This is a genomic window from Bradyrhizobium sp. LHD-71 (genome assembly GCF_031157255.1).
GTDB lineage: Bacteria > Pseudomonadota > Alphaproteobacteria > Rhizobiales > Xanthobacteraceae > P52-10.
The window spans coordinates 1-45,278 of record NZ_JAVIFX010000046.1 but is presented as its reverse complement, the minus strand read 5'-3'; the positions used below and the strand labels follow the sequence as shown (position 1 = coordinate 45,278).

Sequence of the window (45,278 nt, the reverse complement as noted above, 5' to 3'; positions counted from 1 at the left end):
ACATCGCATAGCGCTCCTCGCCCGGGCGCATCGGCTGGATCGTCGTGACGAAGACCTCGTCGGCCACGACGCCGCCGGTGGCCAGCATCTTCGCGCCGCGGATCGTGATTCCCTCGCCATCGCGATCGACCACGCCGGCGGTGAGGAAAGGATCCGCCTGCTCCGCCGCCCCCTTCGAACGATCCGCCTGCGGATTGATGATGACGTAGGTGAGGTAGAGGTCCTTGTCACGCGCATACCGATAATAGCTCTCGAGCGCACCGGCGCGGGCCGGATCATACTCCTTGAACACGTCGAGCCCCATGTAGAGGCCGGAAATGCACGACGCGACATGGTCAGGAGCGCGACCCATGAAACCCGCATGCAACGCGGCCCACGCTTCGAGCGCTTTGCGCCGTTTCACGAGTTCGGCGTAGGAGCCGGGAAGCTGCCAAATGCGGTTGGCGGGCGTGCCGCCTGTGTCGAACGTCATCAGATCCGCGTTCTCCGGCGCACTTGCGAAGTCGAACAGCCCCGCCATGGAGGTTGCCAGATTGCGGAAAGCCTGGTGCGTCGTCACGTCCCCGACCGTGGCGCCATTGATGTAGATGGTCCGGCCGTCCTTCAGGCCCGACAGATATTCCTTTGCACTACGCATCGCAGACCTCCGGTTCGAAGCTAGTAATGAATGGGAAGCGGCCAGGTCGGCTCGCGCTCGGTTTCGTCGACGAGATCGCGATAGCGACCGCGAAAGAAGATCAAGGGCGCGGTCGCGTCGCTGCGGGTGGTGTGGCGAACGACACGGACGACAAAGATGACATGGTCGCCGCCGTCATAGTTCGCGTAGGACGCACATTCGAAATGTGCCATCGCTCCAGCGATGAGCGGAGCCTCGGCATGGCCGACCGAGGTCTTCACCTGGTCCCATTTGTTGGAGAGAGCGCGCGCGAACTGATTGGAAACGTGTTCCTGGTCGCGCGCCAGAATATTCACCGCGAAACCCTTTGCCTCGAGCATTGCGGGCAGGCTGCGGGCCTTGCGGTCGACGCTGAAAAGAACGAGTGGCGGGTCGAGCGAGACGGAGTTGAACGAACTCATAGTCACACCGATAAGTTCGCCCCCCTTGCCGCGCGCTGTGACGACAGCAACGCCGGTCGCGAATTCCCCGAGAGCACGCCTGAATGCACGGTCGTCCATCGAAACACCCGCCTCGATCTTCCCGTCCCTCAATTATATTTCCCAAAAGCTTTCTGGAAAAGCTATTAGAGAATGTCAAGTCCGCTTGCTGAGCGGCCGCTTGCATGGTCTTTAGGCAAATACCTGAGGAATCGCTGGGAGATGACTGTGATCGACGCGCTTTTGACAGCGTCCAAGCCTGAGCTGCTCGACAAGGAAGGCGACCGGACACTTCGCGGCCTCCTCCACGACTATTTCGCCTTCGGCCGCAGCTTGGACGCTGCCCGCGAAATGTTTGCAGGTTTTGTCGGCCTTTCGACCACCCAGTATCTGATCCTCATCGCCATCAAGAACTCCACGGCGGAAGAACCGATGGGAGTGAACCAGGTCGCCGAACGACTGTATCTAAGCGGCGCCTTCGTCACCAACGAGATCAACAAGCTGGTTTCCGAAGGGCTGATCGAGAAGAGCCCTCATCCTGGCGACGGGCGGCGGGTCCAACTTGCCCTCACGCAGGACGGCGTCAGCCGGTTGATCCGCCTGGCGGCCCTGCAACGTCCGGTCAATGATGCGTTGTTTGGAATGCTGACCCGCGAGGAGTTCAAGGCATTGTCCCAGCTTCTCTCTCGCCTTGCTTCCGGCGCCGATAGCGCCCTGAAGCTCGCCGAACATGTTCAGGCGACGCTCAAGTTTCAGGAGGATCAGCGGAGCGCCGCAGCGCCGGAAACCCGCAAGAAGCGACGTGCGACGCTTCGCAAATAACTGCTGACGGCCTCAACACGCTTCGGTGCTTCTCGCGGCCAAGTTCAAGGGTAATCCCTGATTGATGCAAATTTCCGCTTCGGCAGAATCGCAAAGTCGCCCGGTGCCTTCCCGGGCACACTTTAACGTCTCTGCATGACACGGGACCGCATGTCGGCCGATTGCCCCAGGGCGATATCGTTTGCCCCGTCGAGCACCTCATACTCTTGGGCGTACGAGATACTCTTGGCGTACGAATTCGCAGTGGATACGAAATCCAGTCAGTTCAAGCCTCCCTCAACCGGCTCGTTAGCACCGCGACTGGAGCAAGATTATTCCGTTCGAGTAATAGCGCTCAGTGGAAACCCGATTTGTGGAGAATACCATGACGTCTCTATATCGGATCACGAAACATGCGTTGCTGGGCGTTGCTGTCGGCATCGCAACAGCGTCGCAACCAGGCTTCTCGAATGCACAAGACATCACCGCCGACGAGGCCAATGCGATCGCCACCAGCGCTTACGTCTACTTCTACCCGCTCATCTCAATGGACATCACGCGCAAGCAGTCGACGAACATCGAACCGGGAAAAGAACTGGCCAAAGGTCCGATGAATATGTTCGTGAATGTCCCGGCATTTCCCCCGGTGATTTGAAAGTGGTCGTGCGGGTCAACTTCGACACGCTCTATTCCGTTGCGTGGCTCGATCTCACCAAGGAACCGCTGATCGTCTCCGCCCCGGACACGAACGGACGCTTTTACCTCCTGCCGATGCTCGACATGTGGACGGATGTCTTCGCGTCCCCGGGCTGGCGCACAACGGGAACCAAGGCAGGTAATTTCCTGGTTGCTCCGCCCGGCTGGCGGCCTGATCAGCGCGAAAAGCTCGTCGAAGAATTGAGGCTCCCGAAGGACACGCAGCGCATCGACGCTCCCACGCCCTATGTCTGGGTCATTGGCCGCACCAAGACGGACGGCCCTCCGGATTATCCTGCGGTCCACAAGATCCAGGCCGGCTACAAGGTCACGCCGCTCTCCGAATGGGGCAAGACGCCGAAGCCCGTCGAGGTCAAAATCGATCCGAGCGTGGACATGAAGACGCCACCAAAAGTTCAAGCCGACACCATGCCAGCCGACAAATATTTCGCCTATGCCGCGGAGCTTATGAAGCTGCACCCGCCGCACGTCACCGACGAGCCTATTGTCGCGCAAATGAGGAAGATCGGGATCGAACGCGGCAAGAGCTTCGACATCACCAAAGTCGCCCCCACGGTGAAGAACGCCCTCGAAGCTGCACCGGCCGCCGCGCAAAAGCTGATGGAATGGAAGTTGCAGACGCTCGCCCGCGTCGCGAACCACTGGTCGATGAATACCGATACGATGGGCGTGTACGGAAACTATTACCTGAAATGCGCCATCATCGCGCAGCAAGGTCTCGGCGCGAATTTGCCGGAGGACGCGATCTATCCTCTCAATCTCGGCGACGAAGCGGGCCGGCCGCTCGATGGTGCCAACAAGTACACCATCAGTTTCGACAAGGGTGCCGCGCCGCCGGTCAATGCGTTCTGGTCGATCACGCTCTACGACTCCGACGGCTTCCAGGTGCCCAACAGCCTCAACCGCTTCGCAGTCTCGAGCTGGATGCCGTTCAAATACGATCCGGATGGATCGCTGACGCTGTATTTCCAGAACGACAGTCCAGGCAAGGACAAGGAAGCCAATTGGCTTCCGGCACCGAAAGGCCCCTTCAACCTGACGATGCGTCTTTACGGGCCGAAATCCGATGCGCTGACCGGCCGGTGGAATCCGCCGGTGACGCGCGCTCAATCGACGCTGGGCCTGAGCGCGCAGTGAGGCGAGGATACGCTTCGACTGCGCTAACCGTTGCACCTTGCGCCAGCTGCTGACGACGCAGCTGGCCATCATAACGCCACGGCAAAGCAATAGTGCCCATCTTCATCGATCGTGGTGCGCCAACTCTCGAGAGGTTGGGTGAGCGTCGTGTCCCCGCACAGAGTTTCATGCGAAGCCCATCGTACACGCCGGCGCCAACAGTCGTTCATGGAATATTTCAACGGGGTAGCACGCCCTCCCGCTTACAGATCTACCTATATATATCTAACCGGACGGCCGCTGCGGAAAGTCCCTTCAGCGTGCCCTAAGATCCAGTTCAAGAATAAAGGCATGATTCGTCTAGTGTCGTGGATCAGAAATTCGCACCGTCGTTGCCGCGAGTCCATCGTGCGAATTTCTGATCCATAAACGACACTAGAATCATAGGCTTGCTAGTGTCCCGAATCCGAAGTTCGCTCTGAGCTCGCTGCAAGTATGGCGAACTTCGGATTCGGGACACTAGCAGATTCACGGGTTGACCTTGTAAGCAGGTTGCTATGCAAAACACGGCTAAATCGCGGGTCGGAAGCGGACAGGGTGAGCGGACCGATTCAATGATCGCCGTCTCTGCCTCGAAGCTCTCCACCGCCGACCTCAACAACCTCATGCGGGCGCTTGAGATCGACGTCGTGGCGTTGACAGAGATCCTCGTTCCGCGCGGTCACCGGGTCGAGATGGGAATGATCGATGCGCCCGCGATCCACTACAACCTCAAGGGTTCTGGACGGATATCGATAAACCGCGGCCCGAACATGCAGTTGATGCCGCACCTGCTCATCATCGTTCCCCCGAATACGCCCTTTTCGATCGAGGTCGACGGCGGCGATGGTGCTACTCGTCTGATCAACCGCGATTGTTGGAAGCGCGACGAGGAAGGAGTCTTGCGCGTCGCTGTTCCGAACGAAAAGCCCGAGGTCGTGCAAATTTGCGGCTTCTTCAACGCGTCCTTCGGCCAGTCGGTTGGTCTGTTTCGCGACCTGCGCGAACCAGTCGTCGAGCAATTCGAACCGTCGGACAAGATTGATGGCAAGCTCCGCGAGGCCATGGATGAGCTCTTGTCGCAAGAAGTCGGCATGGGAGCGATGACGGCCTCACTTTTGAAACAAGTCATCATTGCATTGGCGCGGCGTTCGCTGAAATCATCGCAGAGCTGGACGGACCGTTTCTCCATCCTTGCCGACCGCCAGATCACGCGCGCGTTCGCCGGCATGGTCGCCCGCCCTGGTGCTGCCCACACGGTCCAGAGTCTTGCCTACAGCGCAAGCTTGAGCCGTTCGACCTTCATGGCCCGCTTCTCCGAAATCTTTGGTCGCTCGCCCATGGCCATCCTTCGCGACCTCAGGATGCGCCAAGCCGCGCTCGATCTGACGACGACGACGACGCCCGTCGATGTGGTGGCTCATAACGCGGGATATGAGAGCCGCTCGAGCTTCGTGCGCGCATTCCGCAAAGCCTACAACGTTGATCCTAGCGAGTACCGGCAGAGCGCGAAGAAAGGCGAGGATGATTTTTCCCGTCCTTAGCCAGATTCGCGCACGCCTGGCGCACTGATCCTTGGCGCTGGCCCGCCCCGGATTCCGGAATGCGTGTCCGTTCGTCCAAGCACACCCGTCGCGGGTTTCATCGCGCCCGCACTAGTGGCAACGTCGCTCCAGGATAACGCTCCCTTTCGACGTGCGGGGCAGATGTTTGTACCGCACCGTTGATTTTGCGCGTCGCGTCGATGGCGTCGATTCAATGACCAAAGGTCATTGGACCCATCGAGTTTCGCCTCCCCATTTTCGCGCGTCAGAGGAATTCGGAAGATGACGATGTACCACACACAGGCAGGTGGGCGATGAAGGCAATCGTTGTGACGGACCAGGCTGCGGGAACGGCCGGGATGAAGCTGGCGGAACGGCCCGAGCCGCAGGCAGCAATAAACGACGTCGTCGTTCAGGTTTATGCGTCGGGATTCGTCGGGACTGAGTTGGCGTGGCCGTCGACCTGGACTGATCGCCTCGGCCGCGACCGGACACCGTCGATCCCCGGGCACGAGCTGGCCGGAGTGGTTACCACCCTCGGCTATGGCACGACGGGGCTGTCAGTGGGACAGCGCGTGTTCGGCCTTACGGACTGGACTCGCGACGGCACCCTGGCCGAGTACGCGGCGGTCGAGGCGCGCAACCTCGCGCCGCTGCCGGGCGACGTCGACTTCGCGGTGGGCGCGAGCCTGCCGATTTCGGGCCTGACTGCGTGGCAGGGACTGTTCGAGCACGGCCGCCTTCAGGCGGGCCAGAGCGTCCTCGCGCACGGCGCGGCGGGCGCAGTCGGGTCGATGGTGACGCAACTGGCACGATTGGCCGGCGCTCACGTCATCGGCACCGGACGCGCCGCCGATCGCCAGAACGCACTCGACTTCGGTGCGCACGAGTTTGTCGACCTCGATAACGACGCCCTGGAAGACGTCGGCGGAGTCGATCTGGTGTTCGATGTCATCGGCGGCGACATCGGGCAGCGGTCCGCGGGCCAGATTCGAGCCGGAGGAACACTGGTGTCCATCGTCGGACCGTCCGAGGCGCGGCCTGTCGACGGACTGGCTGTCGACTTCGTTGTCGAGTCCGATCGCGCCCAACTGAGTGAGGTCGTCCAGCGGGTGCGAGACGGACGACTGCGGACGAACATCGGCAACATCGCGCCCCTCGACGAGGCCGTCTCGGCCTTCAACCCGACCGAGCGACGCCCGGGAAAGACGATCATCCGCGTTCGTCCGTGAGCGACACGCACCTTTCGATGCACGCGGCCGACCGGCTGCGTCCTATCAGACGCGCCGGGGAGCGGCCTGGGAAATCACGGCCCCCGGCAAGAGATGTCGAACGCCGGCCCATCCCTGCAGCATTTCCAGGAAAGAGAGCGAAAACACTCTCGTACCTCAACCTATCCCTTCACCCATAGGCCTAACCACGACCAACGGAATGACCATGACCAACGCTGTCATCGAATGTATCCTGAGCCGCAGCGCCACCAAGTACTACGACCCTGCCGCCACCCTGAGTGACGACCAGATCCGTGAGCTGGTGCGAATCGGCACCACCGCGCCGACGTCCTTCCACTTGCAAAACTGGCGCTTCATCGCCGTACGCACGCCTGAAGCCAAGGCTCGGTTGCGACCGATTGCTTGGGATCAGCCCGCGATCACCGAAGCAGCCGTTACCTTCATCGTCTGCGGCCAGTTGGCCGATTCCAGCGTAATACCAGGACGCCTGGCACCGCTGGTGGAAGCGGGCATCATGCCGCCAAAGATGGTGCCGGAATGGGAAATCCCCGCACGCGATCTGTACATGAAGTATCCGCAGCGCCAGCGCGACGAGGCAGTACGCACCGGCACCTTCGGCGCGACGACGATGATCTATGCAGCCCGCTCGCTGGGTCTGGGTTCGACGCCGATGATCGGTTTCGACGCCGAAGCGGTGGCCCGCGAGTTCGGACTGGCCGAAAACGAAGTGCCGGTCATGCTGTTGTCCGTAGGGGCGGAGCGTCCGGGAAACTGGGCGCAGAAGCCGCGCCGTCCGGTGGCCGATGTGCTGGATCTCATATAATTCTTTCGTAAAACCAATAACTTGCAGAGGACACGATGCCGAGAACTGCAGCTCTAAAACCGGAGCAGGTGCCAACCGATTCGAAACCGACCCTCGATACGTTCACCAAAAACATCGGGTTCACCCCAAATATGATGGCGACCTTCGCGCAGAGCCCGATCGCGTTCAACTCATGGGCCGCCCTGCTCGGCTCCTTGAGCAAGGCGCTCGACGTGAGAACGCGTGACAGCATCGGCCTCACTGTCTCCGAAGTGAATGGCTGCAACTACTGCCTGACGGTTCACAGCTTTACGGCCGAGCACATGGCCAAGCTGTCGACCGATGAGATCATTCTCGCTCGGAAGGGCCATGCCAGCGACCCGAAGCGAGACGCCGCCATCCAGTTTGCGCGCAAAGTCATCGAGACCCGTGGCAGCGTCAGTGACGCCGATCTGAAAAACGTCCGCGATGCCGGCTACACGGATGCGAACGTCATGGAGATCGTCGCGCTGGTGGCCATGTATTCCCTGACGAAATTCTTCAATAACGTGTTCGATCCCGAGAAGGACTTTCCCGCCGTTACACCGGCTGGCTCTGTCTGAACTCTATCCGGTCGCATCGAGCATCACCTGAGACGGTGCGCCAACGACCCTTCAGATACTTCTCACCGATCTAGCGGCCGCTCGTCGGAAATCAGCTTCCCGTCGTTCGGCAGGCTGCCCGGCGCAACCAGCTTCACCGCGCCACGCATCTTTGTCACCGCCTGCAGCGATGCAGCCGCCTCGTCGGCAAGCGATGGTGACGGCGATGCACATTCGGCGTGAAGCGTCATCTGATCCTGCTCATTGGCACGCGCCACAACCAGCCGGACGCGGCCAAGTTGCGTGTGCCGCTTTGCAATTTCCGCCACCTGCGTCGGGTGCACGAACATGCCCTTGATCTTGGTGGTCTGGTCGGCACGACCCATCCAGCCCTTGATCCGCATGTTGGTGCGCCCGCACGGCGAAAGGCCCGGCAGCACCGCGGACAGGTCGCCGGTTGCAAGCCGGATCATCGGATAGGCCGGATTGAACGACGTGACGACGACCTCTCCTACCTCGCCGGCCGGGACCGGATCGCCGGTGCCCGGCTGGACGATCTCGACCAGCAGGTGCTCGTTGACGATCAGCCCCTCGCGCGCCGTTGATTCGTAGGCAATGACGCCGACCTCGGCGATCGCATAGCATTGCAGGACATCGACGCCTCGCGACGACAGTTCCGCACGCAGCGAGGGCGGCAACGCCGCACCCGACACGAGACCGCGCTTGATCGATGAGACATCCTTGCCGCTCTTGGCGGCATGATCGAGCAGCACCTTCAGGAAATCCGGTGTGCCTGCGTAGGCCTGTGGCCTCACATGCGCAATCGCGTCGACCTGCTGCTCGGTGTTGCCGACGCCACCCGGGATCACCGCGCAGCCCACTGCTTTCAATCCCGATTCGAGGGCATAAGCTCCCGGCGTCAAGTGATAGGAAAAGCAGTTGATGGCGATATCGCCGCCGCGAATGCCAGCGGCGAATACGGCGCGTCCCGCACCGTAGCCATCCGCCTCCTTGCTTTCGAACTCGAAAATCGGCCCCGGCGACATCAGGATCCGCTTGGCCTGCCCTGCCGCAATCGTATTGAAGCCGCCGAAAGGTGGCGAGGCCTTTTGCAAGGCGACGAGGTCGGCCTTGCGCAGCAGCGGCAGGTTCGCCAACGCCTCAAGCGAGGTGACCTGCGCCGGATCGAAGGCTGCAAGATGCGCCGACCAGCCGGGTGCCTTGTTTGCATTGGCAATGGCGGCCGGCAGCTTCTCGGCCATCGTACGTGCACGCACTTGCGGATCACGCGTTTCCAGCTCGTCGAAAAATGAGGCAGTCATGACGCAACGTCTCCCGGCAGCCATCGATGCGTCATTGCGAGCCATAGCCGTTCGAAGAACGGCGTCGCTTCGCTCGCCTACGGCGAAGCAATCCAGTGACGGACTCGGCCTTTCTGGATTGCTTCGTCGCTTCGCTCCTCGCAATGACGAGAAAATTTACCTCGGCATCTTACGCCAACCAGCGCTTGCGGCGCTTGTAATGCTTCACATCGCGAAACGACTTCCGCTTATCGCCGGCAATACCGAGGTAGAACTCCTTGACGTCTTCGTTCGACGCCAGCGCGCCGGCTTCGCCGTCCATCACCACCCGTCCGTTTTCGAGGATGTAGCCATGGCTTGCGTACTTCAGCGCCATATTGGTGTTCTGCTCGGCGAGCAGAAACGATACCTTTTCCTTCTGATTGAGGTCGCGCACGATCTCGAAGATCTCCTCCACGATCTGCGGCGCGAGACCCATCGAAGGTTCATCGAGCAGGATCATGCGTGGCTGCGACATCAACGCCCGGCCAATTGCACACATCTGCTGCTCGCCGCCGGAGGTGTAGCCCGCGGTCGAGCCGCGCCGCTCCTTCAAGCGGGGAAAATACGCGTAGACGCGTTCAAGGTCTGCCGCGACCGCGGCCTTGCCGTCGCGCCGGGTGAAAGCACCGGTCAGCAGGTTTTCCTCGACGGTCAGGTGGGCAAAACAGCGCCGCCCCTCCATCACCTGGATACAACCGCGCCGCACCACCTCGTTTGGTGACAGCGACTGCACCTCGGTGCCATCGAACACGATCGATCCCTTGGTTACCTCCCCGCGCTCGGCATGCAGCAGGTTCGAGACGGCCTTCAGCGTCGTCGTCTTTCCGGCGCCGTTGGCGCCGAGCAGCGCAACAATGCCGCCTGCCGGCACATTCAGCGACACGCCTTTCAGGACCAGAATCACATGGCTGTAGACGACCTCGATGTTGTTGATCGAGAGAAATGGCGCAGCCGATCCTGGCGACGTCGCAGCACTCACGTTCGACACACGGCTCTCCGGGCTCGAGCTTGGTTAAAGGATCGGGAGAGCATCGCGCCCTCCCGATACCATTATCGCGATCAGCTTTCTTTCGAGCAGTCGCGCGCGTCGATCTTCTTCTCCGCGCCATACTTGGCCGACGCGTCCTTCACCATCGGATCGAGAATCTTCCGGTCGGCGGTGTAGTAGTCGGAGATGATCTTCCACTCCTTGCCGTCCCACTGATGAACGCGGGCTTCGTCCGCGCCTTGATGATCCTCGCAGGAAAACTTCATCGGCTTGATCATGCCTTCGAAGCCAAGTTCCTTGATCCGCGCCGCGGTGAGATCGAGATTCTCAAAACCCCAGCGGATCTGTTCGCCGGTGAGCGGCTTGTTGCCGAACTTCTTCTGCGCCGTGCGGATCGCTTCGACACCGATCATGGAGTTCAGAAGACCGCGATTGTACAGCACATGACCGGCCTCCTCGGCCTTCACTTGCGCCTTGCCTTTCGAGATCAGGTGCTTCTCGATATCGGCGTGCACCTGATATTTGCCGGCGCCGTGTTGCAGCATGAGCGCCTTGTACCCGGCCGACTGTGCGCCGCCCGGAACGACATCCGGCTCCGCGCCGGCCCACCACACGCCAATGATCTTGTCGCGCGGGAAACCCACCGCCGCAGCTTCGGAGATCGACGTCGGGTTCATCACGCCCCATCCCCACAGCAGCACATAGTCGGGACGGTCCTGCCGGATCGACAGCCACTGTGACTTCTGCTCGACGCCCGGATGGGTCACCGGGATCGCCTTGAACGTGAATCCGTCCTGCTTGGCACGGGCTTCGAGCGCAGGTATCGGCTCCTTGCCGTAGGGACTGTCGTGATAGACGAGGCTGATCTTCTTGCCCTTCAGCTTGTCGGCCCCGCCAAGCTCCTTGGCGATGTGCTGGATCGCGACATCGGCCGCGGTCCAATAGCTGCCGGCGGCGATGAAATTCCAGGGGAAGACCGCACCGTTACGGCTTTCGGAGCGGCCATAACCCATGGTCAGCAGCGGAATCTTGTCGGCCGGCACCTTCTCGGTCAGCGCGAAGGTAATGCCGGTGGAGAGCGGCGAGAAATACGCAGCACCTGTCGCCCCCTTGCTCTTCATGCGCTCGTAGCACTCGACACCCTTGTCGGTCGCGTAGCCGGTTTCGCATTCCTCCGGCGCGAGCTTGACACCATTGATGCCGCCGTCGCGCTCATTGATCAGATTCCAGTAATCCATTACGCCGTTGGCGAACGGAATGCCGTTCGGTGCATACGGACCAGTGCGGTAGACGAGCGCGGGAACGTACTGCTCGTTCTGCTGCGCCAGAGCAGGCGCGACCGCCACCGACGCGCCGATCGCCGCCGTTGCCATCAAGAAAAATGTTCGAAGCATTGCTTCCTCCCTTTCCAGCGGTACCGCCGGTCGCCTCCTCGCGAGCCTTGTCGTTTATTTCGGCCACCTGCCGCTCACGTTGCGGGTTGGCCGTTGGCTTAAACCTATTCCGTCAATAGGGGTAAGGCCAGAGCCTCAACTTCTCCTTGGCCGTAGACCAAAGTCTTGCAAATCCGTGCGGCTCGACGATCAGAAGGTAACAGATCAGCGAGCCGGTGATGATGAAGACCAAGAGCGACACGGTTTCGACCGAGATCGGAATGCCCAGCGCGTGCGGCACCTGATCGAGCAAGATTGGCAGCACGAGGATGAAGGCAGCGCCGAGGAACGCGCCGAGGATCGATCCGAGCCCGCCGATGATCACCATGAAAAGCAGCTGAAACGAGCGGTCGATGGAGAAGGCCAGCGGCTCCCACGATCCGAGATAGACGAAAGCCCAGAGCGCGCCTGCGACGCCGACGATGAAGGACGACACCGCGAAGGCGGTCAGTTTTGCATAGAGCGGACGAATGCCCATCAGCTCCGCGGCGATATCCATGTCGCGGATCGCCATCCATTGCCGACCGATATTTCCGCGCACCAGATTCTTGGCGAGCAGCGCGAAGACCGTCACGAAGCTGAGGCATATGAAGTAGCGTTCGATCGGCGAATTCATCGTCAGGCCGAAGAAGTTCAGCGCCGGCGCGTTCACCGAGCCGGAGGACGAATAGTTGGTGAACCACGGCACGCGCAGAAAAACCCAATCGAAGAAGAACTGGGCCGCCAGGGTTGCGACGGCCAGATAAAGACCCTTGATCCGCAGGCTTGGTACGCCGAACAGCACGCCCGCGAATGCGGCCATCAGGCCGCCGAGCAGGATCGACGGCAGCACCGGCAAGGGTGGAATGACAATCGCCGTACCGAGCCACGCCAGCGGAATGTTGATGCCGGTGCCGAACTTGTACGCGCTGTAAGCGCCCACCGCCATGAACGCGCCGCTGCCAAGCGAGATCTGCCCGCAATACCCGACCAGGATGTTCACGCCGATCGCAGCCAGCGACAGGATCAGGAACGGTATCAGGATCGCGCGCAGGAGATACTCGCCACCGAACGGCCAGATCTGGAGCTTAGCCAGCAGCGGCACGACGAGGAAAGCGAGCGCAAGCAGCAGAATGAATGCGATGCGATCCTGACGGATCGGAAACATCGCCATATCCTGCGCATAGGTCGTCTTGAACTGGCCTGCTTCGCGGTAAAGCATTCCGTGCTTCTCACATTGAAGAGGTGAACAGCGAACGGCGAACAGTGAATGGATTCTGAATCGGCACCGCTTTCACTATTCGCCACTCCCTATTCGCCATCCGCCACTCTCAGATTCGCTCGATGATCCGTTCACCGAACAGCCCCTGCGGCCGCACCATCAGCACTGCCAGCGCCAGCACGAAGCCGAACCAGTATTCGATGCCGCCGCCGATCGAAGGACCGAGATAGACCTCGGCGAGCTTCTCGCCCGCGCCGATGATCAAGCCGCCGATGATCGCGCCAGGCACGGAGGTGAAGCCGCCGATGATCAGCACCGGCAGCGCCTTCAGCGCGAGAAAGGTGATGGAGAACTGGACGCCGAGCTTGGTGCCCCAGACCGTCGCCGCCACCAGCGCCACGAGACCGGCCACCAGCCAGACCACGAACCAGATCCAGGAGATCGGGATGCCGACCGACTGCGCCGCCGTATGATCGTCAGCGACGGCACGCAGGGCACGTCCGGTCTTGGTGCGCTGGAAGAAAATGGCAAGGGCGGTCACGAGAACGCCGGCAATCAGTCCGCCCCAGACGTCGAGCTTGCTGACGAGAATGCCGCCGGGAAACTGGTTCTCGAACAAGAACCATGCGTCGGTCGGAAACAGCCGCAGCGGGTAATTGTCCGCGCCGAAGATCATTTGCGAAGCACCTTCAAGAACGAAGGTAATGCCGATGGTCGACATGAAAAGCGTGAGCCCGTCCTGATTGACGAGCGGCCCGAGCACGTAACGCTCGATGACGAAGGCTGCGATCGCCATGACGGCCGCGGCGAAAACCACCCCCAGGATCACGGCCGCCCAGAATGGCAGGCCTCTTGCGACCAGGAAATCAAGTGTGCGGACCAACGCGAGACCGGCGAGCAGCACCATGGCGCCCTGGGCGAAATTGAAGACGCCGGACGCTTTGAAGATCAGCACGAAGCCGAGCGCAACCAGCGAATACAGCACGCCCGACAAAAGGCCGCCGATCAGGATCTCGAGGAATTGTCCGAACGCAATCAAGCAACGCTCCTATCGCTCTCCTCACCCATCAATGCGCTACTCCGAGGTAGGCATCGATCACCGCCTGATTGGTCTTCACCTCGTCGGGCGTGCCGTCGGCGATCTTGACGCCGTGGTCCAGCACCACAACGCGATTGGACAGGTCCATCACCACGGCCATGTCGTGCTCGATCAGCGCGATCGTCGTACCGTAGTAGTCGTTGACCTCGACGATGAAGCGCGACATGTCCTCCTTTTCCTCGAGATTCATGCCGGCCATCGGCTCGTCGAGCAGCAGCAGATCCGGTTCCATCGCCAGCGCCCGACCGAGTTCGACACGTTTCTGCAGGCCGTAAGGCAGGCGCGCGACCGGCACCTTGCGGATCGCTTCGATTTCGAGAAAGTCGATGATCTCCTCGACGCGCTGGCGGTGTTCGATCTCCTCGGTGCGGGCGGGGCCGACGCGCAGCGCCTGCCAGAGCAGTCCATAGCGCATCTTGAGGGTCCGCCCGGCCATGATGTTGTCCAACGCGCTCATCCCCTTGAACAGGGCGACGTTCTGGAAGGTGCGGGCGATGCCGCCGCGTGCGGCTTCGTAGGGCCGCATGCGCGGGCGCGACTTGCCCTTGAAGGTGATCGAGCCCCGGTTCGGATGGTAGAAGCCGTTGATGACATTCAGCATCGACGTCTTGCCGGCGCCGTTCGGGCCGATGATCGCCCTGATCTCGCCCTTGCGGATGTCGAACGACACGTCCGTCAGTGCCTTCACACCGCCAAAGGCCAGCGAAACGCGCTCGACGCGGAGCATGACGTCGTTGACCTCCGGCGACCTCATGCTGCCTTCTCCAGATCGGCTGGCACATGGGTCGTTGGCAGATCGGCAATCTTCAGACGCGCGGACATTCGTCCCTTGCGTCCGTCCTCGAAGGTGACCTCGGTAGAAATGTCCGCTTCACTGGCGCCGCTGTAGAAGGCAGCCAGCAGCGCTGCATAGCGCTCGGCAACGAACCCGCGACGAACCTTCTGCGTCCGCGTCAGCTCGCCGTCATCGGCATCGAGCTCCTTGTGCAGGATCAGGAAACGCCGGACCTGTGCGCCGGCCATCACCTTCTCCTGTACGAGCGACCTGTTCATCTCGGAGATGTCACGGGCCACCATGTCGTAGACCAAAGGATGCGCGGCCAGGTCCTGGTAGGAGCCGTAGGCGATGTTGTTGCGCTCCGCCCAGTTGCCTACGGCTGTAAGATCGATATTGATCATTGCGCAGGCGAAGTCGCGCTGGTCGCCGAACGTCACGGCTTCCTTGATATTGGGAAAGAACTTCAGCCGGTTCTCGAGATATTTCGGCGCGAACATCGTGCCGTCCTTCAACCGACCGACATCCTTGGCCCGGTCGATGATCTTCAGATGCCCGGTCTTCTCGTCGAAGAAACCAGCGTCGCCAGTCTTCACGTATCCGTCCGACGTCATGGCCTCCACGGTCTTAGCGTGGTCCTTGAAGTACTGCACAAACATGCCCGGCGATTTGAACTGCACTTCGCCCGACTCGGCGATGCGGATCTGCACGTTCGGCGCCGGCGGCCCGACCGTATCGGCGAAGATTTCACCATCGGGCTGACACGTGACATAGAGGAACGCTTCGGTCTGTCCGTAAAGCTGCTTCAGGTTCAACCCGATCGAGCGATAGAACACGAACAGGTCGGGACCGATCGCTTCACCCGCTGTGTAGGCCACCCGCACGCGCGAGAGGCCGAGCACGTTCTTCAACGGTTCGTAAACCAACACCCGGCCGATCGCATAAAGAAGCCGACCTGAAAGCGGCACCGGCTTGCCGGTGAGAATCGCCTCGCCATGCTTGCGGGCGACCTTCAGGAAATAGTGGAACATGCGGCGCTTGAACGCCGCCGCGTCTTCCATGCGGATCATCAGCCGTGTGAGCATGGTTTCGAACACACGCGGCGGCGCGAAGTAGAAGGTCGGCCCGATTTCCCGCAAGTCCTGCTCGACCGTTTCCGGTCCTTCCGGACACGCCATGCAGAAGCCTGCCGCAAGCCCCTGCGCATAGTTCAAATAGTGATCGCCCACCCACGCGAGCGGCAGATAGGCAAGCGCCACATCCTTTTCGGTGAGCTTGTCGAAGGTTGCAGTGTCGGTCGCCGCATCGATGCAGCCCTTGGCGGAAAGCATGACGCCTTTCGACGTGCCGGTCGTGCCGGATGTGTAGAGAATGATCGACGTGTCGGAGCCTTCACCACTGTCGATCAAGGCATCGAGCTCGGCCGCGAGCGCGCTACTGGCTGCGATCGCCGCGCGTCCGTCGGCGATAACGTCGTCAATCTTCATCAAAAGGCCGTGGTCGTAATCGCGCAGGCCTCGGGTTTCGTCATAGACGATCTTCTGCAAGTGCGGCACGCGATCGAGGACCGACAGGACCTTGTCCACCTGCTCCTGGTCCTGCGCCGCGACGAATGCCACATCGGCGTGGCCGAGGACGTACGACAGTTCATCGGCCACGGCATCCGAGTAGACCGGCACCGGTATCGCGCGCAGCGTCTGCGCAGCCATCACCGTCCAGTACAGCTTCGGCCGATTGGCGCCGACGATAGCGATGGTATCGCCCTGCTTCAGTCCAAGGCGTTGCAGCCCGATCGCGTAGGCGCGCACGATGTCCAGCACCTGAGCCCAGGTCCATGTCTGCCAGATGCCGAGGTCCTTGTGCCGGATCGCAGCATGATCGGCGAACTGCAGAGCGTTGCGACGCAGCAGCTTGGGGAACGTATCCAACGATCCGCCAGCGGACATGCCCTTCTCCCATTTCCTGCCCGAACAGACCCGCGCGTTGGCTCGCGCTTTGGAAGCGGTCGCGGCAGCCGAGCCCCGCAGATTCCGCATATGACCTATAAGATTGCATTGGAGCGGGGATCCAACAAGGTCCCGCTTGACAGACGAAAGGAGGGTTGGTTGGGTAGAAAAGGAGACGACCGGCAGGCGCCTTTACTGGCGAAGCAGGCCGGACAGGTCCTGGATTGCGATCCCCATCCGCTCGAGCTTGATCAGGCCCCGCGCCTCCAGCGCCTTTAGCGCCTCGTTCGCTGCCGGCCGCGAAATACCGGACAGCAATCCGATCTCTTCCTGGCTGATCTCCAGATAGTTGTCCCCTTGCGGATAGAGCACCGGGTTAAACAACCAGGCGATGCTTCGCGCCAGGCGCGCGGTCGCGTTCAGCGTGCGGTCGTATTCGACGAGGGCGATGAACTGCCCCAACCGTTCGTTGAGCTGGCGGACCAGAAACCGGTTGAAGCCGACGCTGTTCTCAAACAGCCAAAGAAAGGTCGCCCGATTCATCATGGCGAGGCGCGTATCCCGGAGGACCGCAAGGTCATATTGCCGCGGCTCATCCTTCAGGACGCTGCCTTCTCCGAACCAGCCACCCGCGCGCAGGCCGGCAAGCGTCACGTCCTTGCCGGTCTCGGAGATGGTTCCAAGTTTCAGCAGGCCTTCGACCACCCCGATCCACGTATCGAGCCGGTCGCCGCGATGGCAGATGTAGGAGCCTTGCCGAAACGCCCGCTCGATCGTGCCCCGGCGCGCCCGCTCGAACTCCGGTTCGGTCAGTTCGATCGACCAGAATGCAATGCGCCGAAACTGTTCCGCAGCAATCACGCTTTCGTGCCCAAGACGAGCTGCCAAGACGAGCCACCGAGACAAGCTGCCAAGACGAGCCGGAAGGCAGCCGGCCTATCTGCCGTGGGCCGGGCGGCAAACGCAAGCTGAAGATTGCCTCGCCGCGTCGCCTAGCCCGGCGCGCGGCCGAACTCCTTGGCGAAGCGCCTGGCATAGGCCGGCCACACGTCGGGGTTGACGACGCGCGGCGGACGTTCACCGGCGAGCGCCGCGATCACCTGCTCAGCGGCAATCTTTGCCATGTTGCAGCGCGCATCATGGGTGACGCCTGCGGTGTGCGGGCTGACGAACACGTTGTCGAACGCCATCAACGGATGATCGGAGGGCGGGGGCTCTTTCTCCCAGACGTCGAGACCGGCGCCGGCGATCTTTTTCGCGCGCAGTGCCTCCTCGAGCGCCTTCTCGTCGTGGATCGAGCCGCGCGCCGTGGTGACGAACATGGCCGTCGGTTTCATCATGGCGAATTGCGCTTCGCCTATCATGCTGCGGGATTCCGCCGTCAGCGGGCAGTTGATCGACACGAAGTCCGACGCCTTGAGAAGCTGGTCCAGCTCGACCTTCTTCGCACCGCGTGCGGCGATCTCGTTGTCGCCGACATACGGATCATAGGCGAGCACGGTCATGCCGAGCGCGCTCTTGCACATGGCCGCGAGCCGGCTTCCGACATGGCCGATGCCGATGATGCCCACCGTCTTTCCGAACACTTCCCCGCCCTTGAACGCCACGCGGTCGAACGGCCCCTCGCGACGCAGCGCTTTGTCCACTTCAACGATGCGCTTCGACAGCGACAGCATCATGCCGAGGGCGTGTTCAGCCACCGACTGCGCATTGCCGCCCGCCTGATTGACCACCAGCACGCCGGCTTCGGTGCAGGCGCCCACATCGACCGTGTCGTAACCTGCACCGTTGCTGGAGACGACCAGCAGCTTCGGACATTGTGCGAGCAATTCCTTGGTGACGTGGAAGTGTGGCGCGAGCTCGTCGCGCGACGCGCCGACCTGATAGGCGTGTGCTGCCGCGAGCACCGGACCCGCCACGGGCGCGGGACTGTCGTTCTCCAGCCGCGTCAACGCGATCGACCCCTCGTCGCTCACGATTTTCTTGTAGATCGCTTCGTCGGCCAGGTACTTCACGTAAAAGAGGTTCTTCTTGCCTGCAGTCATCTTCGTGTTGTCCGTTCCTCGCCTCGCCAGCGCACATTCTCGTGCCGTCACACCACTGCTATCAAGCGCGGCGGGCGCAAGCAAATCGCCCGTGACGCGGAACGTCACGGGCGATCGCAGAAACGATGCTCGCGAAAAATGACGATCGAGAGGCGCTTCAGTCGACCTGCGCGCCGGACGCCAGGATCACCGGCGCCCACTTCTCGCGCTCGCGCTTCATGAAGGCGCCACACTCCTCGGGCGTACCGCCCTTCACCTCGGCGCCGTTCTTCGCATAGTGGTCCATGGACTCCTTCGTCTTGAGGCCGAGATTAGCCGCCTCGTTGAGGACATTGATGATGTCCTTAGGCGTTCCCTTCGGCGCAAGCAGAACACCCCAGGTGCTCGATTCGAAGCCGGTCAGCCCTTGCTCATGCAGCGTCGGAACCTGCGGCGCGGCGGGCGAGCGCGTGAGGCTTGCGACCCCGAGCAGCTTCACCTCGCCAGACTGCGCGAACGGCAGGATGGCCGAGGCAACCTCGAATGCGAACTGCACGCGACCCGCGATCAGGTCGGTAATCATCGGTGCTGCACCCTTGTAAGGGACGTGCAGCATGTCGACGCCCGCCTCCTTCTTCAACAGCTCCGTCGTGATGTGCACCGTCAGGCCGCTGCCGCCGGATCCATATTCGACCTTGCCCGGATTCGCCTTGATGTAGGCGATCGCCTCCTTGTAGGTGTTCACCGGCATGTTCTTATGGGTGACGAGGAACATGGGGCTGAAGTTAAGCAGGATGATCGGCTCGAAATCGGCTTGCGGATCGTAGGGCAGCTTCTTGTAAAGCGTCGGGTTGATCGCCAGCGGCCCGGTCGAGGAGTAGCCGATCGTATAGCCGTCGGGCGCGGCCGCCTTCAGGTACTGATGCCCGATGATGGTGGCGGCGCCCGGCTTGTTCTCGACGAAAACCGTTTGCTTCAGGACGTCACTCATCTGCTTGGCGATCAACCGCGCGCCGATGTCGGACGACTGACCGGGCGGGAAGCCGACGACCATCTGGATTTGTTTGGTGGGATATTTGCCCTGCGCAAACGCGCCGGGAAAACTGGAGAGCACGAGAGGGCTCAGCGCAACTGCCTTCGTGAAGGTGCGTCTTGTGGTCATGTTTCCTCCCGCGGATGAGCCAACAAGTCATTGCGGCGATCCGGAACCTGGGTCCCAGTCGCTGTCCGTCTTCTTATGGTTGCAGTATAGCAGCTTGAGAGTGCGCGGCGAGCGTATTTCATCACCGGCTATTCGGTTCGGGAGCTTTGCAGCCCCGTTCGTCGTGTCAGCCTGACGCTTCAGCACTCATACTCGCGCGGCCTGCCTCAAGCCGAGAGCCGGCGCGCTCTCGGTTCGCGACCTCCGGCATCGGCAAGCGCCAGCCTTGCTGCCTCAGACCCATCACGTGATACAGCGCACTGGTGCCTGGCTTGACGAACGGGATCATGCCGACACCGGCAACATTGGCTCGAGGCGACATCATCTCATCATAAATTACCTGATGGACTTTATCTTTCCTGCGGGTAATTTACGTGCGTGAGTTAATCGAGACAGGCGGAAACGATGGATGCGCGGCCTCCCTCTTCCGATTCCTCTCCCTGGTTGCCGTTCGAAAGTCGCCGCCGCGCCCGCGACGAGAAGCGCGACGCCGTGCTGCGGACCGCGGTCCAGTTGTTTCTCGAACAGGGCTATCATCGCGCCACGTTGAACGCGGTCGCTGAACGGCTGAACATCACCAAGCCCGCGCTTTACAATTACTTCCGCAGCAAGGAAGAGATCCTGTTCGAGTGCTGGGCTCTCGGGCAGGAGCGGGTCGACGGCTTCATCGCCGAGATCAACGCCCGCGGCGGCAGCGGCCTCGTCAAGTTGCGGCAACTGGTGCGCGCCTATGCTGAAAACATGGCGGACGACTATGGCGCCAGCCTGGTGCGATTCGATCCGCGCGACCTGTCCGAAGAGAACCGGGCGATCGTGCGCGCCGGCAAGAAAAGCATCGACCGGACGTTTCGGAAGTATATCGCCGACGGCATCAAGGACGGATCGATCAAACCGTGCGATCCCAAGCTGACCGCATTCGCCATTGCCGGTTCACTGAACTGGATCGGTCATTGGTTTCAGCGCGACGGGGCGATGCCACCTGCAGCCATCGCAGATGAGTTCACGGACCGGCTCACTGAGGGGCTGGCGGCACGACCGACGAAGAAGACGGCCTCAATCCGTCGAAAAAGGTAAATGATCAGGAGGGGAAACGATGAACACCACGCAAGGATTGCGTCGCGCTCTGCAGATCAACCCCAACGGCCTTGCCGCTGTGTTTGGCGACAGGCGGCGGAACTGGCGCGAGGTCGGAGAACGGGTCTCGCGACTGGCGGCCGGCCTTCGTGCGCTCGGGGCAAATCCCGGTGAGCGCGTCGCCGTGCTCTCGCTCAATTCCGACCGCTATCTCGAGCTCTACCTAGCGACCGCGTGGGCGGGCGCGGTGATCGTTCCACTCAATATCAGATGGAGCCCGCTCGAAAACGAGGATGCCCTGCGCGATTGCCGCGCGGTGGTGTTGGTTGTCGACAAGGCATTCGCATCGACAGGCACGGGTCTGGCGGCGACCGCTGCCGGTCTGAAACTCGTCTATGCCGATGACGGCGACGTCCCGGCCGGAATGGAGGGCTATGAGGCGCTGTTGGCGCGAAGCGAGCCGATACCGGACGCGATGCGCACCAGCGCCGATCTCGCGGGCATCTTCTACACCGGCGGCACCACCGGCCGCTCCAAAGGAGTGATGCTGAGCCACGGCAACTTGATGGCCAATGCGTTGAATGCGCTTGGCGAAGGCCTTTTTCAGGCTTCGGCGACGTATCTCCATGCCGCACCAATGTTTCACCTCGCCAACGGCGCAGCCATGTATTCTCTCTTGCTCAGCGGCGGCTCCAACGTCGTCATCCAAGCGTTCGCGCCGGAGAGCGTGATGGCCGCGGTACAGGCCGAGCGCGTTACCGACGTGCTTCTGGTTCCGACGATGATCCAGATGCTGGTCGATCATCCCGCGCTCGGCTCCTACGATATGTCGTCACTGAAGAATGTAACCTATGGCGCGTCGCCGATCAGCGACGCCGTGCTTCGCCGGGCCATGGCGGCGCTTCCGAATGCGCGATTCACACAGGCCTACGGCATGACCGAATTGTCGCCGATTGCGACGCTGCTGCACTGGAACGAGCACATCGGCGAGGGACGCGACAAGGGCCGGCATCGAGGCGCCGGCCGAGCCACGCTCGGCTGCGAGGTCCGTATCGTCGATCCGGACGACCGGCCGGTGCCCTATGGCACGGTCGGCGAGATCGTGGCGCGCGGGGACAACGTCATGATCGGCTATTGGGAGCGCCCCGAAGAGACCGCGAAAGCCGTTGTCGACGGCTGGATGCACACCGGCGACGGCGGCTATATGGATGAGGATGGGTTCATCTACGTCGTCGACCGGGTCAAGGACATGATCATTTCCGGCGGCGAGAATATCTATTCGGTCGAAGTCGAGAACGCGATTGCACAGCATCCCGCGGTCGCGCAGTGCGCCGTGATCGGAATTCCGAACGAGCAATGGGGCGAACAGGTTCATGCCGTCGTCGTCCCGAGAAGCGGCGCGCAGGTCTCGGCCGCCGAACTGATCGAATTCTGCAAGACGCTGATCGCCGGATACAAATGCCCGCGCAGCGTCGACATCAGCGAGAGCCCGTTGCCGCTCTCCGGAGCCGGCAAGATTCTCAAACGCGAACTGCGCAGGCCGTTCTGGGAAAACCGGGAGCGGCTGGTGAGCTGAGTCCCGGCAACGTTGGTCGGGACGTCGCGGTGTTCGTCCTCCTGGCCGAAGGCTGGCGATCCCGGGATGACTCGAACATCCGACCTACGGTTTAGGAAACCGCCGCTCTATCCGGCTGAGCTACGGGACCGCACCGGGACGATTTAGCACGCCCGGCCGATTTTTCCATCCATCGGCCCGCGATTTTCGGAGAGATTCAACGTGTCCGGAGCAGTAGATTCCGGCCCGGCGACTATATTTGCATACATTTGCCTTCCACGACTGGCATGATGGCAGCCTTCGAATCGCAAGGCTCCACATTCCATGCAATCATCGGCACGTACGGCCTGGCGGCGCATGCTTGCACTCAACGTCGCCGTGATGACGCTGCTGTTCGTCTATAAGGTCACGCTGACCATTCCTGCGGCGCAGTACACCCAGCATCTTGCCGACTATCATTTCGGATTCATCAGGCGTGCCCTGGTCGGCGCAATCGTCGGTCTTGTGTTCCCCGTTCTGCCGTTATGGGCGCCCTACGTTCTCGGCGGCCTCGTCTGGCTCGCGACGCTTCTGCTTTTCCTCAAGCTGTTCGACCGCACCTTCGGCTTCAAGGACGAGAACCTGCCGTTGCTGGTTTTCACCGCGGGCTCGCCGTTCTTCCTGAAGAACTTCATTCAGACGCTCGGCTACTTTGATATTTACGGCTGCCTGCTGGCGATCGGCCTGTTGCTCGTTCCCGCACGCTCCAGATGGTATGTGATTGCAGCGGGCGCCGGATCGATCGTTCTGATCGCCATCCATCACATTCATATGCTGATGTATGTGCCGACGATCATCGTGATCGTCGCGCTGCGCCACCATCTCAACCGCGCTTTGAGCGTCGCGGATTTCGTTCTGGCGAGCGCCTTTCTGGCCGGTCTCGGCCTCGCCTTCTTAGCCGCCCAGTTCTGGGGGGCGGCGCCGGTCTCGCTGCAGGAGTTCGACGCTTACCTGCGTTCGCGAATGGCCCATCCGGACATCAAACTGACCTCGTACATGTACTACCGCACCCTGGCCGAGGAGATTGCCGACACGTGGATCGTGATGCCGGCCAATGCGCTGCGGTTTCCGATTTACGCAGCGCTGATCGCGCTGCATCTGCCGTTGATCAGCTATTTCAACCGGACGATCCGCGGCCTGCGCGAGCCGGTGCATCAGCAGCTCGTCTACACAGCCATCGTGCTCGTCGGCCTTGGTTACCTGATCATGCTCGGCGTCGTATTCGACTACGCACGATTCATATCGGACTGGGCAACGTGCATGATCTTGATCCTGTTCGCGGTGAAGGCGCTCCCGGCGCGCGAGGTTCCTGCCTTTGCCGGCGATGATCAGACTGCCCAGCGACTTGGCTGGATTGTCAGCATCATTCCGCGCGTCGGAACGACCAAGCCGTTCTGATTCGATGCCGACGAACAGGCATGCGACCGTCAGCGTCGCCGCCAGACGAGAAAACTGGACATGGCATAGTTCCACATCACGCCGACCAGCGCACCGGCTGCGCCCGCAAGCCACCAGACCGAACGCTGCGCGAAGACCGACGAGGCGATGCCCACATTGGCAATCAGTCCAATCCCGCAGACGCCGTAGAACAACAGCAATCCGCGGATGAACGCCCAGCCACGCAGCCTTTGATCGCGGTAGGTCAAAAGGTTATTGAGAATGAAGTTTCCGGTCATTGCGACCACGGAAGCAATTGATTGCGAGGCCGGAAAGTCCAGGCCGGTGTACAGCGCGAAATACAGGGTCGCGAAATGCGTGACCAGGCCGATCGATCCGACCAGCGCGAAGAGCAGAAAACGAAGCGAGATCAGATCGCCGGTCAGCTTCGACAGCAAAAGGCCAATGAAATCCAGCGCGACAAGCGAATCGAGCTTGCTGTCGCCCAGCATGCGCGAACGAAATTCGTAAGGCAGCTCTACGACGCGCAGCCGGTTGCGTCCCGAGACGATAATGTCCAGCAGGATCTTGAAGCCCTGGACCGACAACTTCGGCGCAATGTCCTCGAACGCCTGGCGTCGCATCATGAAGAAGCCGCTCATCGGATCGGTCACCTTGATGCTCAGGAGCGCCTTCGCGAGCATCGTTGCCAACCGACTGAAACCGAGCCGGCGGCGGCTGAAGCTGTCGACGCTGCCGCCATCGATGTAGCGGCTGCCGATCACGAGATCGGCGCGACCGCTGCGCAACGCATTCAGCATGTCCGGCAGCCTGGCTTCATCGTGCTGCAGGTCGGCGTCCATGACGGCGACGAAGGGGGAACTCGAGATCAGCATGCCCTCGATGCAGGCGCCCGACAATCCGCGCCGCCCGATGCGCCGCAGACAGCGAACCCTGGGGTCCTTCAGCGCAAGCGCTCGCAACACGGCCCATGTCTCGTCCGGCGAGTTGTCATCGACGAAGATGACCTCCCACGCCTCCTCCGCGAGCACCGTGCCCAGCCGTTCAAGCAGAACGGAGACATTCTCCCGCTCATTGAAGGTCGGCACGACAATCGAAAGCTGCGGCGTCGAATCCACGCTGTTCAAAGGGCTTCCTTGGATTCCGGGCGAAGTCGTCGGAGTGCCGGATAACAGAGGTCGCCCGCCGAGGCCAGTACAGCCAGGAACTCTTTGCACGGGGATCAGACCCCGTCGAGAATCACCACGGTCGGCGCCTTTGGCAGCGAATCGAGGGATACGGAAAAGGACCGGTCGGCCTTCAGGTCGACCTCGAACTGCCCACGGACGCGGCCGACAAACTCCTGCAACGGCGTGCCGAGGCGGTGCATCGGCAGCACGATCGACGCGCGCAGCCGCTTGACGATCTCAGCCATGCCGTCGATCGTCATCGTCACGCTGTCGTCGATCGGCACCATCAACACGTCGAGGCGGCCGATGGCGGCAATATGGCTCTCGTCCAGCTTGTGGTGCAGGTGGCCGAGATGGCCGATGCACAGGCCCGCCACTTCGAAGATGAAGATCGAGTTGCCGTCCTTCTGCATCGGCAGATCCAGGTCGCCGCGGCCAAATCCATAAGCGCGAAAATTGCGGATGTCGGTCGGAACGTTGCGGATGAACACGTCGCCGACCGTCACTGCATGTTTCGCAGCCCCCTCGTCGGCCCAACCGTGCAGCACATGCGCGATGCGCGGATCGGGGTTCAACGTGTAGTGCGTCGTATGCGCGCGATTCATCGTCACGACGGTGGGAAGCCGCGGCGGACGATAGACGCCGTTGTAGTCTGTGGCGATCACCACATCGGCCGGTGTCTCGATCTGATAGGTTGAATGACCCACATAGGTGATCGTCACGCTCGAGGCCGCGGCGGCCGTGGCGCCGTAGCGTGCAAAGATCACGCCAGGCAGGCGCTGCGCGACCGCAAGGCACTCGCTGGCCGTGCGCCCCTCGGCGCGCGCTGCGGACGCAGCCGACACGGCAAGCAAGGCCAGCGACAGAAACCGGACCGTCAGCACCACGAGCCGAGACATGCGGTTCTCCTTGGGCCGTGCTCATTGGCCTTGCCTGAATGCGATCTACCACGCATCGCACGGAACGGCATCAGCAATCCTTCGTGAGAGACGGCGGTCGACTTGCCGAATTGCCTTCAAGCTCGTCAACGTTATGATGCATCGATGAGCTGGTCGGGAGCGGCTCGATCGGAACAACAACGGAGAACAACCATGCCGGTTCTGCAACCTGCCGATTGGCCAAGGCCCCGCGGCTTTTCTCATGGCGTGACCGTCGACGCGCCCGGTCAGTGGATCGTGCTCGCGGGCCAGACCGGCCACAATGCCGACGACGGTTATTCCGACGACATCGCGGCGCAGGTGCGGGTCGCGCTGGAACGCATTGTCCGCCTGCTCAAGGAAGCGGGCGCCGGCCCCGAACATATCGTCCGTCTCGTCTGGTACATCACCAACCGAAACGAATACGAAGCGGCAGGCGCCGGTATCGGTGCGGCGTGGAAGGACACGCTGGGCAAGAACTTTCCGCCTTCGACGCTGCTCTATATTTCGGGGCTGGTCGACGCGCGTGCGAAAGTAGAGATCGAGGTGACGGCCTTCGTGCCGAAGAAGTGAGGCGAGCAAGTCGCAAATGGCGAGTGGCGAATAGTTCGCTCACCGGCCATTCGCTGCTCCCTCTTCGCGTCCTTCACACCTTCGCCGAAAAGCTGTCCGGCCGCGCCATCGCCCAGGCATCCTTGTAGCGTGCGTCCGACGTGCCTTCGAGCAGCTCGCCCGCACGCAATGACGGATAGAGGCGCTCGAACGACATCACTTCCGAATTCGAGACGCGGCGGGTGAAGTGGATCGGCCGCATCTCGTTCGGATGCGTGAAGCCGGCTGCCGCGGTGAGCTCCGCCAGGGCGTGCAGCGTAAAGTGATGGAAATTATAGACCCGCTCGGTCTTGTCGGGGACGTAGAGCGCACGGCCGCGGATCGGATCCTGGGTGGCGACGCCGGTCGGACACTTGTCCGTATGGCAGCTCAGCGACTGGATGCACCCCAGCGAAAACATGAAGCCACGCGCGGAATTGCACCAGTCCGCGCCGAGCGCCATCGCGCGGGAGATGTCGAAGGCAGTTGCGATCTTGCCCGATGTTCCAATGCGGACGCGGTCGCGTGCATTAATGCCGACCAGCGCGTTGTGAACGAAATTCACGCCCTCGCGCATCGGCATGCCGAGATGATCCATGAATTCGAGGGGTGCCGCGCCGGTGCCGCCTTCCTTGCCGTCGACGACGATGAAATCAGGATAGACCTTGGTTTCCAGCATCGCCTTGCAGATCGACAGAAACTCCCAGGGGTGGCCAATGCACAGCTTGAAACCGACCGGCTTTCCATCCGTCAGCCGGCGCAACTCGGCGATGAACTGCATCATTTCGATCGGCGTCGAGAATGCGCTGTGTCGCGGCGGCGAGATGCAGTCTTCCCCGAGCTCGATGCCGCGGATCGCAGCGATCTCCTTGGAGACCTTCGCCGCCGGCAGCACGCCGCCATGACCCGGCTTGGCGCCCTGGCTGATCTTCACCTCGATCATCTTGACCTGATCTTCGCTGGCGATCTTGACGAATTTTTCCGGGTCGAACATCGCATCGCGTGTGCGGCAGCCGAAATAGCCTGAACCGACCTCCCAGATCAGGTCGCCGCCATTTTCACGGTGATAAGGGCTCACCCCGCCCTCGCCGGTGTCGTGCGCGAAATTGCCTTTCTTGGCCCCGCCGTTCAGCGCGCGGATAGCGTTTGCACTGAGCGAACCGAAGCTCATGGCCGAGATGTTGAAGACGGATGCCGAATACGGCTTCTTGCAATCCGGACCGCCGACCGTGATGCGAAACTTCTCCGTCGCGATCGGCTTCGGCGCCACCGAGTGATTCACCCACTCGTAGCCCTCCTGATACACATTGTACTGGGTGCCGAACGGACGCTTGTCGAGATCGACCTTGGCGCGCTGATAGACCAGCGCACGTGCGTCGCGGCTGAACGGCGTGCCGTCCTTCTCGCTCTCGAAGAAGTATTGCCGCATCTCCGGACGGATGCTTTCGAGCAGGAAGCGAATATGCGCGGAGATCGGATAGTTGCGCAGGACGGCATGCCGCTTCTGCAGCAGATCGCGGATACCGACCAGCGTCAGGCCGCCGAAGATCAGCAGCGGAATAATGACGATCTCGAAGGCCTTGAAGCTTTCGAGGGCGATCAGGAACAGCACCACTGTCGCGACCGCGCACGCGGTCAGGACGAAATAGCGCGGTGTGAACGGAATCATGAGTGTCTGCATGGTACCCTCGCTGGCGGCATCGTGACCCGCCTCGCCCCACGTTTGGCTGAACGACCTAAAATGCCTGCCTTGTGACGGCTGTACGACGGCTGTAGATCGCGTCGAGAATACCACAAGTCATCATATTGATGCGATCTGGCTGGGCCGTAACTCCGGCGAGCCCCGCTTCGCCGCCTCGGCCGACCTGACCAGGGCCGTGATGCGCTGGGACATGGGAGCCTGCAGCCCGTGCCGAGCCGCAAGCCGGACGATCGCACCCTGCAGGTGATCGATCTCCGTCCGCCGCCGAAGTTGCAAATCCTCCCACATGGACGAGCGCGCTTGCGGATCGATCTTCAGCATTGGCGCCGCGAGAGTTCGAAAGAGAGAATCCGGCAGGCGCAGGACGAACGGAAGCCAGGACGCCGGCAGCGGCGAGGTCGTAGGTTCAATGCCGGCCGCCCGCGTCACCGCAAGCGCCTCGGCGATTTGCGCGGCGAGGAGCTGCCGCCAGGCACGTCGTGAAAGCTGGTCACGCAACGGCAAGTTGGATAATGCGTTTATTGCGTTGTTCAAGTTGAGGAGAAGCTCCCCACTGCACGCCCGGCATATTGCTGCTTGTCGTCACGACAAGGCCAGGCACGATCAGCTTCGCTGCCGTGTCCGCAGCATCCCGCTCCAGCACGATGTTGCCCGACGTCGCGCGATGAAAGCGCCCATCGTCCATGGCGACGACGTTGAACGCAACCATCCCTGCCAGCACGTTGTGACCAGGCAGCCGCTCGCGCAGCAGCGGCACGTTATCGATCCCGTTTTGCAGGCTGATGATCGTCGCATCCAACGGCGCGTGAGCTGCGATCAGCTCGGCGATCGCCGCGGTATCCGGACTCTTCACTGCGACAAGGATAAGGACAGCCTGCGCCATGCTCGCAGGATCCTCTGTCGCGCTGACCGCTGCAGGCGGCACGCGCCGGTCGAGTCCCTCAAGGCTCGTCAGATGCAGGCCATGCTCTGCGACAATGGCGATGATTCGCTGCCGCGCCAGCAACGTGACCTTTCGCCCCGCAGCCGCCAGCGCTCCGCCGACGAAGCAGCCAATGCTGCCCGCGCCTGCAACGACGATCGAGCCATTCGACGCGTCACTCAATGCGGCGGTCTCCTAAGGCTTGATCGAGCTGGCCATCAGACCGATGATAGCAGAATGCACGAAGCTCGAGACAAGGGCTCGCGGCTACCAAAAGGAAACGCAATGAGAAAATTTCTGCCAGGTCTGGCCGCCGCCGCGAGCCTGCTCTTGGGCTTCACAACCAGCGCGCAAGCTCAGTATCCGTCGAAGCAGATCACCCTCGTCGTGCCGTTTGCGGCAGGCGGCTCGAACGACATCGTCGCGCGCGCCATTGGCAAGAAGCTCGGCGAGGCGTGGGGACAGACGGTCATCATCGACAATCGCGCCGGTGCCGGCGGCGTGATCGGCACGTCGTTCGTGGCGGGCTCGGCGCCGGATGGATACACGCTACTGCTCGTATCGTCGACCTATACGATCAACCCTGCGGTGAAGGCGAGCATGCCGTTCGACACGCTGAAGGCATTCGAGCCGGTCGCGTTCGTCGCCAGTTCACCGCTGTTGATGGCATCGGCCAACAAGCTGCCGATCAAGTCCGCGCAGGATCTGATCGCGCTCGCAAAAAACAAGCCGGGATCGATCAACTACGCGTCTGCCGGCCCGGGCAGCATCAACCAGATCGCTGCCGAGCTGTTCGCTACGGCGGCCGGCGTAAAGATCGTGCACGTGCCGTACAAGGGCGGCTCGCTCGCGGTCAACGACCTCGTCGGCGGGCACGTGGACCTGTACATCTCATCGATGCCGCAGATCCTGCCGATTGCCAAAACGGGACAAGCGCGGCCGCTGGCGGTGACAGGACTGAAAAGGTCACCAAGCCTGCCAGATGTGCCGACACTGGATGAGATCGGCCTGAAAGGGTACGAGGCCTCTTCCTGGTGGGGCATCGTCACTCCTGCCGGCACGCCGGCCGATGTCATCGCCAAGCTGAACGCGGAAATCAACAAGGCGCTCGGCAGCGACGAAATGAAGCGCTTCCTGGAAGGCGAAGGCGCTGAAGCGGTTGCTATGTCGCCGCAAGCCTTCCGCGGCCTGATCGAAACCGAGATCAAGCGCTGGGACAAGGTCGCCAAGGAGGCCAACATCCGTGCGGACTAACCCTGATAATTGCTCGGGAATTACCCTCGCCTTGTAACCGTCATACGACGGCACTAATTTGTCGTCGGGCTAGTGTCCTGTTTCTGACGTTCCGATGAATGAGCTTGCGGCAAGGGTGATCGGAACGTCAGAAACACCGCACTAGACGATGATGAATGATGAATGACGGGAGACTGACCATGGGCTTGCTCGACATTCTCAACGGCATGCAAAACGGGCCGCGCGGACCGAGCGCGCCGAGCGCACCTTCCGCCGACGCCGAGAAGGGCGGCATGTCACCGATCATGATGGCTGTCCTCGCCCTCCTCGCCTACAAGGCGGTGAAGCACGTGACCGGCGGGCAGCCGCAAACTGCACCGGCCGGACCCGGCGGTGCGCCGACAGGCGGCAACGCAAAACTGGATCAGGCATCGCTCGAGCAGGCATCGGAGCAACCATCGCTTCCGGGCGGCGGTGGAAGCCTCGGCGACATTCTCGGCAGCATACTGGGTGGCGGCAGCCCGGGTAACGCCAGCAGCAGAAGCGCCAGTGGCGGAGCTCCCGGCGGCAGCGCCACGAGCGGTGCGCCCGGCAACCTCGGCGACCTGCTGAAAGGCGGTCTCGGCGGCCTCCTCGCCGGTGGCGCGGCAGGCACCATCTTTGGCGGCGGCCTCGACGACCTGCTCAAGCAGCTGCAGCAGGGCGGACACACCGAGGCGGCTAACTCGTGGGTGAGCAAGGGCCCGAACAAACAGATCGCGCCGAATGATCTCGCCGGAGCGCTCGGCGCCGACGAGATTCAGACCATGATGGACCAGAGCGGCATGTCACGGCAGGAGTTGATGCAGGCCCTGAGCCAGCATTTGCCCGGCGTGATCGACCAGCTGACGCCGGACGGACGCATGCCATCCGCCGACGAGTTGCGCCGTCTGCTTTGACGGCGCAAACTTCGCCAACGCAGAAGGAGTGGGGACATGGGCGGAATTCTGTGGATCATCATCGTCGGCTTTGTCGCCGGAATGATCGCACGATTGATTTCGCCCGGTCCCAATAACCCGGGCGGCTTCATCCTCACTGTTGTGCTCGGCATCGCCGGTGCATTCCTGGCGACCTTCATCGGTCAAGCCATCGGCTGGTACAGCCCGCAGCAGGGGGCCGGCTTCATCACCGCGACGCTCGGTGCGCTTGTGGTGCTGTTCATCTGGAACAGGCTGGTCGTGCGCGGCGTGATCCCCGATCCGGGCAACAAGGTCTGACGGTCCAAGCGAAGTAGTGGGGCACTTCATGCTGATCGCGCAGATCACCGATAGCCACGTCGAGGCGCCCGGCGTGATCGCTCATGATCGCTATGATGCGCGCGCGCTGCTTGCACGCGCGCTGCAGCAGATCACGACGATGGTCCCGCGGCCCCACTTCATCCTCCATACCGGCGACGCGACGCACCATGGCGACGTCAGCGTCAATCGCGACGTTCGCGCGATGCTCGAATCCACCGGCCTTCCCTACTGCATCATTCCCGGCAATCACGATGAGATCGAGCCGATGCGCGCGGCTTACGCGGACACGCCGTGGATGCCGAAGACCTCGTTTCTGCACTATGTGATCGAGGACTTCCGGACCCGCATCGTTTGCCTGGACACGACGATCCCCGGCGAAGTGCCGGGCACGCTGTGTGAGCAACGGCTCGCGTGGCTCGAAGGTCAGCTCGCCGCCGGCGGCTCGCGTCCGACCATGATCGCAATGCATCATCCCGCCTTTCGGATCGGACGCCCGTTCAGCGACGCGCGACCGTTCCGCAACGCGGACAAGTTCGCTGCGCTGGTGGCGCGTTATCCGAACGTCTCCTTGATCGTCGCAGGTCATGTGCACTGCACGTTGCAAGCGCGAATCGGCAACGCCGTCGCCATCGCCGCGCCGAGCACCGCTTATCAGTTCCTGATGGACCGTCGCGAGGACGCGTCGATTTCGCTGATCGACGAACCGCCGGGAATGTACCTGCACGACTGGAGCGAGCCGCACGGCTTCACGTCGCAAGTCGCACTGGTCGGCGACTTCAACATCGCGAAACCGACCTACGCGGCGAAGCGGGCGTAGCTACAGCGTGGCAAGTCCGGAGGACTGTAGCCCGCATGAGCGAAGCGATATGCGGGGATGCTTGCTGGTGAGTCAGCCCCGGGGTCGCTTCGCTCGCCATAGCCGTTCGAAGAACGGCGTCGCTTTGCTTGCCTATTGCTACAGTCCTTCGCCTACCCCACAAACCCCGCAGCCGAATTCACGCGCGGTCCGAACAGGATGTCCGGCGTGATCTCGTCGACGGTCTTGCAGCCACAGTAGACCATGGTGTTGTCGAGCTCTTTCTTGATCACGTCGATCGCCTTCATGGCTCCTGCCTGGCCCGCCACCGAGGTGCCGTAGAGCGTCGCACGGCCGGTCAGCACGGCCTTGGCACCGAGCGCCAGCGCCTTGGCGATATCCGAGCCACGACGGACCCCGCTGTCGAGCAGCACAGTCGCCTTCTCGCCGACCGCCTCCGCGATCTCCGGCAATGCGTCGATCGAGGCGACGGCGCTGTCCATATTTCGCCCGCCATGATTGGAGACGACGATACCTTCGCAGCCAAGCTCGGCGGCCTTCACCGCATCGTCCGGCCGGTTGATGCCCTTCACCATCAGGATGCCGGGCCACATCTTGCGGAAGATCTTAATGTCCTCCCACGACAGGCTGTCGCGCCGCATCACCGCATTCACGTTCGGGTCGGTGCGGATCGAGTGCTGCAGGTGTTTTGGATAGTTCTCGTACTTCGGCAGCCCGCCGTTCATGGCGTAGCGCGCCAGCACGGTCGCCATCCAGCGCGGCCGGCTTAGCATGTCCAGCGTCGCCTTGGTCGTCATCCGGAAGGGCTGATGAAAGCCGTTCTTGGCGTTGTATTCGCGGTTCGGCGACACGGCCGTATCGACGGTCACGATCAACGCTTCGAAGCCGCAGTTCTTTGCGCGATTGATCAGCTCGTAGGACAGCTCACGCTTTTCCCAGACATAGAGCTGCATCCACAGCCGCCCGGCGGCCTTTTCGGCGATCTCCTCCATTGGCGTCATCGCACCGGTGGCGAGCGTGAACGGGATCTTCGCCGCCGCCGCCGCCTTCGCCAGTTCGAGTTCGCCGTGATACCAGCACATGCCCGCCACGCCGGTCGGCGCGATCGCCATCGGCATGCTGACCGGCTTGCCGAACAGCGTCGTCTCCATCGTGCGATGGGTCATGTCGATCAGGGCGCGGTGCTTGAGCTTGAGCTTCTCGAACGCCGCCCGGTTGTTGACCAGCGCGACCTCATCCTCGGTACCGCGATCGAAGAATTCGAACACGCCGCGCGGCAGCCGCTTTTTCGCCGCCGCACGCAGATCGAAGATGTTGTAGCAATCGTCCAGGCTCGCCATGCGCGTTTCCCCTTTTTGCCCCATGATGGCCGCAACGTGCCGTGTGTCAACACGCGGCACGTGCCGTGAGCCGGACCGCCTGTTTACTCCGCGGCGGCGGCCTTCAGTGCGCCGAACACTTCGTCGTTGTGCTCGCCCACCTTCGGCGAATCCCGATAGGGATGCGGCCGCTCGCCGTTGAACTGGATCGGCAGGCCGACGACTTGCGCGTTGCAGCCGGGCAGCGTGCGCAGGATGTCCATGGCCTTGAGCTGCTCCGACTGCGACAGGTCCGGAATGCTGTTGACGGGACTGTTCGGCACACCGACCTTGGTGAACTCGGCGAGCCAGTAGTCCCGCGGCCTCTGCCGCAGCACCGGTTCGATCAGCGCGATGAGCTCTGCGCGATGCGCGTTACGGTCCGGCCCCGTCTTGAAACGCGGGTCGTCGGACCATTCCGGATGGCCCATGACCTTCGCGCACTTGTCGAACAGGCGATTGTTGCCTGCGGCGATGCAGATCGGATGATCGGCGGTGTCAAAGGTCTGGTAGGGCACCAGCGTTGCACTTGCTCCGCCGAAACGCTTCGGCGCATTGCCGCTGAGGTGATAGTTGTTCAGCGAGCCGGCGACCCAGCTCACCGCCGACTCAAACAACGACGTGTCGATCACGCAACCCTTACCGGTGCGATTGCGCTCCTGCAGCGCCGCCAGGATGCCGATCACCGACCACATACCGGTAGCGGCATCGTTGATTGCCGGCGCACAGAATGTCGGCGGATCCTCAGGCCGACCGGTCAGCGTCATCACCGCCCCATAGGCCTGGGCAAGCGGGTCGAACCCCGGAGCGTCGCGCATCGGCCCTTTGTTGCCGAACGCGCCGATCGAGCAGTAGATCAGCCGTGGGTTGACCGCCTGCATGGCGGCCGGCCCGATGCCCATCTCCTCGACGATGCCTGGGCGCAGGTTCTGGATGAGGATGTCCGCGTCACGCGCGAGCCGTTTCAGCTTCTCGACGTCCGCCGCGCTCTTGATATCGACCGTGACCGAACGCTTGTTGCGGTTGTTTGCATGAAACATCATCGAGGATTCGTCGACGAACGGAGGTCCCCACATCCGGGCATCGTCGCCGCCATCAGGCTTCTCGACCTTGATCACGTCGGCGCCCATGTCGGCCATGATCGCGCCGGCAAGTGGGCCCGCGAACGCCTGCCCAATCTCGATCACCTTGATGCCTGTGAGCGGCCCGGCCATGACAATGGTCTCCCTCGATGCGCGTTTAGGGTGTTGTTGCTCCTATCGCTAGCGGAAGGCAAGGATGCTGTCACCGCTGCGATACCTGCCGCTTCGGAATACACCATATGCACTGGGCGGAGCGCAAAAGCGCCGATGGTGCATGGACTTCTCAGCCAAAGTTGTGAAACTGCGCAGCAATCAACGGCGCGCATTCGGCTGCTCGATGCGCGAACAGACCAACGACACCATGAACCGATGCGAGAGCGTCGGGCCATGAGGGAGATGAGACGATGAATCGCCCCGTGACGCCGCCGGTCGAAGACGTCGGCTGGCAGAAGGAACTGGACGAACTTGCGGAACGCAAGCGTATCGCCCGGCAGATGGGCGGTAAGGAGCGCGTCGATCGCCAGCATGCCGGAGGTCGGCTCACGGTGCGTGAGCGCATCGACCGGATTCTCGACCCCACGTCGTTCCATGAGCTCGGCAGCATCGCCGGCAAGGCGAAGTACGACAAAGACGGCAACATGATCGACTTCGTCCCCGGCAACGGCGTATTCGGCCGCGGCCGGATCGACAGCCGTCCGGTGATGATCTTCGGCGACGATTTCACCGTGCGCGGCGGCTCGGCCGACGCCTCGATCCGCGAGAAGTATCAAATGCCGGAACGGATGGCAGCGGAATTTCGCATGCCCATCATCCGCATCATCGAGGGCTCCGGCGGCGGCGGCTCGGTCAAGACGATCGAGACCAAGGGATATGCCAACCTGCCGGGCGGCATCGCCGTCTCATCCGGCCTGCATCTGTGCGCCATCAACATGGGTCTCGTGCCTGTTGTTGCGCTGGGTCTCGGTTCGGTGGCCGGCCTTGGCGCCGCGCGGCTCTCGGCCAGCCATTACTCGTTGATGGTGAAGGAAAAGTCCGCGGTGTTCGTCGCCGGCCCACCGGTGGTCGACCGGCTCGGTGAGAAGCGCACCAAGCAGGAGCTCGGTGGCCACAGGGTGCAGATCGCCGCAGGCACTGTCGATGATGCGGTCGACAGCGAGGAAGAGGCGTTCGCGCGGGCGCGCAAATTTCTGTCCTATCTGCCGTCGTCGATCTGGGAGCTGCCGCCGCGCGCCGAAAGCTGGGACGATCCGAACCGGCGGGACGAGAGCCTGATGACCGCGGTGCCGCGGGATCGCAAGAAGGCCTATCAGATGCGCCGCATCATCGAGACGGTGGTCGACCAAGGCTCGTTCTTCGAGATCGCGCGTGGTTTCGGCCGCGCCATCATCACCGGCTTTGCGCGGCTCGACGGCTGGCCCGTCGGCATCCTCGCCGGCGATCCGCTGCATGACGGCGGCGCCTGGAATGCCGCGGCATCCCGCAAGATCACCAAATTCATCGATACCTGCCAGACGTTTCATCTGCCGGTCGTGCATCTCGTCGACTGTTTCGGTTTCGCGGTCGGGCTGAATGCGGAGTCCACCGGCACGATGCGGTTTGCCGTGCAGGCGGTGAGCGCGATCCACCAAAGCACGGTGCCGTGGTGCTCGATCATTGTGCGCAATGTCTTCGGTGTCGGCGGCGGCGCGCATCTGCCGCATACGCATCCGTCGTTCCGTTACTCCTGGCCGTCCGGCAACTGGGGCTCGCTGCCGCTCGAGGGCGGCGTCGAAGCAGCCTACCGTGCGGAGATCGACACCTCGGACGATCCGGTCGCCAAGCTCGCCGAAATCGAGGCGCGACTCGAACGCCTTCGCTCACCGTTCCGGACCGCCGAAGCGTTTTTGGTGGAGGAGATCATCGACCCGCGCGATACGCGACCGTTGATCTGCGAGTTCGCCAATCTCGCGGCGCCCTTGCGCCAGACCGGGCCGTCCGCATTCACCATGCGGCCATAACCTCCTCCGACTGATCAGGACCAAGACAGAAACGATGGCTCCCATTCCGTTCGAGCCCGGCGCGATCCGGATGCTCGCGAAGCTGATGAATGAAACCGGCCTGACCGAGATCGAGCTTGCCGAGAAGGATCGTCGCATCCGCGTTGTGCGCGGATCCGCGCAAGCTCCGATGCAGCAGGTGATCGTGCCGAACGCTGTGCCTCATGCAGCAGTCGCTGCGCCGGCGACCATCCCGGCGGTCGACCCGGGTGCAGTGCTGAGCCCGATGGTGGGGGTCGCCTATCTGACGCCGGAGCCGAATGCACCCACCTTCATCGACGTCGGCGCGAGGGTGGACGCAGGACAGACGCTGCTGCTGATCGAGGCCATGAAGACGTTCAACCCGATCACCGCGCCGAAAGCCGGCACCGTGACGAAGATCCTCATTGAGTCGGGCGACTCGGTCGATCAGGGACAGCCGCTGGTCGTGATTGGATAGTCGTCATTGCGAGCGCAGCGAAGCAATCCAGTCTGCGGTTGCGGCGGACTCAGACTGGAGTGCTTCGCTGCGCTCGCAATGACGGTGGGTTATGCTTCGCGTCACGTCACCCGGAATGACAGGCCGCTCATCCCCCGTTCAGATGCATCCCGGCGTCCATGCGCACGGCTTCACCGGTCATGTTGCCGGATGCGGGGCTCGCGAGGAACGTCACGAGTTCGGCGATATCCTCCGGCCTGGAGGCGAGCTTCAGCGGCACCCTCCCTTTCACCTGTTCGCGCAGCTTGTCGGCCGCCTCCTGTCCGCGTCCCTTCGAGAACCACGGCGTGTCGATATAGCCGGGGCACACCGCATTGACGCGAATGGCGGGCGCGAGCGCCCGCCCGAGCGACTTGGTCATCGTGATCAGCGCGCCTTTGCTTGCGGCATAGGCGACCGACGACCCGCCGCCATTAATGCCGGCCACCGACGCAATGTTGACCACAGCGGAGTTGTGTCCCGAGGCCTTAGCGCCTGCTTCCAACAGCGCCCGCGCGGCACGGATCATCTGGAACGTGCCGACCACGTTGACCGCGTAGATGCGCTGGAAATCATCGGCAGACAGCTCGTCGAGCAGGCCATGATTGGGAACATGCTTGGTAACGCCCGCATTGTTGATCAGTGCGTCGAGGCGGCCCCACGGCGCTGCCGCGGCTGCGAGCTTCTTGCAGTCGTCATCCTTGGCGACGTCGCCCTGGACCACCAGCACCTCGGCGGCGCCCGCCTTGCGGCAAAGCTCGGCGGTCTCCTCGGCTTCCTTCTTGCTCGATGAATAGTTGACGATCACACGCGCGCCGTCGCTGGCAATCTGCTGCGCAGTCGCAGCGCCAAGCCCTGATGCCGAGCCGGTCACCAGAACGCACAAGTCTTTAAATGACATTCGTTTCTCCCACCTTCATCGTTCGCTGATTGACCGGCCGCGCCGCGGCGGTGGTGCGGCGCCGACGGTAGCAACAGAAGGCCGCCTGAGCTAGTGCGCTGGATTTCGCCAGTCCTTCGTACGAACGTCAAATCCAAAAAGCGCACTAGCATCATAACGTTGCTAGTGTCCGTCTTGGTTCTGGCGTTCGTAGACGAGCGTGCCGCAAAGTGATGCGAACGTTAGAACCGGGACACCAGCGTCAATGACCGCAGCGCAGACGCCCCATGAGCCCAAGGCGGTTGACGCCTTGGCCGTTATTGCGCCTATGACAGGTTCGCGAAGTTTCCAACAGTAGCAAAGTCCAATTCATAAGGGATGAGACGAGATGGCCCGTTTGTGTGAGGGAAGAGTTGCAATCGTCACCGGCGCAGGCCGTGGTGTCGGCCGTGAGCACGCGATCATGCTGGCCGCGCACGGCGCCAAGGTTGTCGTCAACGACCTGGGCGCGAAGGTCGACGGAACCGGCGCCGACGCGGGTCCGGCCCACGAGGTGGTGGAGACCATCAAGAAGGCGGGCGGCGAGGCAGTTGCCAACGGCGACGACGTGTCGAGCTGGTCCGGCGCCAAGAACATGATCGACCAGGCGGTCAAGACCTATGGCAAGCTCGACGTGCTGGTGAACAACGCCGGCATCCTGCGTGACCGCATGCTGATGAACATGACCGAGCAGGAATGGGATGACGTGATCAAGGTGCACCTGAAAGGCACCTTCTGCCCGTCGCGTCATGCCGTCGAGTACTGGCGCGCCAAGAACAAGGAGACCGGCAAGTCCGTAAACGGCCGCATCATCAACACCTCGTCGACCTCCGGCCTGTTCGGCAATATGGGCCAGACCAACTACGGCGCCGCCAAGGCCGGCATCGCCGCGTTCTCGATCATCGCCGCCCGCGAACTGCGCCGCATCGGCGTCACCGTGAATGCGATCTCGCCGAGCGCCGTGACGCGCATGACCGAGGGCCTGCGCGAACGCACCGAGGAGCAGAAAGCCGCGGGCGATCCGAAGTGGATCGCGCCGGTCATCACCTACCTCGCGAGCGAGGAAGCCGAAGACATCACCGCGCGCGTGTTCTACATCGGCAACGGCGTATTCTCGGTGATGGAAGGCTGGCATCGCGGTCCGCAGAGCGAACCGTTCGCCGATCCTGTGAAGCTCGGCCCCGCGCTGCGCAAGATGGCGAACGAGGCCCGCCGCAACGGCGGCATGGACAGCAACGATCTCGACTGAGCGCAGGCGTCGCCGCAGTCGTGCTCGCCTTTCCGCACGAACACGTGCGGCAGACCTGTTTCGACCGGACGAGATGACACGCTCCTGTGAGCAACTTTTTCAAATGCTGGAACGGCCCCGTCTGCGGGGCCGTTTTGTTTGCACTGCAAATTGCGCCGGTCGGCCGTTCAACAATGCCGCTTGCCATGGACTGGCGTTTTTGAACATCATTCCACCAAGCAAAACACGCGATCAGAAGAGGAACGTCGTGGGAGAGAGCAGTATCGTCGTGGAAACGGCGGAGCGGATTTTCGCGGACCTGTGCGACCCGCAGACGGTCAACAGCGCAAAAGACGACACGTGGAAAGAGGCCCTCTGGAAGGCGCTGACTGAGAACGGCCTGACTTTGCCGTGGGTCTCCGAAGAGCATGGCGGCTCGGGTGCGAGCCTCGCGGATGGCTTCGAGCTCCTGAGCGCCGCAGGCCGGTTCGCGGTTCCCGTACCACTGGCCGAAACAATGCTGGCTGGCTGGCTTTTGTCCCAGGGTGGAATCGTTTCACCGGAAGGTGCGATGTCGGTCGCCCCGGTGCAGCCGAAAGACAAGATCACCCTGAATGCGGATGGCACACTGAGCGGCCGGGCGCAGAACATTCCATTCGCCCGAGAGGCGCAGCACTTCGCAGTGCTGGCGCACGGCGCCAAGGGCGTCACCATCGCACTGGTAGCCGCGAAGGATTGCCGGCGCGAGGACGACGAAAATCTCGCCGGAGAACCTGCGGACAATCTCGTGTTCGACAAGACGACGCCGCTCAAGACCGGCTCCGCGCCGAAAGATTTCGATCAGACCGCACTGATGCTGATGGGCTGCGTCGCGCGCTCGCTGCAGATTGCAGGCAGTCTGCAATACATGTTGACGCGCAGTGTCAACTACTCGCAGGAGCGCGTCGCGTTCGAGAAGAAGATCTCGAAATTCCAGGCGGTGCAGCACAATCTCGCAAAGCTCGCAGGCGAAACCGCGGCCGCTGTTGCTGCGGCAGGTTCAGCGGCGGAAACGGTCGCAACCGGCACCCCATGGAACGACGAAACCACCTTCCTCGAAGCGGCCGCCGCAAAAATCCGCTGTGCGGAGGCGGCCGGCACGGGCTCCGCCATCGCCCATCAGGTGCATGGCGCGATCGGTTTCACGAAGGAATACGTTCTGCACCGCTTCAGCCTGCGCACGCTCGGCTGGCGTGACGACTTCGGCAACGAGAGCTACTGGGCGGTCGAGCTCGGCAACAGGGTCGCCCGGCGTGGCGCCGACGACCTCTGGCCGCTCGTCGCCTCCCGCTGACATCTCGACTTCAGGGACCAAAGACTATGTCCTCCCTCACCTTCGATCCGATCCGCCTGCCTGAAACCTGCCAAGCGTTGCGGCGGGAGGCCCGCGCCTTCCTCAGCGAAGAGATCGCACGCGGCACGTTCGATCCCAATAATCCGCGCCGGGGTGATTCCGCAGATGGCCGGGAATTCGCCAAGCGCGTCGCCGCCAAGGGCTGGATCGGCATGACGTGGCCGAAGAAATATGGCGGCCGCGAGCGAAGCTTCCTCGAGCGCTACGTGCTGACGGAGGAATTCCGCGTCGCCAACGCGCCGACCGGCGTCTATTTCACCGCCGACCGGCAAAGCGGACCGACGATCATCAGATACGGTTCGGAGAAGATCAAAGCCGACGTGCTGCCGCGCATCGTCAAGGGTGAGATCCAGTTCTGTATCGGCATGAGCGAGCCGGGCTCGGGCTCCGACCTGTTTGCCGCCAAGACCAAGGCGACCAAGACCGAGGGCGGTTACCTGATCAACGGCACCAAGATCTGGACCTCGAACGCGCACAAATCCGACTACATGATCGGTCTGTTCCGCACCTCAGCTCCGACGAAGGAGAACCGGCGCCACGGCCTGACGTCGTTCCTCGTGCCGATGAAGACGAAGGGCATCACCTGCAACCAGATCACCCAGATGAGCGGCCAGCGCGAGTTCAATGAGGTGGTGTTTCAGGACGCTTTTATTCCCGAAGACCACGTGCTTGGCGAAATCGACGGCGCATGGAAGCAGGCGACCACCGAGCTCGCCTATGAGCGTTCGGGTCCGGAGCGCTTTCTTGAAACCTACTACGTGCTGACCGAACTTGTGCGGGCCATGGGCAACAATCCCGACGTGCGTTCGGCCGAGGGCATCGGTCGTCTGGTCGCACAGTTGCATACGCTACGCCGCATGTCGGTCTCGGTCGCGGGCATGCTCGAGGCCGGCAAGGAACCGGTGGTCGAAGCGTCGATCGTCAAGGACATGGGCACCCTGTGGGAGCAGGCGCTGCCCGGAAACGCGCGCACGCTGGCCGCCTTCATCGAGCAGGAGCCGGGCAACCAGATGCCGTTGAAGAAACACCTCGCCTATGCCACCAAGGTGGCGCCAAAACTCACCATCCAGGGCGGCACGACGGAAGTGCTGCGCGGCATCATTGCCCGCGGACTCGGGCTGCGGTGACCAACTAGAGCCAAAACAAACAAGAGGATTTCGCATGACAACGTACAAGGACATCGGCGTCGACAAGGCCGCTAATTTCGTCGGCACGATCGAAATCCGCCGCCCGCCCCACAACTTCTTCGACATGGAGCTGATCCAGCAGATCGCGACCGCGATGGAGGAGTTCGACAAGGACGACAGCGTCCGCGCCGTGGTGTTGTGCGCGCAAGGCAAGTCGTTCTGCGCCGGCGCGAACTTCAACGATCCGAAACGGCAGAATGAGCAGCCGACCACCGTGGGCGGCTCGCCGACCAACCACCTGTACCAGGAAGCAGTGCGGCTGCTGCGCACGAAGAAGCCGATCGTCGCCGCCGTACACGGCGCCGCCATCGGCGGTGGGCTGGGCGTCGCCTGCGCGGCCGACTTCCGTGTCACGTGTCCGGAGGCCCGCTTCTCGGCGAACTTCACGCGTCTCGGCTTCCACCCGGGATTCGGCCTGACCGTGCTGCTCACTGAGCTGGTCGGCAAGAACCAGGCAGAGCTGTTGTTCTATACCGGCCGGCGCATCGGCGGTGAAGAAGCAACGCGAATCGGTCTCGCCAACGTCTGCGTGCCGCAGGATCAGGTCCGCGCCGAGGCGACAAAGCTCGCTGCCGAGATCGCCGAGAGCGCACCGCTCGCGATTACCTCGACGCGCAAGACCATGCGCGGCGACCTTGCCGACCGGGTCAAGATCGCGACCGACCACGAGCTGAAAGAGCAGAACTGGCTGCGTGGGACGGAAGATTTCAAGGAAGGCGTCAAGGCCACCAACGAACGCCGCGTCGCCAACTGGAAGGGACGGTAACGCGGGCCGCCCGCAACCAATCCCGGGTCGGCCGAGATTGGGCATCATCGACATCCAAGTCGGCTAAAGTCGGCTAAGGTCGACTTGGATGCGGTCGAACCCGGCATCTCGCGAGGATCAGAACTCATCGCGAGACGCGAAACATCGCGCCACGCGATGGCCCAAAACGCCTATGCCGTCAGTCGGAAATTGACACCACACATGTGGAACGAGTTGCCTTCCACCTCGTAGCCTCTTGCGGCGGCCGCCGCCTTCACCTTCGCGACATCGTTCACCTTGAACACGAGCCCGCCGAGCACTTCGGCCGGGCCCTTGATGAAACGAACGCTGCAGTTCACGAAGGTCAGCTCCGGATCGCCCTCGGCACTCTTGCCGACCGGCACCTCGATGATCTTCGCCCAATGCGCCGCGAGGTTCGCTGGATCGGGGCTTTCGACTTCCAGACCGACGATTGCCTGCGTCGTATCCTTGCGGATGTACTTCTGCCAGTTCGGCCCCGCGACCGTGTAGGGGCCCAGGATGCCGTCGCTGTCCTGTGTCCGATTGAAATCGACGAATGCGGCGCGACAGTCTGCCGGGTGCAATTGGATACCGTAGAACGTCGGCTTGTCGATCGTGTGCGCGATGCGGATGCCGATCGCCTTGGCATGTTCTCTGCGACGCTCGACGTCGCTTGCGGTGAAGATGACCATGTAGCCGCCATGGCCCTTGATCTTGTCGAGGAAACGACCGGCGGCCGTGCCGGGTCGCGTCGGTGCCACGACCTCGAGAAGCGTCGTATCAACCGGATACAGGACGTTCTCGAGCCCGTAAGCGCCGACGGCTGGATCTCGGTAACAGATGTCGAGTCCCATGACCGACGCTATGTGGGATGCCGAAGGAGCGAGCTGCGGCGCGACCAGGCAGATCTGCTTCAGGCGAAGGAAGTCGGGCATCGATGATCCTCCCGTATACTCTTGCGCTCTCTCGTCCTCATCCTGAAGAGCCTTGCGAAACTCGAGGAGCGACGCGGGCGCCTCGAAGGTTAAGGCCCAATCTGACCGGACAAGCATCCGGGCTTCATGGTTCGAGACGCGTCGCTTTCGATGATAAGGGGAGCGAGCCTGGGCTCATTTATTTGCAAACACCGGCGCGCGCTTTTCGACAAAGGCTGCGGCGGCTTCCTTATGATCCGCAGTCTCACTGCAGCGTGAGTGACCGGCAGCTTCGCCGTCGAAACAAGCCTCGATTCCGAACTTCTCGGCGTTATTGATATTGCGCTTGATGTAGCCGAGCGTGATCGTCGGGCCCTTCGCGAGCTGCATCGCAAGCTCGGTCGCAGCCTTGACGACATCTGCGTCAGGAACGCAGCGGGTCATCATGCCGATTGCATGCGCTTCCTTGCCGCTCAGGATCGGCGACAGCAGATACAGTTCACGTGCCTTGGCGCTGCCGATCAGCTTGGTGAGATAGTAGGTGCCGCCGTAATCGCCGGAGAGGCCAACCTTGGCGAAGGCGGTGGTGATCTTCGCCGTCTCGCCAACGACGCGCAAATCGCAGGCCAGTGCCAGCGACAGGCCGGCACCAGCTGCAGCTCCTTCCACCGCAGCCACCACCGGCTTGCTCATCTCGTGCAGGATGCGCGAAGCCTCCATACGGCCGCGCAAGCTGACGATGCGCTCTTCCAGGCTCGGCGCTTTGCGGTTCGGATCTGCCATGCCGCGCACGTCGCCGCCGACGCAGAACGTTCCGCCTGCGCCCTTCAGCAGCACTGCCCGCACGTCAGGATCATCCGCGCCCCGCTGCGCCGCATGCACCAGCGCCAGCGTAAACTCCGGACTCATGGCATTCTTGCGCTCGGGACGGTTCATGGTGATGGTCAGAAGACCGTCTTTAAGATCCTGCAAGATGACGTCCGTCATAGCTTCCTCCGTTGATTGACGGCGACAATGGCGCGACTGTCCGGGTGAGGGCAACAGGAATTGCTGCGTGCATAGGCCAGCCGCCGATATGCATGTGCCGAGATGATCTGGTGGCGGACGAACGGCGAATCGCGGCAGCAACGACAGGCATTCAGAGCCGCGTGTGCGAAGCAGGGGCCCATGGCCACAGCCGATTGTGTTCGCCCGCTTTCCCCTCGGACTTCGGCGTGACGAGCAGGCGGCTCGTCATGAAGGCGGCGAGCGCACCTCGCCTCATAGATGACACGATCCATGTGCCCCTGCACGTCGCTTGGCACCGC

At 62.3% G+C, this 45,278-nt stretch carries 41 protein-coding genes, 1 tRNA gene and 2 pseudogenes; 20 read left to right on the top strand and 24 right to left on the bottom strand.

The window, feature by feature from the left end; genetic code table 11:
* A partial coding sequence (locus tag RCO31_RS32755; protein ID WP_308972575.1) for a 4-hydroxyphenylacetate 3-hydroxylase N-terminal domain-containing protein occupies positions 1–637 on the bottom strand: 637 nt, incomplete at its 3' end.
* Positions 638–657: 20 nt separating this feature from the next.
* Entirely contained in the window at positions 658–1,176 is a 519-nt protein-coding gene (locus RCO31_RS32750) for a flavin reductase family protein (protein ID WP_308972574.1), read from the bottom strand.
* A gap of 141 nt (positions 1,177–1,317) precedes the next feature.
* On the opposite strand from RCO31_RS32750, the gene RCO31_RS32745 reads away from it, so the two are divergent.
* The 6 genes and pseudogenes from RCO31_RS32745 (at position 1,318) to RCO31_RS32720 (ending at position 7,948) form a co-directional block, all read left to right on the top strand.
* Positions 1,318–1,917: a MarR family transcriptional regulator gene (locus tag RCO31_RS32745; RefSeq protein WP_308972573.1), complete on the top strand. Its 600-nt coding sequence runs from the start codon at positions 1,318–1,320 to the stop codon at positions 1,915–1,917.
* A 364-nt stretch (positions 1,918–2,281) separates the two neighbouring features.
* Positions 2,282–3,750 (top strand): annotated as a pseudogene (locus RCO31_RS32740) (DUF1254 domain-containing protein).
* Between the two features lie 719 nt (positions 3,751–4,469).
* Positions 4,470–5,312 carry a helix-turn-helix transcriptional regulator gene (locus RCO31_RS32735; protein ID WP_308972572.1) on the top strand — a complete coding sequence of 281 codons (843 nt, stop codon included), beginning with the start codon at positions 4,470–4,472 and terminating at the stop codon, positions 5,310–5,312.
* A 314-nt stretch (positions 5,313–5,626) separates the two neighbouring features.
* Complete coding sequence (locus tag RCO31_RS32730) at positions 5,627–6,544, top strand: NADP-dependent oxidoreductase (protein ID WP_308972571.1); 918 nt, start codon at positions 5,627–5,629, stop codon at positions 6,542–6,544.
* A gap of 205 nt (positions 6,545–6,749) precedes the next feature.
* Positions 6,750–7,367 (top strand): nitroreductase family protein, encoded by a 618-nt coding sequence (locus tag RCO31_RS32725; RefSeq protein ID WP_308972578.1) that lies wholly within the window; start codon positions 6,750–6,752, stop codon positions 7,365–7,367.
* Between the two features lie 35 nt (positions 7,368–7,402).
* Positions 7,403–7,948 (top strand): carboxymuconolactone decarboxylase family protein, encoded by a 546-nt coding sequence (locus tag RCO31_RS32720; protein ID WP_308972570.1) that lies wholly within the window; start codon positions 7,403–7,405, stop codon positions 7,946–7,948.
* A 62-nt stretch (positions 7,949–8,010) separates the two neighbouring features.
* Here RCO31_RS32720 and RCO31_RS32715 read toward each other — a convergent pair whose 3' ends face one another.
* The 11 genes and pseudogenes from RCO31_RS32715 to RCO31_RS34820 all read right to left on the bottom strand — a co-directional run.
* Positions 8,011–9,249 carry an AMP-binding protein gene (locus RCO31_RS32715; RefSeq protein ID WP_308972569.1) on the bottom strand — a complete coding sequence of 413 codons (1,239 nt, stop codon included), beginning with the start codon at positions 9,247–9,249 and terminating at the stop codon, positions 8,011–8,013.
* Between the two features lie 169 nt (positions 9,250–9,418).
* The gene (locus RCO31_RS32710; protein ID WP_374991568.1) at positions 9,419–10,249 is read right to left on the bottom strand and encodes an ABC transporter ATP-binding protein; all 831 of its coding nucleotides are present in this window, start codon (positions 10,247–10,249) and stop codon (positions 9,419–9,421) included.
* An 80-nt stretch (positions 10,250–10,329) separates the two neighbouring features.
* Complete coding sequence (locus RCO31_RS32705; protein ID WP_308972567.1) at positions 10,330–11,652, bottom strand: ABC transporter substrate-binding protein; 1,323 nt, start codon at positions 11,650–11,652, stop codon at positions 10,330–10,332.
* Positions 11,653–11,764: 112 nt separating this feature from the next.
* Positions 11,765–12,892, bottom strand: coding sequence for a branched-chain amino acid ABC transporter permease (locus tag RCO31_RS32700; RefSeq protein ID WP_308972566.1), 1,128 nt, complete (start codon positions 12,890–12,892; stop codon positions 11,765–11,767).
* 109 nt (positions 12,893–13,001) lie between these two features.
* Positions 13,002–13,931: a branched-chain amino acid ABC transporter permease gene (locus tag RCO31_RS32695; protein WP_308972565.1), complete on the bottom strand. Its 930-nt coding sequence runs from the start codon at positions 13,929–13,931 to the stop codon at positions 13,002–13,004.
* 28 nt (positions 13,932–13,959) lie between these two features.
* Positions 13,960–14,745: an ABC transporter ATP-binding protein gene (locus tag RCO31_RS32690; protein ID WP_308972564.1), complete on the bottom strand. Its 786-nt coding sequence runs from the start codon at positions 14,743–14,745 to the stop codon at positions 13,960–13,962.
* A complete protein-coding gene (locus RCO31_RS32685) occupies positions 14,742–16,712 on the bottom strand; it encodes an AMP-binding protein (protein WP_308972563.1) in 1,971 nt (656 codons plus the stop codon). The genes RCO31_RS32690 and RCO31_RS32685 overlap by 4 nt, the downstream gene beginning before the upstream one ends.
* Before the next feature lie 192 nt (positions 16,713–16,904).
* Positions 16,905–17,573, bottom strand: a complete 669-nt coding sequence (locus RCO31_RS32680) for a Crp/Fnr family transcriptional regulator (RefSeq protein ID WP_308972577.1) — start codon at positions 17,571–17,573, stop codon at positions 16,905–16,907.
* 131 nt (positions 17,574–17,704) lie between these two features.
* Positions 17,705–18,757: a hydroxyacid dehydrogenase gene (locus RCO31_RS32675; RefSeq protein ID WP_308972562.1), complete on the bottom strand. Its 1,053-nt coding sequence runs from the start codon at positions 18,755–18,757 to the stop codon at positions 17,705–17,707.
* Positions 18,758–18,914: 157 nt separating this feature from the next.
* Positions 18,915–19,898, bottom strand: a complete 984-nt coding sequence (locus RCO31_RS32670) for a tripartite tricarboxylate transporter substrate binding protein (RefSeq protein WP_308972561.1) — start codon at positions 19,896–19,898, stop codon at positions 18,915–18,917.
* A gap of 242 nt (positions 19,899–20,140) precedes the next feature.
* Positions 20,141–20,259 (bottom strand): annotated as a pseudogene (locus RCO31_RS34820) (lipid-transfer protein); the annotation flags it as partial.
* An 83-nt stretch (positions 20,260–20,342) separates the two neighbouring features.
* Between RCO31_RS34820 and RCO31_RS32665 the strand changes: the two are divergent.
* A complete protein-coding gene (locus RCO31_RS32665) occupies positions 20,343–21,011 on the top strand; it encodes a TetR/AcrR family transcriptional regulator (RefSeq protein ID WP_308972560.1) in 669 nt (222 codons plus the stop codon).
* Positions 21,012–21,030: 19 nt separating this feature from the next.
* Positions 21,031–22,587: a long-chain fatty acid--CoA ligase gene (locus RCO31_RS32660; RefSeq protein WP_308972559.1), complete on the top strand. Its 1,557-nt coding sequence runs from the start codon at positions 21,031–21,033 to the stop codon at positions 22,585–22,587.
* Between the two features lie 53 nt (positions 22,588–22,640).
* Here the strand turns inward: RCO31_RS32660 and RCO31_RS32655 are convergent.
* Positions 22,641–22,717: transfer RNA gene (locus RCO31_RS32655), tRNA-Arg, on the bottom strand.
* A 173-nt stretch (positions 22,718–22,890) separates the two neighbouring features.
* Between RCO31_RS32655 and RCO31_RS32650 the strand changes: the two genes are divergently transcribed.
* Positions 22,891–24,003 carry a hypothetical protein gene (locus RCO31_RS32650; RefSeq protein WP_308972558.1) on the top strand — a complete coding sequence of 371 codons (1,113 nt, stop codon included), beginning with the start codon at positions 22,891–22,893 and terminating at the stop codon, positions 24,001–24,003.
* Between the two features lie 29 nt (positions 24,004–24,032).
* On the opposite strand, the gene RCO31_RS32645 is transcribed toward RCO31_RS32650, so the two are convergent.
* On the bottom strand, positions 24,033–25,130 hold the full coding sequence (locus tag RCO31_RS32645) for a glycosyltransferase family 2 protein (RefSeq protein ID WP_308972557.1): 1,098 nt from the start codon (positions 25,128–25,130) through the stop codon (positions 24,033–24,035).
* Positions 25,131–25,225: 95 nt separating this feature from the next.
* Entirely contained in the window at positions 25,226–26,071 is an 846-nt protein-coding gene (locus tag RCO31_RS32640) for an MBL fold metallo-hydrolase (RefSeq protein WP_308972556.1), read from the bottom strand.
* Between the two features lie 192 nt (positions 26,072–26,263).
* On the opposite strand from RCO31_RS32640, the gene RCO31_RS32635 reads away from it, so the two are divergent.
* The gene (locus RCO31_RS32635) at positions 26,264–26,662 is read left to right on the top strand and encodes a RidA family protein (RefSeq protein WP_308972555.1); all 399 of its coding nucleotides are present in this window, start codon (positions 26,264–26,266) and stop codon (positions 26,660–26,662) included.
* 73 nt (positions 26,663–26,735) lie between these two features.
* Here the strand turns inward: RCO31_RS32635 and RCO31_RS32630 are convergent, their stop codons facing one another.
* The 3 genes from RCO31_RS32630 to RCO31_RS32620 all read right to left on the bottom strand — a co-directional run bounded on the left by RCO31_RS32630 (position 26,736) and on the right by RCO31_RS32620 (position 29,487).
* A complete protein-coding gene (locus RCO31_RS32630) occupies positions 26,736–28,361 on the bottom strand; it encodes an FMN-binding glutamate synthase family protein (RefSeq protein ID WP_308972554.1) in 1,626 nt (541 codons plus the stop codon).
* Positions 28,362–28,481: 120 nt separating this feature from the next.
* On the bottom strand, positions 28,482–28,880 hold the full coding sequence (locus tag RCO31_RS32625; protein ID WP_308972576.1) for a ketopantoate reductase C-terminal domain-containing protein: 399 nt from the start codon (positions 28,878–28,880) through the stop codon (positions 28,482–28,484).
* Positions 28,873–29,487, bottom strand: coding sequence for a 2-dehydropantoate 2-reductase N-terminal domain-containing protein (locus RCO31_RS32620; protein ID WP_308972553.1), 615 nt, complete (start codon positions 29,485–29,487; stop codon positions 28,873–28,875). Before RCO31_RS32620 ends, RCO31_RS32625 begins: the two co-directional genes overlap by 8 nt.
* A gap of 102 nt (positions 29,488–29,589) precedes the next feature.
* On the opposite strand from RCO31_RS32620, the gene RCO31_RS32615 reads away from it, so the two are divergent.
* The 4 genes from RCO31_RS32615 (at position 29,590) to RCO31_RS32600 (ending at position 32,631) form a co-directional block, all read left to right on the top strand.
* Entirely contained in the window at positions 29,590–30,558 is a 969-nt protein-coding gene (locus RCO31_RS32615; RefSeq protein WP_308972552.1) for a tripartite tricarboxylate transporter substrate binding protein, read from the top strand.
* Positions 30,559–30,737: 179 nt separating this feature from the next.
* Positions 30,738–31,475, top strand: a complete 738-nt coding sequence (locus tag RCO31_RS32610; protein ID WP_308972551.1) for a YidB family protein — start codon at positions 30,738–30,740, stop codon at positions 31,473–31,475.
* A gap of 36 nt (positions 31,476–31,511) precedes the next feature.
* Positions 31,512–31,793: a GlsB/YeaQ/YmgE family stress response membrane protein gene (locus RCO31_RS32605; protein ID WP_308972550.1), complete on the top strand. Its 282-nt coding sequence runs from the start codon at positions 31,512–31,514 to the stop codon at positions 31,791–31,793.
* Between the two features lie 28 nt (positions 31,794–31,821).
* Positions 31,822–32,631: a phosphodiesterase gene (locus RCO31_RS32600; RefSeq protein ID WP_308972548.1), complete on the top strand. Its 810-nt coding sequence runs from the start codon at positions 31,822–31,824 to the stop codon at positions 32,629–32,631.
* 152 nt (positions 32,632–32,783) lie between these two features.
* On the opposite strand, the gene RCO31_RS32595 is transcribed toward RCO31_RS32600, so the two are convergent.
* Together RCO31_RS32595 and RCO31_RS32590 are read right to left on the bottom strand one after the other, a co-directional pair.
* On the bottom strand, positions 32,784–33,971 hold the full coding sequence (locus tag RCO31_RS32595; protein WP_308972547.1) for an alpha-hydroxy acid oxidase: 1,188 nt from the start codon (positions 33,969–33,971) through the stop codon (positions 32,784–32,786).
* Positions 33,972–34,054: 83 nt separating this feature from the next.
* Positions 34,055–35,203, bottom strand: coding sequence for a CoA transferase (locus RCO31_RS32590; protein ID WP_308972546.1), 1,149 nt, complete (start codon positions 35,201–35,203; stop codon positions 34,055–34,057).
* Positions 35,204–35,475: 272 nt separating this feature from the next.
* Here RCO31_RS32590 and RCO31_RS32585 point away from each other — a divergent pair, with 272 nt between their 5' ends.
* Entirely contained in the window at positions 35,476–37,068 is a 1,593-nt protein-coding gene (locus tag RCO31_RS32585) for a carboxyl transferase domain-containing protein (RefSeq protein WP_308972545.1), read from the top strand.
* A 34-nt stretch (positions 37,069–37,102) separates the two neighbouring features.
* A complete protein-coding gene (locus RCO31_RS32580) occupies positions 37,103–37,546 on the top strand; it encodes an acetyl-CoA carboxylase biotin carboxyl carrier protein subunit (protein WP_308972544.1) in 444 nt (147 codons plus the stop codon).
* Positions 37,547–37,673: 127 nt separating this feature from the next.
* Here RCO31_RS32580 and RCO31_RS32575 read toward each other — a convergent pair whose 3' ends face one another.
* The gene (locus RCO31_RS32575) at positions 37,674–38,465 is read right to left on the bottom strand and encodes an SDR family oxidoreductase (protein WP_308972543.1); all 792 of its coding nucleotides are present in this window, start codon (positions 38,463–38,465) and stop codon (positions 37,674–37,676) included.
* Between the two features lie 367 nt (positions 38,466–38,832).
* On the opposite strand from RCO31_RS32575, the gene RCO31_RS32570 reads away from it, so the two are divergent.
* The 4 genes from RCO31_RS32570 (at position 38,833) to RCO31_RS32555 (ending at position 43,057) form a co-directional block, all read left to right on the top strand.
* Entirely contained in the window at positions 38,833–39,732 is a 900-nt protein-coding gene (locus tag RCO31_RS32570; RefSeq protein WP_308972542.1) for an SDR family oxidoreductase, read from the top strand.
* A gap of 247 nt (positions 39,733–39,979) precedes the next feature.
* Positions 39,980–41,044: an acyl-CoA dehydrogenase family protein gene (locus RCO31_RS32565; RefSeq protein WP_308972541.1), complete on the top strand. Its 1,065-nt coding sequence runs from the start codon at positions 39,980–39,982 to the stop codon at positions 41,042–41,044.
* Between the two features lie 26 nt (positions 41,045–41,070).
* Positions 41,071–42,231, top strand: coding sequence for an acyl-CoA dehydrogenase family protein (locus RCO31_RS32560; protein ID WP_308972540.1), 1,161 nt, complete (start codon positions 41,071–41,073; stop codon positions 42,229–42,231).
* A 34-nt stretch (positions 42,232–42,265) separates the two neighbouring features.
* Complete coding sequence (locus RCO31_RS32555) at positions 42,266–43,057, top strand: enoyl-CoA hydratase/isomerase family protein (RefSeq protein ID WP_308972539.1); 792 nt, start codon at positions 42,266–42,268, stop codon at positions 43,055–43,057.
* Positions 43,058–43,227: 170 nt separating this feature from the next.
* Here RCO31_RS32555 and RCO31_RS32550 read toward each other — a convergent pair whose 3' ends face one another.
* Together RCO31_RS32550 and RCO31_RS32545 are read right to left on the bottom strand one after the other, a co-directional pair.
* Entirely contained in the window at positions 43,228–43,992 is a 765-nt protein-coding gene (locus tag RCO31_RS32550; RefSeq protein WP_308972538.1) for a hypothetical protein, read from the bottom strand.
* Positions 43,993–44,166: 174 nt separating this feature from the next.
* Positions 44,167–44,958, bottom strand: coding sequence for an enoyl-CoA hydratase (locus RCO31_RS32545; RefSeq protein WP_308972537.1), 792 nt, complete (start codon positions 44,956–44,958; stop codon positions 44,167–44,169).
* Positions 44,959–45,278: the final 320 nt, after the last annotated feature.

Excerpts from the sequence above, each read along its gene's own strand:
- RCO31_RS32700 (WP_308972566.1), bottom strand. The coding sequence starts at position 12,892 with ATGCTTTACCGCGAAGCAGGCCAGTTCAAGACGACCTATGCGCAGGAT.
- RCO31_RS32610 (WP_308972551.1), top strand. The coding sequence starts at position 30,738 with ATGGGCTTGCTCGACATTCTCAACGGCATGCAAAACGGGCCGCGCGGA.
- RCO31_RS32560 (WP_308972540.1), top strand. The coding sequence starts at position 41,071 with ATGTCCTCCCTCACCTTCGATCCGATCCGCCTGCCTGAAACCTGCCAA.
- RCO31_RS32650 (WP_308972558.1), top strand. The coding sequence starts at position 22,891 with ATGCAATCATCGGCACGTACGGCCTGGCGGCGCATGCTTGCACTCAAC.
- RCO31_RS32735 (WP_308972572.1), top strand. The coding sequence starts at position 4,470 with ATGATCGATGCGCCCGCGATCCACTACAACCTCAAGGGTTCTGGACGG.
- RCO31_RS32705 (WP_308972567.1), bottom strand. The coding sequence starts at position 11,652 with ATGCTTCGAACATTTTTCTTGATGGCAACGGCGGCGATCGGCGCGTCG.
- RCO31_RS32690 (WP_308972564.1), bottom strand. The coding sequence starts at position 14,745 with ATGAGGTCGCCGGAGGTCAACGACGTCATGCTCCGCGTCGAGCGCGTT.
- RCO31_RS32670 (WP_308972561.1), bottom strand. The coding sequence starts at position 19,898 with ATGACCACAAGACGCACCTTCACGAAGGCAGTTGCGCTGAGCCCTCTC.
- RCO31_RS32595 (WP_308972547.1), bottom strand. The coding sequence starts at position 33,971 with ATGGCGAGCCTGGACGATTGCTACAACATCTTCGATCTGCGTGCGGCG.
- RCO31_RS32550 (WP_308972538.1), bottom strand. The coding sequence starts at position 43,992 with ATGCCCGACTTCCTTCGCCTGAAGCAGATCTGCCTGGTCGCGCCGCAG.
- RCO31_RS32600 (WP_308972548.1), top strand. The coding sequence starts at position 31,822 with ATGCTGATCGCGCAGATCACCGATAGCCACGTCGAGGCGCCCGGCGTG.
- RCO31_RS32605 (WP_308972550.1), top strand. The coding sequence starts at position 31,512 with ATGGGCGGAATTCTGTGGATCATCATCGTCGGCTTTGTCGCCGGAATG.
- RCO31_RS32715 (WP_308972569.1), bottom strand. The coding sequence starts at position 9,249 with ATGACTGCCTCATTTTTCGACGAGCTGGAAACGCGTGATCCGCAAGTG.
- RCO31_RS32635 (WP_308972555.1), top strand. The coding sequence starts at position 26,264 with ATGCCGGTTCTGCAACCTGCCGATTGGCCAAGGCCCCGCGGCTTTTCT.
- RCO31_RS32665 (WP_308972560.1), top strand. The coding sequence starts at position 20,343 with ATGGATGCGCGGCCTCCCTCTTCCGATTCCTCTCCCTGGTTGCCGTTC.
- RCO31_RS32675 (WP_308972562.1), bottom strand. The coding sequence starts at position 18,757 with ATGACTGCAGGCAAGAAGAACCTCTTTTACGTGAAGTACCTGGCCGAC.
- RCO31_RS32575 (WP_308972543.1), bottom strand. The coding sequence starts at position 38,465 with ATGTCATTTAAAGACTTGTGCGTTCTGGTGACCGGCTCGGCATCAGGG.
- RCO31_RS32570 (WP_308972542.1), top strand. The coding sequence starts at position 38,833 with ATGGCCCGTTTGTGTGAGGGAAGAGTTGCAATCGTCACCGGCGCAGGC.
- RCO31_RS32720 (WP_308972570.1), top strand. The coding sequence starts at position 7,403 with ATGCCGAGAACTGCAGCTCTAAAACCGGAGCAGGTGCCAACCGATTCG.
- RCO31_RS32660 (WP_308972559.1), top strand. The coding sequence starts at position 21,031 with ATGAACACCACGCAAGGATTGCGTCGCGCTCTGCAGATCAACCCCAAC.
- RCO31_RS32750 (WP_308972574.1), bottom strand. The coding sequence starts at position 1,176 with ATGGACGACCGTGCATTCAGGCGTGCTCTCGGGGAATTCGCGACCGGC.
- RCO31_RS32725 (WP_308972578.1), top strand. The coding sequence starts at position 6,750 with ATGACCAACGCTGTCATCGAATGTATCCTGAGCCGCAGCGCCACCAAG.
- RCO31_RS32745 (WP_308972573.1), top strand. The coding sequence starts at position 1,318 with ATGACTGTGATCGACGCGCTTTTGACAGCGTCCAAGCCTGAGCTGCTC.
- RCO31_RS32545 (WP_308972537.1), bottom strand. The coding sequence starts at position 44,958 with ATGACGGACGTCATCTTGCAGGATCTTAAAGACGGTCTTCTGACCATC.
- RCO31_RS32590 (WP_308972546.1), bottom strand. The coding sequence starts at position 35,203 with ATGGCCGGGCCGCTCACAGGCATCAAGGTGATCGAGATTGGGCAGGCG.
- RCO31_RS32730 (WP_308972571.1), top strand. The coding sequence starts at position 5,627 with ATGAAGGCAATCGTTGTGACGGACCAGGCTGCGGGAACGGCCGGGATG.
- RCO31_RS32685 (WP_308972563.1), bottom strand. The coding sequence starts at position 16,712 with ATGTCCGCTGGCGGATCGTTGGATACGTTCCCCAAGCTGCTGCGTCGC.
- RCO31_RS32640 (WP_308972556.1), bottom strand. The coding sequence starts at position 26,071 with ATGTCTCGGCTCGTGGTGCTGACGGTCCGGTTTCTGTCGCTGGCCTTG.
- RCO31_RS32555 (WP_308972539.1), top strand. The coding sequence starts at position 42,266 with ATGACAACGTACAAGGACATCGGCGTCGACAAGGCCGCTAATTTCGTC.
- RCO31_RS32585 (WP_308972545.1), top strand. The coding sequence starts at position 35,476 with ATGAATCGCCCCGTGACGCCGCCGGTCGAAGACGTCGGCTGGCAGAAG.
- RCO31_RS32615 (WP_308972552.1), top strand. The coding sequence starts at position 29,590 with ATGAGAAAATTTCTGCCAGGTCTGGCCGCCGCCGCGAGCCTGCTCTTG.
- RCO31_RS32630 (WP_308972554.1), bottom strand. The coding sequence starts at position 28,361 with ATGCAGACACTCATGATTCCGTTCACACCGCGCTATTTCGTCCTGACC.
- RCO31_RS32580 (WP_308972544.1), top strand. The coding sequence starts at position 37,103 with ATGGCTCCCATTCCGTTCGAGCCCGGCGCGATCCGGATGCTCGCGAAG.